This is a genomic window from Paraburkholderia nodosa (assembly GCF_001718195.1).
In the GTDB taxonomy this organism is placed as follows: domain Bacteria; phylum Pseudomonadota; class Gammaproteobacteria; order Burkholderiales; family Burkholderiaceae; genus Paraburkholderia; species Paraburkholderia nodosa_A.
The window spans coordinates 109,360-161,519 of record NZ_MCNV01000019.1 but is presented as its reverse complement, the minus strand read 5'-3'; the positions used below and the strand labels follow the sequence as shown (position 1 = coordinate 161,519).

The window sequence follows — 52,160 nt, the reverse complement described above, 5'->3', positions numbered from 1 at the left end:
CAGGCCATGGCGGTGCAGGATGCCGGTCACCGTGCTCGGTGCGGGCACCGCGGTGTGGCCGAGATCCTCGAGGCGCCGCTTGATCTTGCGCCCGCCCCAGGCGGGATGTGCCTGGCGCAGTTCAACCACCTGCTGCTCGACTGTGGGTATGGTGCGCGCCGGACTCTGCAGGGGCCGGCGCGAGCGGTCCGCCAACGCCGTGGCGCCGTCATCCTGTGCATGCCGGGCAAGCCACTTGTAGCCGGTCTTCGGGCTGATGCCGAAACGCCGGCATAGTTCACGCCGGTTGGCGCCTTCCTGCAGGGCCAGATTCACGAATTCCAGACGCAGGTTCATGGTGTTTCTCGGGTTCCAGGGCATGAACGGCTCCAGGCGAATCACTCGCCCGAAGTGTTACCCATGTCCCCGCACACCTGTTACCCATGTTTCCGGTCCATACACGGCGGCAAAGAAAGTAGGCAAAGAAAGCCGCTCAAACCGCCTGCGCCTGCCACGGTTCACATCTCGACGTACACGGTGAATGGCTCCGGAGCGTCCGCCATCTCGCACCTTCAAAGTTAGTGACAAGGCGCTCTTCCTTCCGGCGGCGCTACGCGCGCCGAAGGGCATAACCTAAAACCATTGGTGCGCGTGCATTCTCGCGAATGCTCACGCGTGCCATCTGGTTTCCCATGCAGCCCCGACCGCAGCGCGCGTAGCGAGCAGCGGGATGAATGACTGCCTTGTCACTAAGTTGGGTGGTGCGAGGTGACAGACGCTCCGGAGCCATTCACCATGTACGTCGAGATGTGAACCGTGGCAGGCGCTAGCGGTTTGAGCGGCTTTCTTTGCCTACTTTCTTTGCCGCCGCAAAGAAAGTAGGTGCCGCCCCGCACAGGGGCAACGCCTGCATACCGCCACGAAAACAAGGAAAGGCCAAAGCCGCAAAAAAAACTCAGAACGAAGTCCCAATCTGAAACTGAAACTTCTGATACTGATCACCGGCGTGCCTGACGATCGGGAACCCCAGATCAAGCTTGAGCGGCCCGATCGGCGAGATCCATTCAAGCCCCGCGCCATAGCTGTAACGCAAGCCGTTCGCCCCGGTGCTGCTGCCTTCGGTACCCCACACATTACCGCCATCCACGAAAGTGAATACACGCAGCGTGCGGTCATACCCCGTGCCCGGCAGCGGAAACGTCAACTCGATATTCCCCACCACCATCTTCGAGCCGCCAATCGGATCGTTCGTCGTAGTGTCGCGCGGCCCGAGCGAACCCGACTCATAGCCGCGCACCGAACCGATACCGCCCGCGTAGTAGTTCTTGAAGATCGGATACGGCTTGCCACCCAAACCATTGCCGTAGCCACCCTGGAAGTTCAACCCCAGCACGAAGCCGCGCGCAAATGAGTAGTAATACTGCATTTGCGCATCGCCCTTGTAGTACTGCGTGCCCGCCGGCGTGCCGTATTCGGCATTGGCCTGCGCGTAGTAGCCGCGGCTCGGCACCAGCGCGCTGTCGCGGTTGTCGCGCGACCAGCCCACGGTAAGCGGCACCGTGTTCGAGACGCGGCCAAAATCGTTCACGTAGTCCTTATAGGTCTGCGGCGTGTTGGCATCGACATCGAGGCGGTCCTGCTCGACGCCGAGGCCGAAATACACCATGTCGGTCTCGGAGAACGGAATGCCGAACTTCATGTCCGCTCCATAGGAAATGATGCGAAAGCTCGTGTCGTTCGTGCTCGAGTAGTAAAGCGGCTCGGTCGTGCGGTAGTAGACGTCAGTAATGCGTTTGATGCCGTCCACCGTGAAATACGGATCGACCTGCGTGACCGAGAGCGTACGGTATGTCGTGGCCGTATTCACGTTTAGCGAGAGGCTGTTGCCCGAGCCGAACACATTGTCCTGCGAAATGCCCGCCGAGATGATCGGCCCTTCGCCCGAACCATAGCCGAGGCCCAGCGAAAGCGTGCCGGTGGGCTTCTCGGTCACTTTCACGTTCACGTCCACCTCGTCCGGCGTGCCTTCCACCGGCACCGTGGTCACGTCCACGTCGGTGAAGTAGCCAAGGCGGTTGACGCGATCCTTCGAGAGCGCGAGGCGGTTCGAATCGAACCACGAGCTTTCGAGCTGGCGCATTTCGCGGCGCACGACTTCGTCGCGCGTGCGTGTGTTGCCGGTGACGTTCACGCGCCGCACGTACACGCGGCGGCTCGGGTCGACCTGCAGCGTGAGCGCAACCGTGTGGTCCTTCTGGTCGATTTCCGGCAGCGCGTTCACGGTCGCGAACGCGTAGCCGTATTCGCCGAGCTTGTCGACGATCGCCTTGGTCGTGTCCTTGAGCTTTTGCGCCGAAAAGCGCTGCCCCGGCTTGACGCCCACGAGCTTCTTCAACTCGGCCTCGCGGTCGAGCAGATTGCCGGCCATCTTCACACTCGAGATCGTATAGGGCTCACCCTCGTGAATCCCGATCGTCAGGTACATGTCCTTCCTGTCGGGTGACAGCGAAACCTGCGTCGAATCGATATTGAACTCCAGATAGCCACGATCGAGATAGTACGAGCGCACGTTGTCGAGGTCACCCGTGAGCTTTTCCTTCGAGTACAGGTCGTTCTTCGTGTACCACGAGAACCAGTTCGGCGTGGAAAGCTGCATTTCATCGAGCAGCGTGCCGCCGCTGAACGTGTTGTTGCCGATGAAATTGATCTGGCGAATCTTCGCGCTCGGCCCTTCGACCACGGAAAACAGCAGCCCGACGCGATTGCGGTCGATCGGCGTGACCGTCGTCGTGACTTCGGCCGCATAGTAGCCGCGCGTGAGGTACTGGCGCTTGAGCTCCTGCTCCGCCTTGTCGACGAGCGCCTTGTCGTAGCTCTGGCCCGGCGCGAGCCCGACCGACTTGAGCGCCTTCGTCAAGTTATCCTTATCGAATTCCTTGATCCCCGCGAAATCGATCGTGCCGATGGCGGCCCGCTCCTGCACCTGCACGATCACGGTGCCGCCCTGCGTGGAAATGCGCACGTCGCTGAAGAGGCTCGTCGCGTAGAGCGCGCGAATGGCGTCGGAGGCCTTGTCGTCGGTGAAGGGCTCGCCCTGCTTGATCGGCAGATAGGCGAACACGGTGCCCGGCTCGATGCGCGTCAGCCCGTCGATGCGGATGTCCTGGACCACGAAGGGCTCGGTGGCGTGCGCCGCAGCGGTCACGCCGATGCCGAAGCCGGCGAGAGTCAGTGCGCGTGCATAGCGCGCCGTGGTAGTTGATGCCGTCATGCGGGAGGTCGAATGTGAAGCCAACGAAGGAGCCGTGAGAGTGCCGAATGCGCCATGACCGGCGCGAGACGCGCGCGGCCGGCATCCACGGATGCGGGGTGTACAACGAGTGCGCCAGGCGAGGCCGGCGCGCCACGCCTATTGCATGCTCGCGCGGCCAGGCAGGCGCATCTTCGCGAGCCCTGTTGCGAGCGAGAGCACCTCGGTCATGTGCACGGCCTGCGCAGGCTGCAGACGGAACGACAGTTCGGCGCCGCCAGGCAGACGAAAACTCACAACGAGATGCTGCACGTCGCCCGACTCGCGGCCGATCTCCCACGCCTCGCAAGGCATGGTGAATTTCACGCTCGCGGTCTTGTGGCGGATGCGCTCGGAGCGGCCAATCGCGTTGGAAAGCGCGGCGAGCAGTTCATGCATCACCGAGCAATGCAGCGCGACGCTATCCGGCTGATTGCCGTTCACCATCAGGTACTGGCCGTCCGCAGTCAGCTCGAAATCGCGCAGGGAATGAATGGCAAGAGCCGGGGACGAGGACATGTGCGGCGCTCCGTTACAAAAGCATCGGCGGAGTCTAGTGCGCTGGGCGCGGTGTGCGCGTTACCCCTGCATTACAGGGATTACTTTCATCAATATTGCGCTGGGGCCCTGTACGGTCGTTTCGCACGCACCCATTTCCGCGCTACGCCAATACCCTGCGTACATGCAGCGGCTTTCGATCTCCTCTCTCTCGCACACTGTCACGGTCACCTTGAAAAATTTTTGGTAACCGTACCGGTTACGTTCACTTTCTATCGGCAAACACCTCGACGCTCGCCTGTACCGCGAGTGCCTGTAAGGGAAAGCAAGACAAGAGATCGGCGAAGGCACCTGCGTGTTCGATACGCGCGAGCAGCATCGTGGCTGCGTCGTTGCGCACGCAGCCGTTACGGTCGAGAAATTGGCCCCAAAGCGAAAGCGCACGCAGGCGGGCGACGGGCTGCGCGCTTGCGATATAGGCCGCGGGAAATATCCGCCGGTAAGCGGGCACGTTGTACAGCCAGGAAGTGCCGTGGACGAGCACGTCGCTCGACCCGCGACCGCTTTCGCGCAGTTGCCCGCACAACTGGTCGATCAAGGTCCGCAACTCGCCTTGCCGCTCGGCAAGTTGCCGGGAATCGAGCGGCGACATGCCGTTGTCGGTTCGAGTATTGAAATGCAGGCGCACCCCGCCATGCGGTTCCTGCGCGTAAGAGAAACAGCCAGCCGTCTGGTCGACCGCAGGCGCCGCCTGATGCGTTGGGCAGCGCTGCAGGTAACGCCACGTCCACTCGCACTGCTCAGCAACGCTTGCGTGCTCATCGAGACCATCGAGATAGCCGGCCCACAGCGGGTGCGTGCGATCGAAGGTGCGTCCCGCGCCGAAGCGCACATAAAGATTCGTGCAGTCGAGCAACGCCGCCGCGAGCGGGATGTCCGCGAGGCGCGCCGCCGTGCGCGCGAAACGCACCTGGAGGTCGTAAAACGCGCGTTCGGGTCTCAACGGGCCTAGTCTCCTTCGTCCACGATACAATGCGGCTGCGTTCGATCCGTCCCCCCGCTGCCCCTATCCGACATGCAGAATACTACCCGGGCCTTCCTGTTGGGCCCGTTGCTCAAAGGCGTTTCCCGTTCGTTCTACCTCACGATGCGCGTGCTGCCCGCCGGCATGCGCGACCCCGTGGGCGAAGCCTATCTGCTCGCGCGCGCCGCCGACACCATTGCCGACACCGCGCTGATCCCGCCCGAGCGGCGGCTCGCCCTGCTGCTCGCGCTGCGCGAGCGCGTGAACGGCGCGACGAACCATGACACCCTGCTCGCCGATCTCGCGGGAGAGGTCGCGGGCCAGCAAACGCAATCGGACGAGAAGCTGCTGCTCGAATCGCTGGGCAGCGCGCTCGACGTGCTCGCGCAACTCGACCAAGCCGACCGCCAGGCCGTGCGCGCGATCGTCACGACGCTCACCGAAGGCATGGAATTCGATCTACGCACGTTCCCCGACGAGCGCTCGGGCCAGGTGGCCGCGCTCAACACGTGGGACGAACTCGACCGCTACACCTATCTCGTGGCGGGTTGCGTAGGCGAGTTCTGGACGAAGATGACCTACATGCACTTGCCCGGCACGCTCGCGCCCTCGCTGGAACAAACCATGTACACGCGCGGCATCCGCTTCGGCAAGGCGTTGCAGATGGTGAACGTGCTGCGGGACTGCGGCAAGGATCTGCGCATTGGCCGCTGCTATCTGCCCGCTTCGATGCTGGCCCAGGCGGGGCTCACCGCGCAGGACCTGATGCAGCCCGGCGCCTCGGCGCGCGCACGGCCGATCATGCTCGAACTCGTGCGTATCTCGCTCGATCATTTCCGCGCGGCCATCGACTATACGTTCGCGCTGCCGCGCTTTTCGGTGCGTCTGCGGCTCGCCTGCCTGTGGCCCATTCTCATCGGCCTCGAAACGCTCGAACGCCTCGTCGACAACGACGACTGGCTCGATCCCGCGAAGACCTCGAAGGTCACGCGCAACGATGTCTATCGCATTCTTGCCTGCTCCACCGCGCTCGCGCCTTCGAACGCGCTGCTCCGTGTCTGGTTCAAGCGGCTCTTCACGCGTGTCGAGGCGCGCATCAAGGCCTGAAAAGTACGGTCAAAAAAAAGCGCGCTTCGCAGCGCGCCTTTCGCGACTCGAAACAACGCGCCTCAACTTTTCTCCGCGCGATACAGCTTGATGATCGCCGAGAAGTCGAGCTTGCCGTCGCCGTGGCTGCTCATCGCCTGATACAGTTGCTGCGCAAGCGCCCCCATGTACGCGGGCTGATGCACACCTTTGGCAGCGTCGGTGGCGAGACCCAGGTCCTTGAGCATGAGGTCCGTGCCGAAACCGCCTGTGTAGCCGCGCGAAGAAGGCGCCGTCTCGATCACGCCCGGATACGGGTTGTACGTATCCGAACTCCAGCAGCGGCCTGTGGACGTGTTCATGATGCCGCCCAGCACTTTCGGATCGATGCCGAGCGCCTCGCCCAGCGCCATCGCTTCGGCCACCCCGGCCATCGTGACGCCCAGCACGAGGTTGTTGCAGATCTTCGCCACCTGCCCCGTGCCCGTCTCGCCGCAATGGACGATGTTCTTGCCCATGCCCAGGAGCACCGGCTTCACGCTCTCGTAGTGCGCGGCGCTGCCGCCCACCATGAAGGTGAGCGTGCCCGCCGCCGCGCCGCCCGTGCCGCCCGACACCGGCGCATCGACGAACGCGTTCCCCTGCGCCTGCGCCAGCTTCGCGAACTCCTTGACGCTCGCGGGATCGATCGTGCTCGAATCGATGATCGTCACGCCCTTCCCAACGCCCGCCAGCACGCCGTCTTCCGCAGTGAGCACGCTTCGCACGTGTGCCGCAGCGGGCAGCATCGTGATGACCCACTCCGCGCCGCTTGCCGCCGCCTTCGCCGATGCGGCCTTCTGCGCACCGGCCTCGGCGAGCGCTTGCATCGCGCTCGCGCTCAAGTCGAACACCGTCACCGTATGTCCCGCCTTGAGCAGGTTGAGCGCCATCGGCGCGCCCATGTGGCCCAGCCCGACAAATCCGATTTTCATGAGCCTTTCTCCCTTATTGTTCAGTACTCCATGTTTATCGCGGGCAGCGCTTCAGCGCAGGCTGATCGTCGTGTTCACGCCGTCGCTCACGGTCGCGTCGTCGAACCAGCGCGTGGTGACCGTCTTGGTCTGCGTGTAGAACTGCACGACCTGCTTGCCGTACGGGCCCAGGTCGCCGAGCTTCGAGCCGCGCGAACCCGTGAAGCTGAAATACGGCACCGGCACCGGAATCGGAATGTTGATGCCGACCTGGCCAATGTCGATCTCGCTCTGGAACTTGCGCGCCGCCGCGCCGCTCTGCGTGAAGAGGCCCACGCCGTTGCCGAACGGATTCGCATTGACGATGGCGATCGCTTCATCGAGCGTCTTCGCCGTGAGCACCACGAGCACCGGCCCGAAGATCTCGTTCGTGTAGATGTCCATGTCGGTCTTCACGTTCGTGAACACCGTGGGGCCGACGAAGTTGCCGTTCTCGTAGCCGGGCACCTTCACGTCGCGGCCATCCAGTGCGAGCGTTGCGCCTTGTTTCACGCCCGAGTCGATCAGGCCGAGAATGCGCGTTTTTGCGGTGCGCGAAACGACCGGTCCGACGTCGGTCTTCGCCTCATGGCCCGCATTGACCTTGAGGGTCTTCGCCTTTTCCACCAGCTCGTCCACCCATTGCTGCGCGGCGCCCACGAACACGGCCACCGAAGTCGCCATGCAGCGCTGACCGGCCGCGCCGAACGCCGCGCCGACCAGCGCATTGAGCGCCTGCTCGCGATTCGCATCGGGCAGCACGACAGCGTGATTCTTCGCGCCCATCATCGACTGCACGCGCTTGCCGTGTTCGCTGCCCAGACGATAGACGTGCGTACCCACGGCCGTCGAGCCGACGAACGAAATCGCCTTCACGAGGTCGTGTGTGCAGATCGCATCGACGACTTCCTTGCCGCCGTGCACGACGTTGAGCACGCCCTTCGGAATACCCGCTTCGATGGCGAGTTCGACGAGCTGCATGGTCGAGAGCGGGTCCTGCTCCGAAGGCTTGAGCACGAACGTATTGCCGCAAACGATCGCCATCGGGAACATCCACAGCGGAATCATCGCAGGGAAGTTGAACGGCGTGATGCCGGCACACACGCCTAGCGGCTGCTGCAGCGTATAGGTGTCCACGCCGCCCGCGACGTTCTCTGCGAAGCCGCCTTGCTGCAGCGTGCCGATCGAGCAGGCGTGCTCGACCACTTCCAGGCCGCGGAAAATGTCGCCCTCGGCGTCGGGCAGCGTCTTGCCCTGCTCGGCGGTGAGCGTCTGCGCGATGCGCGGCATATGCTCGCGAATCAAGGCCTGCAGTTTGAGCATGATGCGCAGGCGCGCGCCGAGCGGCGTGTTCTTCCACGTGGCGAACGCGGCGTGCGCGGCCTTCACGGCCCGATCCACTTCCTCGACGGTCGCGAACGGCACGCGCGCGAGCACTTCCTGGGTGGCCGGATTGACGATGTCGCGCCATTCCTTCGTTTTCGATTCGACGAACTCGCCGTCGATGAGCAGCTTGACGGTGGAAACGTGCGCGTTGGATGCCTGGGTCACTGCGTTCATCGTGAACTCTCCCTGATGGATTCGAACGGGCCGGCCGTGGCCGGATATAGCGAAATATGCGGAGTCGGCGAAATCTTCAATCGCAGCACGCACGCAAGCACGCTGTGCAAATGCATGCGGACATATCGAGCGTGCCGGGAATGGAGCCGGGCGAGGTAAAGGAGAGTCCTGCTGAGCACGGACGCGCCTGTGTGCATGCCTGCGGCGCCCGCGCGGGGAACGACTGCATTTGCATCGTCTGTCTCCATCCTTGTTGTCCTGCGACCGTGTCTGTTTCAGTCGCCTTGTCCAACGAGTATAGTTATTCGAATATCCACGGCATAGAGATGAAAAAGCCCATCCGATATGCAAAAAAACACAACGAGCAGCATGGAGACACTGAACTGGGACGATCTGCGCTACTTCCTGGAAGTCGCTCGCACGCAGCGTGCGAGCGGCGCCGCGAAGCGCCTGGGCGTCGACCACACTACCGTTGCACGCCGGGTGCGCGAGCTGGAGGCAGCGCTAGGCACTGTCCTGTTCGACAAATCGCGTTCGGGCGGCTTCGTGCTGACGGCCGAAGGCCAGCGGCTGCTGGCCTACGCGGATGCGGTGGAAACCACGGTGCAATCGGCCAGCGAGCAGTTCGCGATCGGCGCGCAGTCGCTCTCGGGCCATGTGCGCGTGGGTTCGACGGAGGGTTTCGGCTGCTTCTTTCTTGCCCCGCAGTTGGCGCGCTTCACGGGCCAGCATCCCGACATGTCGATCGACCTCTTGCCGGTGCCGCATTTCGTGAGCCTTTCGAAGCGCGAGGCCGACCTCGCGATCATGCTGGAACGCCCCGAGCGCGGACAGTACGTCTACACGAAGCTATGCGACTATCGGTTGCGCCTGTACGGCACGCCGGCCTATCTCGAGCGCCACGCGCGCATACGCACACCCGCCGATCTGCGCAATCACGCCTTCATCAGCTATGTCGCCGATCTGGCGTTCAGCCACGAACTGCTCTATCTCGAACGCACAGCGCCGAACGTGAGCGCAAACCTGTGCAGCACCAGCGTGATCGCGCAATACCATGCTGCGCTGCAGGGCAGCGCGCTCGCCATCCTGCCTTGCTTCATGGCCGAACCGGACCCACGCCTCGTGTCGATCCTGCCCGACGAAGTCGTGGTGACGCGGCGCTTCTGGCTGTGCAGCCGCGAGGACTTGCGCAAGCTGCGGCGCATCACGTCGCTCTGGGACTATCTGCGCGCAGCCGCCGACGCCAATCGCCCGCTGCTGATGGGCGAATCGCCGGAAATGCATTACGTCGAGCCGTGAGCGCAAAGCGCTTTACAGTGTCGATAAGCAATTAAAAAGCCGCACATGCAGTCCACGAACGGGACTGCATGTGCGGCCTTCAGGAAGGAAGACACCCGCTCCGGCGTCGCCGCCCGCACCTCGAAGGGCGATGGGCGCGCGCCGGCTAGCCAATGCTCAGGTCCCAACCGGGCGGATGGTCAGCGCGTTGCGCACCGACGTCACGCCTTCGACGCCCTTGGCGACATCGCCAGCGCGCTGGATCTGCGACGCATCGGGCACGGTGCCTTGCAGCGTGACGGCGCCGTCTTTCGCACGCACGGTGATGTTGGAGACGCTCACGTTCTTTTCACGCGCCAGCGCCGCACGGACCTTGCGGCCGAGCGCGCGGTTCGCTGCACGTGCCTGACGCAATGCTGCCTTCGATTGATTGACGTTGTGCTGGGCTGCGGCCGTCGGACCGCTGGCAGGGGTTTCTGCGGCCGCCGGGGCCGAAGCGTCCTGCGCGTAGACCTGGAACGAGGCCGCCACGAGTGCCGTGGCTGCGGCAAGCTTGAACATCTGAATAGCCTTCATGCAGTTTCTCCTGTTGTCAGTCTTATTGCAGGCCCAGGAATGGGCCGTTAACTACACCATTGACTACAAAACATTCACGCGCCAAACGGCGATGGGGAGTAACAATACCGCAACTATTTCATTCTTGACACGAAGCGTGCCCAACCTGTGATTCCACGCCACACTTCCTGGCGCTTTCCGCAGACGAATACAGTTGATAGTCCAAATAGTGAAGCCATTGCGCTAGACGGCAATTGAATCGCTTCAAAGCCCGCTTTACAGTCCATTCACCGGCGTTTCATTGCCGTTTTTAAACGTCCGGCGCAATGCTTTCAGCCATGATCCGCTTTGGTGCATGCGATATGAATACAATGACTAATCGCGTAATCCAGAGCGGGATTGAGCCGCTTTATTCAAACAGCAACGCGCATCACTCAAGTAGCGTTGACAATACGATCAGCGGTTAACCCGAATACCCATTGCGCAATACGAGAGGCCGGTATCAATTGGCCAATTGCGCCTTTATCCATCGATAGAACTGCTGGATCGCCGCTTCGCGCGGATGCCCTTCTCGCCACGTGAAGTAATAGTCGAGCGAGGCCGGAATGCGGACCTGCCCCAACTGCACCAGCTCACCGCGCTCGATGAAACCGCGTGCGAGCTGCAGGCGCGCCGTAGCCACCCCTTGCCCGGCCACCGTTGCCTGCAGCAGCAGGCCCGCGTCGTCGAACACCGGTCCGCGCTCTGGTTCGTCGCCGGCCACGCCCGCGGCTTCGAAGAAGTCGCGCCACGAGCGGCGCGAAAAACGCAGGAGCGGCATGCTCGCGAGACCTTCCATGCGAAAGTCGGGATGACGTGCGAGCAAGGCCGGACTGCATACCGCAACGACCTGGTCGTCCAGCAGCTTGCGGATCTGGAAGCCGGGCTCGTCGACCCGCCGATGCCAGATGCCGATGTCGAAAGGATAGGGGTCGGGCGGCGTCACGTCGGCGTGCATGCGCAGCGAGAGGTCGACCATGGGGTGGCGATCGTAGAAGTCGCCCAGGCGCGGAATCAGCCAGACAGATGCGAAATCGGACATTACGCTCAGTTCCAGCCGCGTGACGCCGCTCACGCCGGGGCGCGTGGCGTCGAGCGCATCGCGCAGGTCGTCCAGACTGCGGCGCACGCGCTCGGCCAGCTGCGCGCCCGCCGCCGTGGGGATCATGCGGCTGCCCGCGCGGCGGAACAGCTCGACGCCCAGTTCCGTTTCGAGCGCGCGCAGGTGATGGCTCACGGCGCTGTGCGTCAAATGTAATTCTTCCGCGGCACGGCTGAAACTGCGGCGCCGCGCAGCGGCTTCAAGGGCGCGCAGCGCCTGCAAAGGAGGGAGAGGTCGGGCCATGACGTCAAATTCTACTCACAATGCCGTCTGAAATCTCTCGCTGGCCTCCCAAACGGCAATCGCCAATAATCGACAGCCAGGCATTCAATCCGCTTTCGCCCCCAACATGACCTCACTCAGACTGCGCGTATTCGCCGTATTCGCGCTCGGCTACTTCATTTCGTATCTGTTTCGCGGCGTCAATCTCGGCTTCGCGCCGTTTCTCTCGCGTGAAATGGGCTTCACGGCGACCGATCTCGGCACGCTCACGAGCCTTTATTTCCTCGGCTTCGCGGGCGCGCAAATTCCGGGCGGCGTGCTGCTCGACCATTACGGCCCGCGCCGCGTCACCGCGTGCGTCATGCTCGTGGCGGCGGCGGGTGCGTTGATCTTCGGCGTCTCGCACAACATGGCCGCAATGATGGTGGGCCGGCTGCTGATCGGCGTGGGCGTGTCGGTGTGCCTCGGCGGCGCGTTCAAAGCCACCGCGCAGCACTTTCCCGTGGCGCAGCTCACGCTCGTGAACGGCCTCGTGATGGCCGTGGGCGGCCTGGGCGGCGTGGCCGTGGGCGCCCCGCTCTCGTGGCTGCTCTCGATCGCGCCCTGGCGCGCGGTGAGCATCGGGCTCGCGGTGCTGACGGTGCTCGTGGCCGCCATCATCTGGATTGGCGGGCCGCGTACGCGCGACACCCACCACCAGGCGAGCGTGATCGAGCAGTTCAAGGGCACCGCGCATATCCTGTGCAGCCATGCATTCTGGAAGACCGCAACGTTCTCGGGCCTCACCCAGGCCGTGTTTTACGCCATGCAGTCGTTGTGGGTCGGCGCGTTTCTGCGCGACGTCGTGCCGGCCGGCACCGCCGATGTCGGCGCGCGCGCGGCCTCGCTCGTTTCCGTGCTGGGCGGCGCTTTCATTGTCGGCAACATCGGCTTTGGCGCGCTCGCGCGCAGCTTCGAGCGGCGCGGCGTGAGCGTCCAGCTCTTTTCCGGCGTCACGATGCTTGTGTTCGTGCTCGTGCAAGCCTTGCTCGCGGCGCGCGTGCCGCTTCCCGCGTCGCTGCTTTGGGCGGCTTACGGCGCGTTCGGGGGCACCGGCATCCTCACGTATGCCGTGCTCGCCGAATATTTCCCGCCGCGTCTGATCGGCCGCGTGAACACCACGTTCACGCTCGTCATCTTCATCGGCATCTTCCTGCTGCAGATCGCGATCGGCGCCGCGCTCGCACACTGGCCCGCACTCGACGGCCACTACCCCGCGGTCGCGCATCAGACCGTGTGGGCCGTACTCGTCGGTCTGCAAGTACTCTGCGCCGTGTGGTACTTCATGCCGTCGCGGCGTGCCGCTGCACCGCGCCACGCGGTCGAAACACCTTAAGGCGCGCTTTCACACACCGCACCGCGCCCCGACGCGCGGTGCGGCTTTGCGCTTCTGCTCACATCGATAGCACGATTTCTTCCTACTGCACGGGCCACGTTCCACTACTATGAATGCGCCCTGCCGTTCACCTTCCCCGAAAAGCGCAGCGCCTTTGTCGAGAAATGCAAATCTCGAATCATTGGTTGTCCTCATCGGCAAACCCGGAAAAGAATGACCCAACGGCAACGACAGCGAAGCAAGCTCGCCAGTCCGCGCACCCCGTTTCGTCACCCAGATCCGACCTGCCCATGCGTTCACATCGCGTACTGCAGTACCTGCCGCAGTTTCTGATTTTTGCTGCGCTTTCGTTCGTCTCCCTGCATGCTGCGGCCGAGAAGCCCGCCGTGATCCGCATCGGCGTCGCGCAGCAAGGCGCGGGCGACCCGCCCACTTTCGGCGGTTCGACCGCTGCCACAGTGCGCGGCCAGCAGTTGCTCGAAAAGGAATTCGCCGCCGACGGCATCAAGGTCGAGTGGCTCTTCTTCAAAGGCGCGGGTCCGGCAGTGAACGAGGCCATTGCCAACAATGCACTCGACTTCGCGTATCAAGGCGACCTGCCCTCGGTGCTCGCGCGCGCCAACGGCCTCAAGACCCGCATCCTGCTGGAGTCGGGCGTGCGCTCCGGCGTGAAAGTGGGTGTGCCCGCCGATTCCGACATCAAATCGATCAAGGACCTCAAGGACCGGCGCGTCGCCATTTTTCGCGGCACGAATCTGCAACTCGTGGCCGACAACGCGCTCGCGGAGAACCAGCTCGACGAGCGCGCGCTACGGGTGATCAACCTCGACAACGCAAGTTCGCTCGCGGCGCTCGCATCGAAAGGCATCGACGCCTCGGTGAACGACTATCACCTTTACCGGCTGCGCGATCAGGGGCTCGTTCGCATCGTCTACGAATCGCAGCATGACGGCCCGCAATTGACGCGCCAGGCGCATCTGCTCGTGCTCGACGGCTTCGAGAAGGCACACCCCGACATCGTGCAACGCGTGGTCAATGTCTTCGTGCAGGCGGCGCAATGGTCGTCCGATGAAGCAAACCGCGACGCGCTCTTCAAGCTCTGGGCGAAGAGCGGCGTGAGCTATTCGTCCTGGCAAGCCGAATTCGGCGACCAGCCGCTGAAGTACCGCAATTCGCCGCTGATCGATCCGTTCATCGTGGCGCGCTACAAAGCCGTTGCGCAGGACGCGTTGCGCCTGAAGCTGATCCGCCAGCCCGTGGACGTCGATTCGTGGTTCGAGCCGCGCTATCTCGACAACGCGCTGCGTGCGCAAAAGCTCGAACACTACTGGACCCGCTACGACGCCGCCGGCAAGCCGCTGGGCTGAGCACGCGAGAGGAGCCGCATCATGACGGAAACCGCGATCACGATTGCTTCGGACGCGCCGCGTGCAGCAACACCACGTTTCGACACGACGAGCGCGCACGTGCGCTGGCGCAGCGTACTGCGCGCATGCACCTGGCATCTCGCGCCCTGGCTGCTGCCTGCAATGCTGTATCTGCTGTGGAGCGTCGGCTGCGCGCGTGGCTGGATCGCACCGCAAATCCTGCCTGCGCCGCAGCGCGTTTATGAAACCTTCGTCGACCTCGCCCAGAGTGGCGAGCTTGCGCGCAATACGCTGATCAGCCTGCAACGCGTGCTGCTGGGCTTCGCCGGCGGCACCGCGCTCGGGTTCCTGATCGGCGGTGCGCTCGGGCTCTCCCGCACACTCGAAGCGTGGGTGCTGCCCAGCTTCAACGCGATCGTGCAGATTCCCGTGCTCGGCTGGCTGCCCTTTCTGCTGTTGCTCGTCGGCGTGGGCGAGCCGCTCAAGTATTTGCTCATCGCTCACGCGGCGCTCGTGCCCGTCACGCTCAGCACCATGCAGGGCTTTCGGCAGACACCCGCTGCACTCGATGAAGTCGCGCGCGTGTTCGCCTACACCCGCTGGCAACGCATCGTGAGGCTCGTGCTGCCCGCGGCGATTCCGACGCTCGCCACCGGCGTGCGCCTGGCCTTCACGAAGGCGTGGCTCGCGCTCGTCGTCGTCGAGCTCGTGGCGTCCTCGGAAGGCCTCGGCTATCTGATCGTATATGGCCGCCAGCTCTTTCAGCTCGATCTCGTGATGGCGTCAGTGGTCGTGGTGGGCGCGGTCGGCCTCGTCATCAATCGTCTGCTCGATGTGCTCGAGCGACGTTTGCGGCGCGGCACGCCTTCGGCGTTTCGCGGCTGACGCTGACGATGAATAACTGCCGCCATTGAGGACAAGGGAGAATTCGCCATGAAGATATCGCTTGCACGAGCATCCGCGCGTCCCGATTGCGCCTGTGACGCGGCCACCGAAGCGAGGCCGCGCCGCACTGTCGATTTACGTGGCGCCGCCCTGCCCCTCGTCGCCATCGCGCTGTGGTGGGCCTTGAGCGCCTCGCATCTCGTGAAAAGCGGCCTGCTCGTGAGTCCCGGCGATGTGATTCGCACCGCTTATGAACAAATCGAAAGCGGTGCATTGTTCCGCGCGCTTTCGGCGTCGCTTGCCCGCGAAGCCTGCGGCTTTGCCATCGGCGCGTCGGCGGGGTTCCTGCTGGGCGGCGCGCTGGGTCTTTCGCGCATCGCCGCACGCGTCGTGGGGCCGAGCTTCGACACCTTCAAGCAGATCTCGCTGTTCGCATGGATTCCGCTCATTTCCGTATGGTTCGGGCTCGGCGACGCCGCCAAGGTGGTCTTCCTTTCGCTCGCGGCGCTGCTCCCGGTTGCCGCCCATACGTGTGACGGCATTCACGCCGTGCCACGCAAATACGTCGAACTCGCGCGGGCGTTGCGCTATTCGCGCCTGCAGCTTGTCCGCTACGTGCTGTTGCCCGCCGCGCTGCCCTCTATTTTTACGGGCCTTTATCTCGCGCTCATCTATTCGTGGCTCGCCACGCTCGGCGCGGAGTATCTGCTCGTGGCGGGCAGCGGCATCGGCAATCTTCTGATCGACGGCAGCGAGCAGTTCCGCATGGACCTCGTGCTGTTCGGCATCGTCGTCGTGGGCGCGATCGGCTGGGCGCTCAATGCGCTCGCTCGGCGCGTGGAGCGAACGGTGCTGGCGCGGCTGCACATCACCGCCCAATGATCCGGACTACCAATCAACAGAAACTGGAGAAAAGCCGATGAGCGCCACTGAACCCGCCGGACTCGACATTCTGCATGTGAGCAAGCGTTACGGCACGGGCGAGTCCACGCTCGTCGTGCTCGACGACGTGACGCTGCATGTGCGCCCCGGCGAATTCGTGAGCGTGCTCGGCGCGAGCGGATGCGGAAAATCCACGCTGCTGCGCCTGATCGCCGGCCTCGACGCGGGCTATAGCGGCGCCATCATGATGCGCGGCGAACGTGTTGGCGACACCTCGCTCGAGCGCGGCATCGTGTTCCAGGATCATCGTCTGTTTCCCTGGCTCACGGCAGAACAGAACATCCTGGCGGCACTGCGCAACGCCCCGCTGTCGGCACGCGAAAAACACGACGCGGTGGCCGAGCACATCGCACTCGTGGGCCTCACGGGCTTCGAGCGGGCGTATCCGCATCAGCTCTCGGGCGGCATGGCGCAGCGCGTGGCGATCGCGCGCGGCCTCGTCAATCGCCCGCGCGTGCTGCTGCTCGACGAACCCTTCGGCGCACTCGACGCCCTCACGCGCAGCCGTCTGCAAAACGAACTGCTGCGCATCTGGGAACGCGAACGCATCACGATGATCCTCGTCACGCACGATGTCGACGAGGCGATCTACCTGGGCGAGCGCGTCGTGACGATGGCGCCGCGCCCCGGCCGCATTCGTCGCATCGTCGACGTGGCATTGCCGCGCCCGCGCGATCGCGCGGATCCGCGCTTCGTGCGGCTGCGCGACGAGATTCTCTCCGACTTCTCGGACGCCACGATACCGCCCGGCGACACGCTGTTGCCCGACACCCCTGGCCAATCTTCAGGTCAATGGCGCATGGCGTGGTGAGCGCGCCGACCGACTGGTCGGTCGCGGCTCCTCCTTCCTCATGATCCCGACATCGCCGGCGACACCGCGGGTGTGCCAATTGCACCCGGCGTGAGAAAATCTCTTTTCGAACGGAAACGCACGACGCGTCAGCGCCTTCGCAGCAGCACGCTTTCCGGTAATTAGCCGTCTTTTCTGCCGGTTTATCGGCATATCCCGCGGGTTCGACGATTGAGTACCGGGGGAAACGGCTGTCCGGGGCAACGTGACGCGAAGTTTTCCGATCCGCAAGGGGTCGGCTCAGCGTAAACTCCCGCTGTTGCCATTCGATAGTGTCGATTCATGATAAAGAGAGAAACATCCATGCCAGACAACACCCACTCGCACGACGGTCACTCCGATTCGTGCGGCTGCGACCTGTTACACCTGCTCGACGGCGTGGAAGAATTCACTCATCACGTTTTCCCGGGCAACAAGGAGCTGTTCCGCAGCCTCGCCCACAGCCAGGCGCCGCACACGCTCTTCATCACCTGCGCCGACTCGCGCGTTTCGCCGGAAATGATCACGCAGGCCAAGCCCGGTGATCTGTTCGTGTGCCGCAACATCGGCAATATCGTGCCGGCGTACGGCGAAATGCTCGGCGGCGTTTCCGCCGTCGTGGAGTTCGCGGTGCTCGCGCTCAACGTGAAGCAGATCGTGCTGTGCGGCCATACCGATTGCGGCGCGATGAAGGGGCTCGCCTCGGGCGCGGAAGCCACGGCCGACATGCCCACCGTGCACGCGTGGCTGCGCAACGCGGAAGCCGCGCGCAGCGTGGTCAAGACCCGCGGTCTGGACGACGACCAGATCGTTCAGGCGCTCGTGGAAGAAAACGTCCGCCTGCAACTCACGCACCTGCGCACGCACCCCGCCGTGGCGGCGCGCGTGGCCCAGGGCCAGCTCGAACTGCAGGGCTGGGTCTATGACATCGGCCACGGCAAGGTCACTGTGCTGGACGAAGCACACGGCAAGTTCCTGTCGCTCGGCGAAGCGCGTGCGCGCCTGCGCAAGCGCGTCGAGGAATAATGGCCGGGCGCTGATGCGCCCCACGCCTTCACGCTGACTGCCAGGCTCACTTCTGGCCAGCGCCGGGGCGGCGACTCACGCCGCCCCATTCACACCCCCCTTATGCATTCCGCATGAATTGAAGTGCGTCCACAGCGCATTTCCGGGTCTTGTCGGGCGATTTTCTCAATCTGCGCAATAATTCTTTTCGAATTAGGGGTTTACCCTAGGACAAAACCCGACTACACTCTGGCCCGTACTACATGCGGCGCCCTGCCGCACAAGAAGAAGAATTCCGGAGGTTGGTCGCTATGCAGTACGTTGCCCCGCCGTCGCATCACCTGTCTCATCCCGGCTTCAATCGCACTACCGGCGCATTGCGTCGTCCCACGCTTCGCTAGTTCAGCGCGCGTGTCCTGCCGTCGCGCACGCGCCGCGGCAGGCGAACTTGAAAGGCCCACTCCGCGTCATCGCCGTTTTCATGCTGCTATTCACGTCGCGGCAAACGGCGCGCGCTTTTGCGCGTATGGACGCCCGGTAATGGGCTTCGCACCCGTCACGGGCCGAGCGCCCGGTTACCGAAGGAGAAGCATCCATGGAGTCCGCGCAGAACCGTCAGTCGAAAGTCGAAGTGAAGTTGTTCCTGCACCCGGAAGATCACTACCGCGCGATGGCCGCCGCGAAGACCCTCAATCTCGCGGAGCGCGAGTTCTTCGCGCTGGCGCTGCATCTGGGCGCGACCCAGATCCTGCGCCAGACCGAAGCGGCTTGATGAAGCCTCACCGGGCGAGGCGACTCGTCACACCGGTGACGGATTGCGCTCGGCAAAACCCTCCTGGTGCCAGTAGGGGTACACAGGCCGCACAGCACTCGCGGCGTCGAGCTTCGCCACCTGCTCGGGCGTGAGGTCCCAGCCGACCGCGCCGAGATTCTGGCGCAACTGCGCCTCGTCGCGCGCGCCGATCAGCACCGTCGCGACCGTCGGCCGCTGCAGCAGCCAGTTCAGCGCGATCTGCGGCACGGTCTTGCCGGTTTCCTGCGCGATCTCGTCGATGGCGTCGAGTACGCGAAAGAGGTATTCGTCCGGCACCGGCGGCCCCTGCTCCGCCGTCTTGTGCAGACGGCTCTTCTCCGGCAGCGGCTGGCCGCGCCGGATCTTGCCCGTCAACCGTCCCCAGCCCAGCGGACTCCACACCACCGCGCCCACACCCTGGTCGAGCCCGAGCGGCATCAGCTCCCACTCGTAGTCGCGGCCGATCAGCGAGTAGTACGTCTGGTTCGCGACGTAACGCGGATAGCCGTAGCGATCGGCCACGGCCAGAGACTTCATCAGGTGCCAGCCCGAGAAGTTCGACACGCCCGTGTAGAGAACCTTGCCTGCGCGTACCAGTTCGTCGAGCGTGGACAGCACCTCTTCGGCCGGTGTGCGCGCATCGAATCCATGCAACTGGAACAGGTCGATATGGTCGGTCTGCAGACGCTTGAGCGCCGTGTCGACCGCGCGCTTCAGGTGGAAGCGCGATGAGCCTACGTTGTTGGGTTCGTCGTCGAAGCGGAAGGTCGCCTTGGTCGAGATGATCGCCTTGTCGCGGCGCCCCTTGAGCGCCTCGCCGAGCACCGACTCCGACGCGCCGCTCGAATAGATATCGGCCGTATCGAACATCGTGACACCAGCGTCGAGGCAAATGTCGATGAGCTTGCGCGCTTCGGCGACATCGGTTGCGCCCCAGGCCTCGAAGAACTCGCCTTTGCCGCCGAACGTGCCGGTGCCTAAGCTCAGCACCGGCACCTTCATTCCGGACGCACCCAGAAAACGGTATTCCATTTCCGACTCTCCATTAATCAACGGGTTGACGATGTGATGCCGACAGCGGACGAGTCTACGCGCTTCGATTCGGGCTTGCCGCGCGGGTCACACGGCGAACGGCTCGCCGCGCCGCGGACCGCCGCGCGGCTGTACAGATGCTTTTGCCTGATGGAAACTGTCGCCTTTCGCCGCGGGCTTTGTGCTTCACTATCCGGTCCGCAACGTACCGATCGCCAATATCTCCGCTGCCTGCCCATGCTCCGTAACAAGATCGCATTGATTCTCCGCTGCTGCGTGGAGGCGCAATGACCGCTCCCGCACAACGTTCCCCCGGCGTCGGCTGGCTGCCGTACCTCGTCGCCGCCACGTTCTTCATGGAGTACCTCGACACGACCGTGATCGCCACGGCGCTGCCGCAGATGGCGCGCTCGTTCGGCATCGGCCCGAATAGCCTGAGTCTCGGCGTGACCGCCTACATGCTCGCGCTCGCCATCTTCATTCCGGCCAGCGGCTGGGTGGCGGACCGCTGCGGCGCGCGCACCGTGTTCTTCAGCGCCGTGGTCACGTTCACGGTGGCGTCCGTGCTGTGCGGGATCTCGCAGAACGTCGACGAGTTCGTGGCCGCGCGCATCCTGCAGGGCATTGGCGGCGCAATGATGGTGCCGGTCGGGCGCATGATCGTCGTGCGCAGCACCGAGAAAAGCAAGCTCATGCAGGCGATCTCGACGATCACCTGGCCCGCCATCGCCGCGCCCGTGGAGGGACCGCCCATCGGCGGCTTCATCACGACCTACGCGTCGTGGCGCTGGATCTTTTTGCTGAACGTGCCGTTCGGCATCGCCGTGCTCGCGGCGATCGCCGCCATCGTGCCGAACCTGCGCGGCGAACAGCGCCGGCCGCTCGACGTCGCGGGGCTCGTGCTGAGCGGCGCCGCGCTGACCGCCATCCTTTACGGCGCGGAACTCGCGAGCCAGGTCGGCCAGAATCCGTGGCGCGCAATGGCGCTCGTGGCGGCAGGCGTCGCGATCGGGGTCGTCGCGTTCGTGCACGCGAAACGCCATCCACACCCGCTCGTCGATGTTTCCACGCTGAAGGTTCCGACCTTTTCCGTCACGATCGTGACCGGCTCGATCACGCGTATCGGCATCGGCGCGGCGCCGTATCTGATGCCGCTGATGTTCCAGATCGGCTTCGGTCTTACGGCGTTCAAGTCCGGCCTGCTGCTGCTCGCGAGCGCGCTCGGCAATCTCGGCATGAAGGCGCTCACGACGCGCATTCTCGAACGCTGGGGCTTCCGGCTCGTTTCCGTCGTCGACGTCAGCGTTGCCGGTGTCTCGTTGATCGCGTGCGGCCTGCTCACGCCCGGCACGCCGCTCGTTATCGTGTTGATCGTCGTGTTCGTCTACGGCATGGCGCGCTCGATGCAGTTTTCCACCCTCGCCACGTTGGCCTACGCCGACGTCGCGCAGCCGCAAATGAGCGCGGCCAGCACGCTCTGGAGCGCCGCGGCGCAGATGACGATCGGCCTTGGCATTGCGTTCGGCGCGCTCGCGCTGCGCGTGGCCGCGAACCTGAACGGCGAAACCACGGGCCATGTGTTCACGCTCGACGACTTCCGGCTCGCCTTCCTCGCGGCCGGCGTGCTCACGCTGATCTCGGTGTGGGGTTATGCGCAGATGGCGCGCGATGCGGGACAGAACGTGGGCGGCGGCTCGCGCAGGCAGCGCGCGTAGGTCCCGCCGCGCGCCTGACAACGCGCGGCGGCAGGACCACCGTTATTTGGAAAGACTTGCCCGCACGGTATATTCGGCTTCCTCGCCCGCTTCGAGCTCATCGGCATGGGCATGGGCCGCGTGGAACTCGTTGGACAGCGGCTCGACCGGATAACCGTGGCGCTCCCACGCGTCGAGCCCGCCCTTGAGCGCGCGCGCGTGATAGATGTGCTTGTTGCGCAACTGATCGACGATGCGCTTGGCCGTCGCCTCGTTCGGGCACACGCAGTACACGACGATCGGACGCCCGATCAGCTCGGGCGAGAGTTCTTCGCTCGATTCGAGATTCAGCGGCCGCGCGCCGGGAATGCGGTAAGCCTCCTTCTGACGCACGGCTTGCGGACGCGCGTCGAGCACGATGGGCGGTGCACTCGACTTCATCATCTCGTCGAGCTGATCGGGCGAAATGCGGTGCGTCGCCAGCCAGTGGCGGAACTGCATGCGCCGCAGCCAGCGCCAGGCGAGGAACAGCACGCCCGCCACGGCGAGCACGTCGAAAATCGTCATGCCGTTCGCGCGCACGAACGCCGCGAATCGCACGATTTCCGCATGCAGCGCCGCGCCGCCGAGCAGCCAGGTGCCCGCCCACAACGCCGCGCCGACCGTGTCCCACAGCAGGAAGACGTGGACCGCCACCGTCGTCGTGCCGAGCAGCGGCGCGGAAATCAGGCCGAGCCCCGGAACGAACTTCGCCACCGCGAGAATGGGCGCGCCGTAGCGCTCGAATACGTTGCGCGCGATGCGGATCGTCGTGTCCAGCGACAGCGAAAAACGCACGAGCCCATTGAGCAGACGCCGCCCGCGCTTGCGGCCTGCGGCGAACCACAGCGAATCCGCGAGCAGCGTCGCGATCACGGCCGCCGCCAGCAGGCTCCCGTAGGACGTCTCGCCGCTCGCCGCCATCGTGCCCGCGAGAATCAACACCGGCGCGGCCGGGACGGGCACGCCCAGTTGCGTCACGAGTACGCTGAGAAAGACCGCTCCGGCGCCGAAATCGGGTGGAATCGCGGTGGGGAGCGTCAACATTTCGAGATAACCTGCGCGCAGGGAAATTCAGGTAAGGAAACGTGGCGCGCATACCGCGCCGGCCGAGGGTGGAGATTACCCCAACGTGCCATTCCTTGCTCTCGTTGACGCAGGCTTCGCGGCGGCATCGGGCGGGCGATCCGGCCCCGCTGCCGGCGCTTTCGCGGCGATGCGAAACGGTGCTAATCTCGTAAAAGTTGCTTTTTCCAGCCGTTTTCCGTCAAGACACATGCGTTACTGGCATCTCGATCGACCGAGGCAGGCAGGTCAGTTAGACCTCTCGCGCGTCACCAGCCTCGTTTCGGCCATCGGCCGCGACGACGCCAACGCACTCGCCGCCGAAGTGCTGAACATGCTCGGCCCGGCGACGTCGGTCACGCAGTGCACCGTGTTCGCCTACGAATTCGGCAACCGGCCGCGCACGGTTTCCGTGGCCGATCATCGCGGCGGGCGCTTTTTGCGCGACGTCGCCGACACCTACGCGCGCCTCTTCTACGCGCTCGACGGCAATCAGCAGATCGTTTGCGGCGCTTCGGCCGACAAGCCCGGCTCGTCGCTCGTGCTGCACTGGCAAAGCAGCGCGGACATCGCGCACGATGGTTATCGCACCGCGTGTTACGCCACGCCCAACGTATCCGACCGGCTCTCGCTGCTGCTGCAGCCCGCCGCCGACATCTGGCTCTCCGTGAACCTGTACCGCGAAAGCGACGCCGGCAATTTTCAGCCGGGCGAAGTGGAACTGGTCGAATCGCTCGCGCCGCTGATCGGCGAGTCGGCCCGGCATCACTACACGATTCGCGGCCAAAGCCAGCTCGGCATTCCTCAGATGATGCTCGCGCGCCTGCGCGGGCTCTGCCCCACGCTTTCCAAACGCGAACTCGACGCCCTGCGCGGCGTGCTCGAAGGACGCAGCGCGGTTGAAATCGCCGAGTGCATGGGCGTGAAGCCCAGCAGTGTGGTGACCTATCAGAAACGCGCGTATCAGCGGCTGGGCATTTCGAGCCAGCGGCAGCTTTTTGCGCTTTGTCTCGCGACGGATCACGGTTAAACACCCGCCGCAAGCGCGCGCAAAAAACCACTGCGCAAAATTCCCCCCCGTAAGCCCCCTGTACCCAAATTGAGGACAGCGGGCCGCGCCTCGCGCTCCATACTGACTTCATCGCCAGCGCCCCCGCTCGGGGCATGCCGGCAAGCACAAGACTTACGTATCGGAGACGCAATCCCCATGAGCGCCGGATTCAAACCCTATCCGTTCGAGGCCAGGCAGCACGCCGCCCGCCTGCCCGAACTCGAAGGCGGCCGTGAAGCGCAACGCCACGCCGTGACGATCGTCGGCGGCGGTCCAGTGGGCCTCGCCATCGCGCTCGGCCTCGCGAAGCACGGCGTGCGCTCGGTGCTGATCGAAGCCGACGCATCGGTCTGCTACGGCAGCCGCGCGATCTGCATCTCGCGCCGCAGCCTCGAAATCATCGAGCGCCTCGGCGCGCTCGACGGCTTTCTCGCCAAAGGTCTGCCGTGGACCGGTGGGCGCAGCTTCTATCGCAACGACGAAGTGCTGCACTTCACGATGCCGCAGGACGAAAACCAGAAGCTCCCGCCGATGGTCAACCTCGCGCAGTACCACATCGAGCAGTTCCTGCTCGACGCAGCGGAGCGGCACGCCGATCTCATCGACATTCGCTGGTGCACGAAGGTGACGGCCCTGCACGAAGACGCGCATGGCGCCATGCTCTCGCTCTCCACGCCCGCAGGCGATTACACCGCGCAGACCGACTGGCTCGTCGCCGCCGACGGCGGCCGCAGCACGGTGCGCGAGTCGCTCGGCCTGAAGCTTCAGGGCACGAGCTATGAGGGCCGTTATGTGATCGTCGACATCCTGCTCGACAGCGCGCGGCCCACGGAGCGGCTCGCGTATTTCGACCCGGCGTCGAATCCCGGCTCGACCGTGCTCGTCCACAAGCAGCCCGACAACGTCTGGCGCATCGACTATCAGCTGCGCGACGGCGAGGACGCCGACGAAGCGATCAAGCCCGAAAACGTCATGCCGCGCGTGCAGAGCCTGCTCGACATGATGGGCGAGAAAGCATCGTGGTCGCCGGTCTGGATCACGATCTACAAGGCCAATGCGCTCACGCTCGAGCGCTATCGCCACGGCCGCGTGCTGTTCGCGGGCGACGCGGCGCATCTCGTGCCGATCTTCGGCGTACGCGGCGCGAACTCCGGCATCGACGACGCCGACAACCTGGCGTGGAAACTCGCGTATGTCGTGAAGGGGCTCGGGAGCGACGCGTTACTCGACAGCTACTCCGATGAGCGCGTCTACGCCGCGCACGAAAACCTGAGCTATGGCACGAAGAGCACGGAGTTCATGGCGCCGCCGTCGTTTGCATTCGATCTGATGCGCACCGCCGTGCTGAGCCTCGCGCGCGAGCACGCCGCCGTGCGCTCGCTGATCAATCCGCGCCAGACTTCGGCCATCGCCTACGCGGCCTCGCCGCTCAACGCGGCCTCCGACGCATTCGCGAGCGGTCCGGTGCCGGGCACGGTGCTGCCCGAATGCCCGCTCACGATCGTCGATCAGGCTGGCGTGCGCGAAGGGCACATGACCGACTTGATCGCGCCATGCTTTACGGCGTTCTACTTCAGCGAGGATGGCGCGACGCCCGCCCCGATCGCCGCGCTCGAAACGACGCTGGCCGCCCGCGCGCTGCCGTTCGCGCTGGTGCCGCTCGCACAGCGCCAGCCCGACGACGCATCACGCCGCAGCGGCTGGGACCGAACGGGACGCCTGTTCCCGATGTACGGCGCCAAGCCCGGCACGCTCTACCTCGTGCGCCCGGACGGCCACGTGCTCGGCCGCTGGCACGGCGAAGCCGGCACAGTCGCCACGCAGGCGCTCGCCGCCCTTGACCATGCGCTGTGCGCATGAGCGCTGGCGGAATCAAGTACAGATGGAGAAAGCCATGACCGACAGCGAACTCGACACCGTCTACACGCAGCTGTGCAAGACCATGACCAATCTGGGCGAAGTCAACGGCCCGCTCTTTCTTGCGCGCTTCGCGCTGCTCGCGATCGAGCGGATCGGCAACGCGCAAACCTGCCTCGGGTTGATCGACGCCGCAGGCAAGAACGTTTCGGCAGCCGTGCCGGAATAAGGGGAAGCGCGGCACGCCTCAGCGCTGCGTCGACTGCACGAGTCGCGCGAGGCGCGAGCGGTTGCTGACGCCGAGTTTCTGAAACGAACGATCGAGATGGGTGCGCACGGTCGTATAGGAAATGCCTAGCCGCTCGGCGATCTCCTTGTCGAGCAGCCCTTCCACCACGAGCGCGACCACGTCGCGCTCGCGCCGCGTCAAGCGGTTGATCGCTTCGTTATCCGCAGTGGATGGGTCGGCTGGCGGCGGCTGAACGTGGCCCGTCTGCGCGCGCGAGCGCGCCAGCGCGGCGATGAAAGCCGGGCGCACCAGATCGAACAGCGCAAGCTCCCGATCGGAAAGATGCTCGCGCCGCTTGCCGCGCCCGATGCGCAGATGATCGAGATACTCTTCGCCCGACCAGACGAACAGGTCCGCGCCCGCATGCAGGCCGTCGGCGCGCAGCAGTTCGAGCAGGCGCCGCCCCACTTCGAGACGCAAGGCACCCTCGGGCAAGATAGGGTCGGCCAGCAGCTTGAAGACGTCGGCGATCAACGCGAGTTCGCGGCTCGTCAGGTCCATGCTCGGGTGCGATGAGAAGTGGGCGCGCGCCCCGCTTGCGCGGCGACGCAAACATCAGAGCTTAATGATCTCGCCTGACGGATTCAATATGCAGTGCGACTGTGAAGCGTGAAGCGGGCATGCCGAAAAGAAAATGGGGCGGCAAATGCCGCCCCAAGAAAAACACACGCCGGCAAAGGGCTGTCTTCCGCCGGAGGTTGCATAGTACGCGATGAATTACGGAGCGGCATCCCCAGATTTGAGGACAAACGCTCACGTCATGCAAACTTTTGCCGCCTCATGCCAGCTTGCCGATGCGAAATGGTTTGCATTCATGCGCAGCGCATCGTTTCGCATCGGTGTCGCGGTTTTACTGGATCAGACGCGAGACGCCACGGCCGCGCGGATCGGAAACCGCGTCGGGCGTATCGCCGTTGATACGGATCGCCTGGATGTCGCCGTTGAAGTCCTGCGCCTTCAGCACGTAGCCCTTCGCCTCGACCTGCCTGGCGAGTTCGCCGTCGATCGGCGCATACGGCTCCCAGAAAATCGTGTTGGGCGGCAGCAACTGGTGGTGGAAGCGCATCGCCGCCACCGCGTCCTTCAACGGCATGTCGAAGTCGTAGTTGTTGTTGATGACCTGGAACACCGACGTGAAGATGCGCGAGCCACCCGGCGTACCGATCACGAGCGCCACCTTGCCGTCCTTCGTGAGGATGGTCGGCGTCATCGACGAAAGCGGACGCTTCTTCGGCGCAATCGCGTTCGCGTCGCTGCCCACCACGCCGAACATGTTAGGCACGCCGGGCTTGGACGCGAAATCGTCCATCTCGTCGTTGAGCACGATGCCGGCGCCCGGCACGACCACGCCCGAACCGAAGTAGCCATTGACCGTGTACGTGTTCGAAACGGCGTTGCCCCACTTGTCGACCACCGAGAAGTGCGTCGTCTCCGCCTTCTCAGGCATCGAGGTGCCGAGGCCCGGTTGTACGCTCTTGGTGTCGGATGGCTTGTCGGGGTCGACTTCGGCAGCGCGCTTCGCGAGGTACGCGTCGTCGGTGAGCTGCGCGACCGGCACCTTGTAGAAGTCGGGGTCACCGAGATATTGCGCGCGATCCGCGAACACGCGCTTCTCGATCTCCGCGATCAGATGGATGTACTGCGGCGAATTGAGCTGCACATCCTTGAATTGCGGCGCCAGCATCGACTTCATCTTGAGCAGCTGCACGAGGCCCACGCCACCCGAGCTCGGGGGCGGCGCAGTGATGATCTCGTAGCCGTTCCACTTCGCCTCCACGGGCTGGCGCCACACTGCCTTGTACTCCTGCAGGTCGCGCTTCGTGATGAGGCCGTGACCCTTCATCGAAGCGGCGATCAGATCCGCGGTCTTGCCGTCATAGAAGTCCTTCGCGCCCTGGTTCGCAATGCGCGTGAGCACATTGGCGAGATCGGGCTGCTTGAACGTGACGCCCTCCTTCAGGTTGCCGAAGTAGTCGTCGAAATTGGTCTTGCCGGCGAAGTCCTTTTCCGCGGCCTCACGGCGCTTCGCGAGCTGCTCGTCCACGACGAAGCCGTCGCGCGCATATTTGATCGCCGGCGCGAGCACCTGCTTCCATTGCAGCCTGCCGAAGCGCTTCTGCGCCTCCCACATGCCCTCGACCGTCCCCGGCACGCCCACGGCGTCGTAGCCGTAAAGGCTCTTGCCCGGGATCACGTTGCCCTTGTCGTCGAGGTACATCGTGCGCGTGGCGGCGAGCGGCGCGCGCTCGCGATAGTCGAGAAAGTACGGCTTGCCGTTCACGTAGAGCGTCATGAACCCGCCGCCGCCGATGTTGCCGGCTTCGGGGTACGTCACGGCGAGCGAGAAGGCGATGGCGACCGCCGCGTCGACGGCGTTACCGCCCTCCTTGAGGATCTGCTCGGCGGCGTCGGCCGCGTACTTGTCGGCAACGGCCACGGCGGATGCATTGAGGACCGCAGGGCGTTGCTGCGTATCCTTCGCAAAGGCCGGCGTGGCTTCGAGGAAGCCCGTGGACAAGGCGGATAGCGAAAGCAGTGCGAGAGCGGCAGCGGAAATTTTCGTTTTTTCAACCAGCTTCATCGAGTTCACCCCATGATTCGGTTTGTTGGCCTACCAGAAACCTGCCTTGGCCTTATAGCACGCCAGGAAAACGATTGCGATCCGGCGATCCGCTGATTCCGCTGCCGTGCAAGACGGCGTCCGTTCTGGACTGGATCAGGCCTCGCCGCGCCGGCCGCGCGCAATTTCGTCGCCCGCATTCGCGGGCAATCGCATCGTCACCGGAATGGACGCTGCCGAAAAGAGCCCGACCACGAGAAACGCGGGCCAGAAATCGGACCAGACAATGGCCGAATGCCCTTGCACCCGGTGCGAGATCTGCAGCACGAGGCCCGCGATCGTCACGCCGAGGCCGAGCGACACCTGCTGGATCACGCTTGCCACGCTCGTGGCGCGGCCGATGTCGCGCGTCGGAATATCGGCGTAGGCGAGCGAATTGAGGCCGGTGAATTGCAGCGAAGGAAAGATCCCGCCCGCGAGCACGATGACCCAGATGAGCCACACGGGCATGCCCGGCGAAAACGAGCCGCATATCGCGATGGCCGTGCCCGCGAGGACCGCGTTGACCATCAGCGTGCGGCGAAAGCCAAAGCGCCCGAGCACGCGCGAGACGATCGCCTTCATGAAGATCGAGCCGAACGCCGAAGCGCAAGTGATGGCGCCTGAAGCGAACGCCGTCATGCCGAGCCCTTCCTGCAGCGTGAGCGGTAACAAAAATGGCACGGCGCCGAGCCCGATGCGAAACAGCGACCCGCCCGCCACGCTCGCATTGAAGGTGGGGATGCGCAGAAATTTCAGATCGAGCACGGGTCGCTCGACACGTTGCGCATACAACCAATAGGTCACCAGCAGCAACGCGCCGATCACGCACATCGTCACCGCGGTGCCGGTGGCCACGATCTCGCCGCCCACGAGCGAGAGGCCGAGCATGAACAGCGACGCCCCACCCGCGGAGAGCACGAAGCCGACCCAGTCGAGCCGCCCAGGATGCTCCTCGTGCATGTTCTCGATATGCCGGTTCGCGAGCCAGATGCCGAGCACGCCAATCGGAATGTTGATGAAGAAAATCAGCCGCCAGTGCAGATACGTGGTGATGAACCCGCCGAGCGGCGGCCCCACGACCGGGCCGAGCAGCGCGGGCACCGTGAGATAGTTGACCGCGCGAATGAAGTCCGATTTGGGCAGCGAGCGGAAAATGATGATCCGGCCCACCGGCACCATCATCGCGCCGCCGATACCCTGCACGAAGCGGGCGGCCACGAACATCTCGAGCGAGCGCGAAGCCGCGCACAACAGCGACCCTGCCATGAAGATGCCGATGGCAGTGCGAAACACATTGCGCGAGCCGAAGCGATCGGCCACCCAGCCGCAGATCGGGATGAACACGCCAAGGCCGATCACGTAGCTCGTGACGGCCAGCTTGAGTGTGATGGGGTCCTGGCCGAGATCGCGGGCCAGTGCGGGGAGCGCGGTGACGATGACCGTCCCGTCCACGTTCTCCATGAACATCGAGCACGCGACAATGAGCGGAACGATGAATGTGCCGAGGGCTAATGGCATGGGCAGGAACGACGATCAGCGTGGCTGATGGCGTAAAGCTGCCATTATGGCCCTTGTTGCGGAAAACGGGAACCCGGCAACAGATGAAGCGGCGCCCTTTGCGTGTGCGCCACGCAGCAAACGCGCGCGCAAATAATAAAAGCCGCGAAGCCCGCCTCCGCCTTCATGCGGAGACAGACCTCGCGGCCTGATTCGAGCAATCTGCGTGAGGCAATCCACGCAGATGCGCTTTAGATAGCGGCCTGCTTCACGCGGCTCACCACGGGACGCAGTTGCGGCAGCACCTGCTGCGCGGCGCGCGTGACGTCGTTGGGGAAGTCGATCTCGATCCACGGCGCGCCGGTGACGTCCGCGGTTTCGAACTCGCTGCCGCGTTCGAGCAGCAGGTCGCGCAGCGCTTCTTCGTGCGGCAGGTTCGCGCGGCCCGTATCGACATAGCCTTCGACGATCTGCGCAAAGCGGCGCGCCGTCGCTTCGTTCAGGCGGAAGAATCCCACCGACTCGCCGATCGTGTCGTATTTCAGACCGACCGCCAGCTGCTTGCGCAGTTCGACGGGCACACCGTCGCGCAGACACAGCTTCACGGGCTCGTCGCCGGCTTCGAAGTCGCGGTCGATCAAGAGACGGTTGGCAGGCGCCTCGCCCGCCACGAGCGGTGCGAACACGCGCTCGTCGTAGAGCACGTCGGCGTCCATGAGCAGCACATCGCCGCCGCGCGTAAGCGCCTCTGCCGTGCGATGTACCGTGAGCACGCTGCCCAGGTCGAAGCGCGGATTCATCACGACCTCGACCTTGTGCGGCCAGCCGATGCGCTTGAGTTCGGCCTCGACCAGCTCAGGCTGGAAACCGAGCGCGAGCACGACCTCCGTGACACCCGCCTCTTCCAGGAATTGCAGATGGCGTTCGAGCAGCGTCACGCCCTCGAACTGCAGCAGACATTTCGGAAACTGTTCTCCAGCGGGTTGCTGAAGGCGCAGGCCGAGGCCTGCCGCGAGAATGATGGCGCGCATGCGCAAACGTTCCTTGGAAGAAAAAGGTCAATCGGCGACTTCGACAGCGGGGACGCGCAAGGCGCGTCGGCGTTGCCAGCTACGTTCGCTGAAATGCAGATACAGAAGGCCCGGCAAGCCGAGCAGGATTTCTCGCGCGCGCTTGGCAAGCGAGAGCGCGAGCGCCGCCTCGGGCGGCAGGCCGACGAGCGGCGCGAGCAGCAGATAACCGCCCTCTTGCACGCCCAGCGAGCCAGGAATGGCGAAGGCCGCACCGCGAATCGCCTGGCCGATGCTCTCGAGCAGCAGCGCATCGATCCAGCCTGTGGGGTGGCCGAGAAAGCGCAGCGCGAGCCACACTTCCACCGTGCCCACGAGCCAGCCCGCGAGGCTCAGCGCGAAGCTGGCCGCCACGCGGCCGCGCCGGGCATAAAGCGACTTCACGGCTTCGTCGATCGCGTCGGCGCGCGTGGCAAGCGCCGACCAGTCGCGCTTGCCGAACACTTTCGATGCCAGACGCAGCAGGCGGCCGAACAGACCGCGACGCTGCGCGACATAAAACAGCGCGATCAGGCCGCCGAGCACGGCGGTCGCGATCAGCGCGGCGACGCCGAGGTCGCGCGGCGCGCCATTCGCGGCGTAGGCCGAAAAAAGCACGATGCCGAATACGGCGAAGACGATCTGCGCGACGGCTTGCAGCGTCGTGCTCACGGTGATGGCCGCAGCCGCATTGCGCATCGACATGCCGCGTTGACCGAGCTGGCGCACCATCGCCACGGGGCCGCCGATCTGGCCCGCGGGCAACAGGCTGTTAACCGATTCGCCGGTCCACCGCGCGAGCAATGCATCGCGCTGATCGACACGCTCGTCCCGGCCGAAGAGCACGGCGATCGCACCCGCGTCGAGTGCGAGCGGCACGACGTGGAACGCCGCGACGAGGACGAGGCCCCAGCCCGCGGCCGCAAGTGCGCCCGTGACCGAGCCGAGCCCCTGCCAGGCGAGCAGCGCAATGAAGAGCGCCGTGCCGATCGACAACAGCAGGATGGCAGCACGGCTCACGCCTTGCCTCCGAATGCCTTGCGGAACACCTGGCGGAAACCGAAGTACGCAATCGCGTCCTTCATGTTCGAAATGAAACGCCGCCACGGGCGCATATTCGGGTTCGTCACGTATTCGAGCGTGAGCGAAACGCGCACTTCGCCTTCGAGACTCGGCGTGACGCGATGGCGAAGCTTGTCGCCGTCGAACACGATGAGCGCGCCCGGCGGGTATTGCACCGAACCCGGCTCATCCGCCTTGTTCGGGTCTTTCGTGTGCAGTTCGTAGTCGAGCTTGCACGACGACTCGTCGATTACCCCGAGCAGCACCGTATAGCGGCGGCCGTCGTAGTAGGACGTGTCGTAATGCCAGCCGATGTGATCGCCGGCGCGCGTGTAGTAATAGAGAGCGTAAGCGTGCGGGTCGTCTTCGGGCGAAAGCTGCAGGCGGTCGCCCGTGATCTTTTCGAGCCACGCGATGAGCTGCGGCGAGCGGTAAAGCTCGGCGATGTACGGCGCGAGGCGGTCGATGGTGTGACGGCTCACGCTGCCGCCCGCCTTGTGGCCCGGCAGATAGTTGCGGTTGACTTCGGGAAGCAGCGCGTTGGCCGCGTCGATCAACTGTTGCGTGGCGTCGGCGGGCAGAAAATCGGCGAGATACAGGAACGAGCCCTGGCTCTGATAGTCGTCGCGCAGGCGCGCGGTGTTCAGCGGTTGCAGCGCGCGGCCGATCGCGCCGTCCGGCTCGCCAGCCGCCGCGCGTGAGGCGCGGGCTAGCGCGGGGGCGCGGGCTGGCGCGGGGGCGCGGGCTGGCGCGGGGGCGCGCGGCGCTACGACCTGTTCTTGTTCTGCTTGCAGGCTCATCTGCTGCTCCACACCTGGCGGGTTTCCTTGGCGGGGCGCAGGCGGCGCGTCACGCGCACATAGTCGAGCACCACCCAGATGGCGAACAACGGCGCCCCGATCGAAGCCGCGATAATGAACGGCGACACGACGCCCGTCAGCGTGGCAAGGGGTAGCAGATACAGCACGTCTTCGGTCTCGAAGCCGCCGGCGAACGCCTGTTGGGTGCCCGCCTTGCCGGCCATTTCCTCGATGCGCATGCGCAGGAAAAAGATCACGGCGACCGCGACGCCCGCGATGCCGCCCAGCACGGCCGGCGGCACATGCCATTCGGCGCCGGTGTGGGCGGCCACGACGCCGAGGCCGTAGCCCATGCCGAGGAACAGCAGGACGGTGACGAGCGCGTCCGCCGCGAGATCGTAGAAATGCCCGATGCGGCTGGTTTTACCGCTGATACGCGCCAGTTCGCCGTCGGTATGATCGACAAAATTCGACAGCACGATCAGAAACGCGCCAATATTGACGTGCAGAAAGTCTCCGCGCGCCAGAAAAAAGCCGCCGGCAACGCCAATCAGGAGTCGCAGCGTGGTCAAATGATTCGGGGTAACGCGCGTGGGTACAAGCGGAGTGACAAGCCAGCGCGCCGCGCGAGCGTCCCACGTGCGCGGCGGCGGCACCGCTTTCGGAGCCATTTTTACAGGTTTATCTTTTTCGGTCATAACCGCGCAATATATACGCCTTCCAGAAATCTTGCAGGTATTCCGACGATCGTCCCACTTTTTGCTTGTGGTTCTGTAAGGAAAAGCGCTAGATCGGCTCCCGCGGCGGCGCAAGCGAAGTTGCCCGAACACGCGTAGAGTGCAACCCTTCGCGCCAGCCCGGACGTTTTGCGTCCAACGGCTCCGGCGCACGCACTTTCGCCATTCACGTAATGAAACGCTTTACCTTTGCCGCCCTTTTTCTCGCTGTCCTGACGCTTCTCGCCGGCAACGCCCGCGCCGCCGCCATCGACGATTCGCTGACCTGCAGCGAGTCCGCACACGACTTCATCTCCGGGCTGATCACGCAAAACCTGATCGATCCGAAGCCCATGAAGGTCGAAAGCAATTCGATCAACGCATTCTGGCCCGCGCGCGGCCAGCACATGACCGCCTATGGATTCAGCGTGTTCGCCATCGTGGGTTTCCAGAAGGACGACCCGCTCTTCAAGACCGGCGACGGCACACCCATCGCCCCTTCCGCCTACGGCGCCGTCGTGGTCGGCACCCAGACGAGGGTGCAGGCGGCCCTCACGGCGGCAGGCAATAACGCCATCGTCCACCATGCCGGACCGCTGTTAACAGCGATCTTCTGCAAGCAGGAGTAAGCGGGCAGGCTTTGAGCGTTATTCGATACGCCCGAAACCGCCTTCGGCCCAGGCCTCGGCGCGGGCTTTCGTGAGCTTGAAGTTCGGCGCGACGCGCGCCTGAGCGAGTTGCTCGCCGAACGCGTCGATCGCGCTGATGAGCCCGTAGGGCTCGTACTCGTCGGGAACGATGTCGAGCGTCACGTCCACATCGCCTTCGGCGGTCTGCACGCTCACGCGCTTGTGCAGCAGTGCGCGCAATTGCTGCTCGTGCCGGCGCAGCACCTCCGAAGCGGTCTTCACGAGCGTGTTGAACGCCGACGTGTCGAGCGGCTTGGGATTCTTCTTGTCACGGCCCATGGTCCACGGGCCGACGAGTGCAGGCTCAGGCTCGCCGTCCTTGATCATTTCGACGGCCCAGCCGTCGTCGTCCTCATTCTTGATCACGCGCGCGGTCCAGCCGTCCTTGCGCCACAGGCGCGCCTCCTGGATCACCTCGGCTTCAGCGGCGAGGTCATCGGCGGGGAAATCGGAATCGGTTGCGGGTGAGGAATCGGTCATGGCGGGGTTTTCATCGGGTTCTGCGGGGGACTTGCCCGTCGCGGGGCAAGGGCAAGATTCTACCCGGATCGCGTCGCGCGTCGGGCGCCGCGTCTTTCTATCCAGCCGGTTCGGATTATCGCGCCACCAAAGCAGAATATCGACTGGTGATTTTAATCATTGCGTTTTCCGCAACGCATCATTCCGCCTTGCGCATTAATTTAAAATAATTTCCTGCGGGCAAAAAAAACGCGGCCCGAGAGCCGCGTAAAAACAGATGAAAAAAGACCACCCTTGGTCGAGGGCTGAAGCCATTGTACCGCCGCGCAATGCGTGGGTTCAGCCCATGATCTGGAACAGTACCTTTCACCAAACGACAAGAATCGCGCTTGAAAAAGCGTTGAATTCGCGTTAGGCCAGCTCCTGCGCGGGTTTGTCGCATCGTCGCGGATGCACAACGGATTATCCAGCTCGACCATTTTGTCGCACCCGATAATCCAATAGAAAAAGTCTTTATATGCAATCACTTACGGCGATTAATGCCGATCGCGAAATGAGATGAATGCATTGTTGCGTCGATTTGCGTAAATACGCCGAATACCGGGCTTACACTTCGTTGCGAATCACCCGGGCACGAAATCGATTTTCAGAATATTCGGCCTGAGATTCCCCAAGTTCTGACCGGAGAAAAACATGAAAAAAGCACTCATTGCTGCAGGCGTCCTCAGTGCATTTGCCATCAGCGCCCATGCGCAAAGCAGCGTCACCCTTTACGGCTCGCTCGACGCCGGCATCGTCTACGCGAACAACGTCGGCGGCCACAGCCTGTGGGCTCAGGGCAGCGGCGCTCTCTCGAACAACTACTTCGGCTTTCGCGGCGCCGAAGACCTGGGCGGCGGCCTGAAGGCGATCTTCACCCTCGAAAGCGGCTTCAACCTCAACAACGGCGGCTACAAGAACGGCGACAGCGGCTTTAACCGCCAGGCCTACGTCGGCTTGAAGAGCGACAAGTTCGGCACGCTCACGCTCGGGCGGCAGTACGACTCGATGGTCGACTACCTCTCGCCGCTCTCGGAAGCCGGCGCGGGCTACGGCAACAATCTCGCGGGCCACCCGTTCGACAACGACAACCTCGCCCAAAGCTATTCGATCAAGAACTCGGTCAAGTACGCCAGCGCAAACTACGCGGGCCTCCAGTTCGGCGGCCTGTACGGCTTCAGCAACGACGCGAACGGCTTCGCGAATGGCCGCGCGTGGAGCGTGGGCGCATCGTACGGCAACGGCCCGCTGAACTTCGCGGCCGCCTACTCGCAACAAAACAACTCCGGCGGCCTCGGCGCCGCGAACAGCGCGGCCTCGGCCGACCAGAACATCTCGGCGCGGCTGCAGCGCTCGTTTGGCGCGGGCGTGAACTACACCTACGGCCCGGCACAAGTTGGCTTCGTGTGGACACACTCGCAGATCGACGGCATGCAGAGTCTCTCGAGTGGCGGCAGCGCGCCGCTGCCGGGCCTCTCAGGCCTCAACCTGCACGTCGACAACTATGAAATCAACGGCGCCTACCATCTGACGCCCGCCCTCGCGTTCGTCGGCTCCTACACGTTCACCGACGGCACGGTCACCGGCAACGGCAGCAACAACAGCCCGAAGTGGCACACCGTGGTGCTCGGCACCGACTACTCGTTGAGCAAGCGCACGGACGTCTACCTCGCTGGCGTCTACCAGCACGCTTCGGGCTCGCTCGGCTATAACGCCGACGGCTCGGGCATCGCAAACGTCGCTGCGATCAATACGCTCTCGCCTTCTTCAACGAACAACCAGGTGGCCGCGACAGTCGGTCTGCGTCACCGCTTCTGATCGCTCGCGGTTGGGCAAACCCGGCGCGACCCGCCACGCTGCCTGTCCTTTGCGAAACGCACATGCGCCACAAGCGCATGTGCGTTTTTTCTTGTGAACTGTTGCATCTTTTTACGTCTGCGTAGGCCTTGATTCAGATCAGGGTGCGTATACTCATTGGCATAATCCGCTGCTTCGATATTGTCACGCCGCCTATGAAAACGCTCACGCAACGACTTCTCGCCGCGACTCCGCTCGCGCTCATCGCCGCTTGTGGATCGACACCGCCGTCCGGCACTGCTTCGAATGGCGAACCGATGATCTACGCTTCGTCGGCGCGTTCGGCGTCGTCGGTCGCGAGCTGCCTCGAAGACCGCTTGCCGCACGTGCACAGTTCGCGCGACGGCAATACGACGGAACTGAGCGTAGGCTCGCGCTCGGACGCGTCGTACTTCGTCACGCTCACGCCGAACGGCCACGGCTCGGTCATTCGCGTGACGCACGGCGCTTCCGCGTCGAACGATCCGCCTGAAGAAGAACTGCGCTTCGACGTGGCGCGCTGCACGACCTGACGCGCGAACGGCTGGCGCGGGCACCGCACGCGCCACACGACGTACCGCAAGTCGCCCGCATGTCACCCCTGTCATAACGGCGACACATCTGCGAAGATTGCGCCCCCTTCGACTTCGCAACACACCGCTTCATGGCATCAGGCACCGCACATCACGCCACGGGTTGGGCCGCCGGCGTCATCGCCGCCGCAATCGTCACGCATCAGGGCGCCGATAGCGCCTGGCATCTCTACGCCGCGCTCGCGTTCGCAGCGGGTGTCGCGGGCGGATCGGCGCCCGACTGGCTGGAGGTCGCCTGGTGGCGCAAGAAGCGGCGCCTCTGGATCACGCATCGCACGTTCACGCACTGGGGCATCGGCTGGATCGCGTTGCTCGTGTGGTCGTATCACAAACTCGGGCACGTGCCGCTCGCGGCGCCCGCGTTCGGCTTCGCTTGCGGAGGCGTGATCCACCTGTTCGCGGACTGGCCCAATCCGCTCGGTGTGCCGTGGATCTTTCAACGGCATTCGCTGAACTGGTGGCGCAGCGGACGCTGCGACCTGATCGTCGTCGCGGCGTCATGGGTGGCCGCGTGGTTTTTCGCCGTGCATGGCGTGCCGCACGATTGGTCGCTCGCGCCATTGCGTCGGCTCGTCTGATCGGTCAGGTTTCCCTGGCAACAGGTGCAGGCACCCTGGGGAGTCATGCAGCCGATGAAGCGTCGATTGACAATCGTCGGAACTGATCAGACGCCACATCGCCCATTCATCAGGCAACGTTTATTATCGTATTAACCAAAACCAAAATAAAAACGGCGCCCTTTAAAGGGCGCCGCTCCTAAATCGCGTCATGCGGTAATCAGGTGTTCTCTTCGCACTCCACGCGTCCCATGCGGTAGCCGACGATCAGCCCGGCGTCATAGGCCGACTCCAGCGCGCGGCCAATATCCTCCGCGCTCACGAGGTGCGCGTCGGCGGTCGGCTTCCCGGTCAGTTCGAAGTTCTCGATCCCGAGCGTTCTTCGCGAGATTGCCAGCAATAACTCCAGTCGTTCGTCATGCATTTTGCTCTCTCCACTTGATCCACATCATCTGATTACAATGATAAATATCAAAATCCGTGAGAGCCGCGGCGCATGGACGCATATTGAGGCGTCACTCTAATATCAAAACCAAGAAATCTTTAAAATTTGTTAAAACATCGGCGGATTAACTTTTAGATATCGTTAAGTCGAATCGTTTTAATTCGCAATTGAACAGGGCGTCAATCCACGATGGGGTTACCCCGCACTGCCGAGCCGACGGCGCGGCCCAGCCAGGCCAATCCAGGGTTTCGTGCGGGCAACCGTTTGATATGATCGGTAAGACATCGCGGGGCCCAACCAGGGCTTTTCGCAGCATTCGAACGTAGCCCATGGATTCCACGCTCACCCCATCCGCCAGCACGGCGACCACCGACCTCGGCCGCCGCGTGCGCGCCGCGCGCGTCGCCCAGGAGCTGACGCTCGATACGGCCAGCCGCCTGTGCGGCGTCTCGCGCTCGACCCTGTCGAAAGTCGAAAACGGGCTCATGTCGCCGACCTTCGACGTGCTGCAAAAGATCGTCGGCGGGCTCAGAATCGACCTGGCCGAGCTGTTCGGCACCCCGCCCAAGCTCAATGCCGGCGGCCGCCGCGCGCTCACGCGCAATGGCGCGGGTCAACGCCACGCCTATCGCGGCTATCAAATGGAGTTGCTCGCAACCGATCTCGCGCACAAGGCCATGCTGCCGTTTCGCATCCGCATCACCGCGCATTCGCTCGATGCGTTCGACGACTGGGGCCGCCACGAAGGCGAAGAGTTTCTCTACGTGGTCAGCGGCAGCGTGTGCCTGTATTCGGAGCTTTACGCGCCCACGTGTCTGGAAGCCGGCGACAGCCTCTACTTCGACAGCCGCACCGGCCACGCGGCCATTTCGACGAGCGAAGAAGACGCCGAAGTGCTGTGGATGGCAACGAGTGCGCGCCTGCCCGGCGTCGCACCGGAAGCGTCGGCAACCTCGAAGTCACGCACCAGGACGAAGCTCACGGCCAGCTAAATGTGGCGCGCGGCGTTGGGTCTGCTGGAGCCGTAAAGCCTCACCCCCCGGCGTCGGGCGAACGCTTGCCAGCGGAAGGGTTTGCGGTACGCGCACGCCGCGCCCGCGGAGCCGCTGAGCCATCCGGCCGCACATCGCGCTCGCGCGCCGCACGCCGCACCGCCTCGATCAGCGCGCGACCGGCAGGCGTGGGCTGGGTATCGGTACGCTGAATCACCCCCACCGGCTCCTCGCCGCCCGCAGAAGGCAACGGCAACCGCACCAGCGTCCCGCGCCGCAGGTCGTACTCGACGGCACCGGCGGGCACGAACCACACCGCGTCGTTCTCGAGCGCGAGCGCGCGCCCCACCGAAACCGATAGCAACTCGACGAACGCCGACAGCGGCGGCGCCCCCCAGGCGGCGAGCAGACTGTCCGCCGCCTGGCGGATCAACGTGCCGAACGGCGGCAGCACAAGCGGAAACGATGCGAGTTGCGCCGGCAGCCCCGCCCCCGGCGCGAGCGGATGTCCCGCGCGCACCACCACGGCGAGCGGCTCGTTGTACAACTGCTCGAAGCTCAGGCCCACCATGCGCTCGGGGTCGGCCAGACGGCCCACTGCAAAGCTGATTGCCCCTGTCTTCAACCGCTCGAGCAACTCCGTGTTGGCGCCCGTCACGAGCCGCACGCTCACCCGCGGCCATTCCTCGCCGAAGTGACGCAACGCGCCGGGCAGCAACGCCGTCGCCACCGTGGGCAGCACGCCGATATCAAGCGTCGCGGCCACCGCGCCTTCGTCGCGCGCGAGCAAGGCCACGCCCTGGCGCAGCGCGCTCACGCAGGCGCTCGCGTGCGGCATGAAAAGCTGCCCCTCGCGGGTGGGCACCGCACCGTGCCGACCGCGCTCGAACAGCTTCACGCCCAGCACGAGCTCCAGCTCGGCGATCGTCTTCGACACGGCGGGTTGCGTGACCGAAAGACTCTCGGCAGCCTGCTGCACGCTGCCCATCTGCGCCACGGCAAGAAAACACTGGAGATGGCGGAATTTGACGCGTCCGTCCGCGAGCCGGTTTTGCATAACGGTTCGTTATATGAAGTGCGAAAAAACATCATTTTGCATAACTTTTCGCTTTGGATAAAGTGGCTGCATCGGCTCGTAGCGACAAATCGCTGCAGGCAACGAGCCTTTCCCCAATAATCCACCCCAGGAGACACCCCATGGACGAGTCCATCCTGTCGCCGCGCGACTTCGACTCGCATCCCGCGTACGTTTATCCGCCGTACCGTTCGTCGGTCAAACGCGGCCCCACGCTCCCGCTCATCCCCCTGAAGGAAAAGCTGCGCAACCAGCACGCACCCGTGTACGGCACCGACGACCTCGGCGCGCTCGACCACGACCTCACGCGCAACGCGGCCAGGAATGGCGCGCCGCTCGGCGAGCGCATCATCGTGACGGGCCGCGTGCTCGACGAAGGCGGCAAGCCGGTGCGCAACACGCTCGTCGAAATCTGGCAGGCCAATGCCGCCGGCCGCTATGTCCACAAGCAGGACCAGCACGACGCGCCGCTCGATCCGAACTTCCTCGGCGCCGGCCGCGCGATCACCGATAACGACGGCCGCTATCGTTTCCTCACGATCAAGCCGGGCGCGTATCCCTGGGGCAATCACCCGAACGCGTGGCGTCCGAATCACATCCACTTCTCGCTGTTCGGCGACTACTTCGGCTCGCGTCTCGTCACGCAGATGTATTTCCCCGGCGACCCGCTGCTCGCGTTCGACCCGATCTATCAGGGCACGCCGGAAGACGCACGCGAGCGCATGATTTCGCGCTTCTCGCTCGACACCACCGAAGAAGGCTACGCACTCGGCTACGAATTCGACATCGTGCTGCGCGGCCCGAACCAAACCCCCACGGAGCGTTGAACCATGGCACTCAAGGAAACGCCTTCGCAAACGGTCGGCCCGTACTTTGCCTACGGCCTGTGTCCGCAGCAATACGACTTCGATTTGAAGAGCCTCTTCACGGCCAACGTGGTCGGGCCTGAAACGCCGGGCGAGCACATCACGCTGATCGGCCGCGTGATCGACGGCGACGGCAACGCCGTGTTCGACGCGATGCTCGAGTTTTCGCAGGTCGACGCAAACGGCCGCTATCCGGCTTCGCGCGAGGAAATCGCCAAAGACGGCTTCCGCGGTTTTGCACGCGTGGGCACGGGCACGGATGCGCAGCACCGTTTCATCGTGCACACCGTGAAGCCGGGCGTCGAGAACGCCGGCGAAGCGCCGCATCTGAATGTGATCGTGATGATGCGCGGGATGCTCACGCACACCTTTACGCGCATCTACTTCGAAGACGAAGCCGCCGCCAACGCCGCGGACCCGGTGCTCTCCGCCGTGCCCGCGGCGCGCCGCGACACGCTCATCGCGCGCCGTAGCGAGCAGGCCGGCAGCATCGTCTACACGTTCGACATCCGCATGCAGGGCGAACAGGAAACGGTGTTCTTCGATCTTTGATGCATCAACGGACACGCGAGACGAATCGCACGGACTTTCACGCGGCTTTCATGAACTGGCCCTATGATCGTGACACTGCGAACTGATCGCGGAACTCCGAGCTGTACCTTGTGAAGCCTGCCATGTGCAGGCTTCTTTTTTTGCAGTGCGCTCGCGGCCTGCCGCGCACTCAGCCGAGCGGCCGCACGCCGATCAGCACGCCATGCAGCCAGAAGGCGAACACGGCCCAGACCACGAGCCCGACCACGACGACGATCGCATCGCGCGACACCTCTCCCGGCGGATAGACCACCCCGGCTTCTCGGTCGCGCCGGTTCTCGCCTCGCAGCTCGAACAACGCCCAGACGAGGAAGACCCCGAAGAGGATGATGTCGTTGAGCGTGCCGTTGGCGAGCAGATGCGCGAACGCCCAAAGCGCGACGCCGCTCACGAACGGCTGGCCGAGCGCGCGCTTGAAGTGATTGCCCGGCACATAGGCCGCGACGATCAGAATGAAGGCAATGGCGGTGAGGAGTGCCGTGACATGCGCCATCCAGAACGGCGGCAGCCAGATCGGCACGGGGTAGCGGCGTGACAGACCGTAGCCATAGACGATCAGCACGAAGCCCAGAATGGAGAGCAACGCGAACGCGCCTCGCCAGGCACGCGGACCCAGGCGCTCGATCTGCGCGGCGCGCCAGGGCCCTGCCACGATGCGGATCGAATGGACACCAATGAAAATCACGAGGCCCAGCACGAGTATCGCCATGACTACCTCCCTGCCGTAGCAAGAACGCAATGGGCGAGATTGTCGCGCAGCTTGATCGCGCAGCCAACCGAAGTTTTCAAAAAAGCTGACTAATTACGCGCGCAAATGCCAGCAAAAAAGAATGCATAAATCATTGCGCGCCTAAACCGGCACGGCACATTAGGAGGCGCAATTAAATCCCGGCTCGCGCCGAAAGGCATTTTAAAACTATGCTGAATAATACTGGGCGCCGCACCGATGTGCGGCTTTGCGGCATGCGCCGCGAACGGTCTGGCGGTCGAAGGGCAACACCGGCGCGCACTCACGCACCGTCATGGCTAGCAGCGAAAATGCTCGATATCCTGTCCCGCGTGCTTATAGCGCAACAGCCAGGCCGGCATATCGCCCTCGCCATTCCACGTATTCCCGTATGCGTCGCGGTACTTGGGTAGTTTTTCGCTTTCAGCAATAGACGCTTCAAGCTCTTCGAACGTAATGCCGTACTCTTCCATGCGGCGTCGAATCCACACGATGAGCCGTTCGCGCGCCTCTCCATCGAGGTCGAACATCGATTAATTCCTCTCGCTTCGTCAAGGGCAAGGCACCGATACAACGATCGGCAAAGAATGGTCTTCCCTGAAAAGACAAAGGCTTCGCGCACGAACTGCGAAGCCTTGCTGCACTGATGAGGTAGCCTGGGTATGGAGCCCGCGACCGGTTCGGAGGGGATCTGTAGTCCGCTGCTCCGCTCTCAGGTGACGCCGCTACAGGTGAGCGAACGTTTGCTGCAAGCGGAACCGATGATACCTTGCGCGCGCGGCACAGATCAAGCGGTTTCAAGGCGGAGCGGGCCTCTGCGGCCCGCTCCATTCCTTTAGCCTGAAGCCGCCGCGCCCGTTGCGCGCCGCTCTGGTGCAGGCTTGCTTTCGGCGGCATTCACGTCAGCCTGGCCACGCGCCAGCACGGGCGCGAGTGCCGCACCGGTGTGGCTCGCCCGCACCTTCGCGAGCGCTTCGGGATCGGCCGCGGCGACGATCGTGCCACCGCCCACGCCGCCTTCGGGCCCGAGATCGATGATCCAGTCGGCTTCGGCGATCACGTCGAGGTCGTGCTCGATCACGACGACGCTATGTCCCGCGTCCGCAAGCCGGTGCAGCACGCTGATGAGGCGCGCCACGTCGGCCATGTGCAGGCCCACCGTGGGCTCGTCGAGCACGTAGAGCGTGTGCGGCGCCTTCTGGCCGCGGCGCGTGATGTCGTCGCGCACCTTCGAGAGTTCGGTCACGAGCTTGATGCGCTGCGCCTCGCCGCCCGAGAGCGTGGGCGAAGGCTGGCCGAGTGTGAGGTAGCCGAGACCCACGTCCTTCATGAGCTGCAGCGGGTGGGAAATACTCGTGATCGACCCGAAGAACTCCACCGCCTCGTCGATTTCCATCGTCAGCACTTCGCCGATGTTCCGGCCGCGCCACGTCACGGCCAGCGTTTCCGGATTGAAGCGCTGGCCGTGGCACACGTCGCACGGCACCTTCACGTCGGGCAGGAAGCTCATGCCGATGGTGCGCACGCCCTGGCCTTCGCACGCGGGACAGCGTCCGTCGCCGGTATTGAACGAGAAACGGGACGCGCTATAGCCGCGGGCGCGCGCCTCGAGCGTATCGGCGAAAAGGCGGCGGATCGCGTCCCACACGCCGATATAGGTCGCGGGGCACGAGCGCGGCGTTTTGCCGATCGGCGTCTGGTCGACTTCGAGCACGCGGTCGATGCTTTCCCATCCGCTGATTGAATCGCAGCCCTGCCACGTATGCGAAACCTCGAGCTTCGGCTTCGCGCTCGTGCGCGCGAGCACGCTCGACCGGCGCTCCGCCGCGCTCGGCGCTTTCTCCTTCACCGCCTTGCGCGCGCGGCGCTCGGCAGGCGAAGACAGCACCGAACGCCCCACGGCGTCGAGCAGATTGGAAAGCAGCACGTCGCGCGCGAGCGTGGACTTGCCGGAGCCGCTCACGCCGGTGATCGCCACGAGACGTCCGAGCGGAATCTGCGCGGTGACGTTGCGCAGATTATGCAGCTTGCCGCCATGCACGGTGAGCCATTGTCCCGGCACCGCCTCGCGTCCCGCGCGCGCCGGACGCACTTCGCGGCGCGGCTGCAGCGGGTGCTGGATCGGCTGTGCGAGATAGCGGCCCGTGAGCGAATCGGCCTGCGCCGCGAGATCGGCCACGCTGCCCTGCGCGACCACACGGCCGCCGCGCTTGCCCGCGCTCGGGCCAATGTCGATGATGTGATCGGCGCGCCGGATCGTGTCCTCGTCGTGTTCGACCACCACGAGCGTGTTGCCCTTCTCGCCGAGGCTGCGCAGCGCGTCGAGCAGGATCTGGTTGTCGCGCGGATGCAGGCCGATGGTCGGTTCGTCGAGCACGTAGCACACACCCTGCAAGTTACTGCCGAGTTGCGCAGCGAGACGAATGCGCTGTGCCTCGCCACCCGAAAGGCTCGGCGCGGCGCGATCGAGGCTCAGATAGCCGAGCCCCACTTCTTCCAGGAACTGCAGTCGGCTGCGGATTTCGCTCACCACGTCGCGCGCGATCTGCGCGTCGCGGCCATTGAGCTTCAGCGTATCGATCCAGCGGCGCGTATCCGCCACGGTCCACTGCGCGACATCGACGATGGGATGCGCGTCGAACGTCACAGCGCGCGCCACCGGATTCAGGCGCGTGCCGCCGCAATCGTGGCACGGCTCGTCGACCATGCCGTCGGGTTCCTGCTCTTCCGAAGGCAGGGTCTGCTCGCGGCCACGGCCGTCTTCGGCGACGATCGTGTCGTCGTAGGCGGCGCGCTGCTCGCGCGTGAGCGCGAGGCCCGTGCCCACGCAGGTCGTGCACCAGCCATGCTTGCTGTTGTACGAGAACATGCGCGGATCGAGTTCCGGATAGCTCGTGCCGCACACCGGGCAGGCGCGCCGCGTCGACAGCACCTTCACCTCGCCGATGCTCGCCGTCGAACCGCCATTGCCCAGCACGTGATGGAGGCCGTCGAGCGGCGCGAGCAGGTGCACGATGCCCTTGCCTGCTTCGAGCGTCGCGCCGAGCATCGCCCGCAACTGCGCCTCGTTTTCAGGCTCGATCACGAGGTCGCCCACGGGCAACTCGATCGTATGCTCGCGGAAGCGGTCGAGCTTGGGCCACGGCGCGACGGGCACGAACTCGCCATCCACGCGCAGATGCGTATTGCCGCGCGCCTTCGCCCACTTCGCGAGATCGGTGTAGACGCCCTTGCGATTGACGACGAGCGGTGCGAGCAAACCGACATGCTGGCCGCGATGCTCGCGCAGCAGTTGCGCGACGATCGCATCGACGCTCTGCGACGTGACGGGCGTGCCGTCATGCACGCAGTGCTGCACGCCGAGCTTCACGTAAAGCAGACGCAGGAAGTGCCACACCTCGGAGGTCGTGGCGACCGTGCTCTTGCGGCCGCCGCGCGAAAGGCGCTGCTCGATCGCGACGGTCGGCGGAATGCCGTACACGGCATCGACTTCGGGGCGGCCCGCCGGCTGCACGATCGAACGCGCATACGCGTTGAGCGATTCGAGGTAGCGCCGCTGGCCTTCGTGAAAGAGGATGTCGAACGCGAGCGTGGACTTGCCCGAGCCCGACACGCCCGTGATGACGTTGAAGCGGCCGTGCGGGATATCGACGTCGAGCGCCTTGAGGTTGTGCTCGCGCGCATTCACGATGCGCACCACGTCCTCGCCCTGCACCTCGCGGCGCGCCTGCGCGGCACGCAACGCGGTTTGCAGCGCCACGCCCTCTTCTTCCGCCAGCAGTTCGACACCGCTGCCAAGCGCGGCTTCGTAGCGCTCGAGCGCCGCGCCCGTATGCGAACGCGGACACGCGATCACATCCTCGGGCGTGCCGACGCACACCACTTCGCCGCCCGCGTCGCCGCCTTCGGGGCCGAGATCGATCAGCCAATCTGCGGCGCGGATCACGTCGAGGTTATGTTCGATCACGAGCAGCGAATGACCGCCCGCGAGCAGCTTGCCGAAGGCGCGCATCAGCTTGGCGATGTCGTCGAAATGCAGGCCCGTAGTCGGTTCGTCGAACATGAAGAGGCGCCCGCCCGCCTCCTTGCCGCGCGACTGCGCGGTTTCCGCGAGATACCCCGCGAGCTTCAGGCGCTGCGCCTCGCCGCCCGAGAGCGTCGGCACCGGCTGGCCGAGCTTCACGTATTCGAGACCGACGTCCACGATAGGCTGCAGCACGCGCAATACTTCGGCATCCTCAGCGAAGCATTGCACTGCTTCGCTGACCGTGAGGTCGAGCACGTCCGCCACCGAAAGCGTGCGGCCCGCGCGCTCGATCTTCACTTCGAGCACTTCCGCGCGATAGCGGCTGCCGTCGCAATCGGGGCAACGCAGATACACATCGCTCAGGAACTGCATTTCGATGTGCTCGAAACCCGAACCGCCGCAGGTCGGGCAGCGACCTTCGCCCGAGTTGAAGCTGAACATGCCCGCCGTGTACCCACGTTGCTTCGCGAGCGTCGCCTTGGCGAACAGCTTGCGGATCTCGTCGAAGGCGCCGACATAGCTGGCCGGATTCGAGCGCGCCGTCTTGCCGATCGGCGACTGATCGACGAACACGGCGTCGCTGATCTGCTCCGCGCCGCTCAGCTTGCGGAACGTGCCCGGCGCGTCCGTCGCCTTGCCCAGATGCCGCGCGAGCGCGGGATAGAGCACGTCCTGCACCAGCGTGGATTTGCCCGAGCCCGAGACGCCCGTCACGCACACGAGCCGCTGCAGCGGAATCTGCACGGTCACGTCGCGCAGGTTGTGTTCGCTCGCGCCTTCGAGCAGGAGGTTCGGCGTGGACGCATCAACCGGGCGTCGCTCCCAGTGCGAAGCGTCGGCAACGGCGCGGTGGCCGCCCAGGTACTCGCCCGTCAGGGTGCCCGAGGAGCGGATATCGTTCGGCGTGCCGTCGTAGACGATCGAGCCGCCGCGCTCGCCCGGGCCGGGGCCCATGTCGATGAGGCGGTCGGCCGCGAGCATCACGGACGGATCGTGCTCGACCACGACGAGCGTGTTGCCCGCGTCGCGCAGACGTTGCATCGCTTCGACGATGCGGTTGAGGTCGCGCGGATGCAGGCCAATACTCGGCTCATCGAGCACGAACAGCGTTTTCGTGAGCGACGTGCCGAGCGCCGTGGTCAGGTTGATACGCTGCACTTCTCCGCCCGAAAGCGTGCGGCTCTGGCGGTCGAGCGTCAGATAGCCGAGACCCACGTCGCAGAGATACTTCAGGCGCGTGCGCACTTCCTCGAGCAGCAGCTTCAGCGCGTCGTCGAGCAATGCTGAGGAAAGCGAAAGATTGTCGAAGAAGCGGCGGATGCGCTCGATCGGCAGCAGCATCACGTCGTGCACGGTGAGGCCCGGCAACGCTTCGAGCTGCGCGCGTGTCCAGTCCACGCCGTGCGGCAGGAAACGTCCCGACGGCGCGAGCACGTCGTCCGCGTTCTGCTGCGTGCCGAGGCGCCATTGCAGGGCCTCGGTTTTCAGGCGTGCGCCGCCGCAGGTTTCGCACGGCGTATAGCTGCGGTACTTCGACAGCAGCACGCGGATGTGCATCTTGTAGGCCTTCGACTCCAGATACTGGAAGAAGCGCTTCACGCCGTACCACTGCGTTTGCCAGCTGCCCTTCCAGTCCGGCGCGCCGTTGATCACCCAGTCGCGCTGCGCCTGCGTCAGCTCGGACCATGCCGTATCGCGCGGAATGCCGGCTTTCGCGGCATAGCGCATCAGGTCGTCCTGGCATTCCTTCCACGCCGGCGTTTGCAGCGGCTTGATCGCGCCGCCGCGCAGCGTCTTGCGCTCGTCGGGGATCACGAGGCCCCAATCCACGCCGATCACGCGGCCAAAACCGCGGCACGCGTCGCAGGCGCCGTAGGCCGAGTTGAACGAGAACAACGCGGGCTGCGGATCTGCGTAGCGTAAATCGCTGTCCGGGCAATGCAGCCCCGTCGAGAAGCGCCAGATCTGCGGCTCGGCCTGCGCATCGTCATCGCTGCTGGCCAGCACGTAGACGTTCACGCGCCCGCTGCCGCGCTTGAGCGAGGCTTCGATCGCCTCGATCGCGCGGCTCTTCTCCACGTTCTGCATGCGGAAACGGTCGGCGACCACGTCGAGCAGCTTGCGCGTGCCTTCGGCCGTCTTCACCTCGCGCTGCGCCTGCACGCGCGTATAGCCACTCGCGGAGAGCCACTGCGCGACTTCTTCCTCGGTGGTCGTATCGGGCAACTCGACCGGAAACGTGACCACAAGACGCGGGTCGCCCGCGGCCGTACGCGCCATCAGTTCGGCGTAAATCGTCTCAGGCGTGTCGTGCCGTACGGGCTGCGCCGTGACGCGGTCGAACAGATTCGCGGCGCGCGCGTACAGCAGCTTCAGGTGGTCATTGAGCTCCGTCATCGTGCCGACCGTCGAGCGCGAACTGCGCACGGGGTTGGTCTGGTCGATGGCGATGGCGGGCGGCACACCGTCCACGCGATCGACCTGCGGCCGGTCCATGCGGTCGAGGAACTGACGCGCGTAGGCGCTGAAGGTTTCGACGTAACGGCGCTGGCCTTCCGCGTAAAGCGTATCGAAGACGAGGCTCGACTTGCCCGAGCCCGAAGGCCCGGTGACGACCGTCATTTCGCCGGTGTGCAGGTCGAGGTCGAGGTTCTTGAGGTTGTGCTGGCGGGCACCACGGATTCGGATTAGCTTGTTGGAAGGCAATTTATTGAATTAAATCAATGTGTTAGAGCCGTTTTCCGGCATCATCGCCCGGACCTGAAATGCACATTCCTGAACTAAAGAAATCAAACACTTACAAGGTCGTTTTGGATCGGTGCGCCCTGGCTCGACAGGTTAGGGGCGATAGTAGCACACTGTATATCCGTACAGTTTTTGGAAATATCGTGCCGCACCGCCCTCCACTCACCGCCGCGCGCTTGGCGCAGATCTGGGACGAAAATCCGGATCCTGTCGTACTCGAGCTGCTGTGGGAGATCCACCGTCTGCGCGCGACGATCTCGCGCGCCAATCAGATTCGCAACTTCATTGGGGACCGCGGGCACGGCGCCGTGCCCTCATCGGTATGGGAATGCTTCGTTCGGGAACTTGATACAGAACCCTGCCTGACCGACAAACCGACGCCGCGGCAGGAAGCGGTCGTCGAAAGGATATTGACGCGGCCGTCGAAGATCGACGGCCGCTGACGTGGGAACGTCTATTGGAGGGTAGTGGGCGCCGGCGCCGCGATGAGCGCGAGCGCGGCCTTCGCTGCGTCATAGCCGTCATTGAATAGCCGCTGCCGGAGCTCAAGCGGCATCGTGCGATCGAGCGTCGACGCATAGCCAGTCTCAACGAATGCCATGTGCGCGCCGGCGGCCTGGGCGGCCGACACGTGCGTCGACTCGCAGGCCGAGAGCATCAGGTCGATCAGCCGCTCGGAGAACCCGAACGGCGAAAGCGACGTGTCCGGCTGCATCGGCAGGTCCTGACTCACGAGCTGCACGCCGAGCCGCGGCACGCCGTCAACCTTGAGGCGATCGACGGGGATGTTGTTCACCATCCCGCCGTCGGCGAGCAGCGCCGCCCCCAGTCGCACCGGCTCGAATGCGAAGGGAATCGACGTCGATGCGCGCACCGCCTGCGCTACCGCGACGCCCGGGGTCGTCGCGCGCGAGAACTCGAACGGCGCCTCGCTCGCCACGTCCGATGCCACGACCGTGAGATCCGTCGACAGCTGGCCGAACGTCAGGCCGTTGGTCTGCTCGGTCAGCCAGTCGAGCAGCCGCCGGCCATCACAGAAGCCGCGCAGGCGCACCGCCGACATCAGGCTGAAGGAGAGCATGTTCGACCAGTCGAACGTCAGGGCGAGCATCTTCATGTCCGACAGCTTCATGCGGCACGCAGCCATCGCTGCGACGATGCTGCCCCCCGACGTGCCCGCCAGCTCGACCGGCTCGAAGCCGGCGTCAGCGACGGCCTGCAGGGCGCCGACATGCGCCGGCACCTTGAAGCCCGAGCCGCTCAGCGCGAGGCGCAGAGGCCTCATTGCAAGGTCGCCGATGCCGCGGCCGGCGCAGACGCCGCGGTGGGTGCAGACGCAGCCGCGGAGGTCGCCGTCGTCGTGGCAGCCAGATTCGCTGCGGCCACGGCTGACTTGTACTGATTCAAGGCATTCTTGAGCGCGCCCTGGAACGCGCCGAGCGCAGCCTTGACGACGGCCTGATCGGTCGCATTGAGCGACGCGATGTTGCTCACGGCCGTCTGCGCCGCAGTCGTCGACGAGTCGATGATGCTGTCGATCGACGTCAGATTGATCGTGGAGTTGATCGCGCAGGCGAGCGTCAGGTCACCATTGAACGTCGCGAAGCCGGGCGACGCGTTGAGGAGGATCGCGAACGGCTGAATCGTCGGCTGGATCACGTTGCAAGCCGCCGTGACTGCAGACTGGAACTTCTCGGCCGCTTGTTGAGCGACCACGGCAGGATTCGTTGCGGTGGCGGACGTCGAACCGGTCACGGCGCAACCGGACATGACGAGCGCAGCGAGGCCTGCCGCGAATGCAGCAATCAGTTTCTTCATGGTGAGAACCTTCGGGAGTTGAGTGCGGCGATCGCCGCGAGAGTCCTGCTAGGGGGAAAGACTGGTCACTGCACCGCTGCCGGGGCGGCGGCGGTCGGCACGGGTGCGGGTTGCGCTACAGCGACAGGCGCCGGCGCAGCAGCCGCGGCGATCGGCAGTGCAGGCTCTGCAGGCGCAGCAGGCTCGGGGAGTTGTGCGACGCTGGCGCCCGGCTCGCTCGCGGCTGGGGCGCCGCTCGTCGCAGCGTGGAAAACGCCGAGACCTGTGAGCGCGGCAACGATCCCCATGACGAGCTCTTTCGGGTCAGCCTGATGTGTGAATACCAGCGCGCCCCAAAGGGCAAACAGCAGTGTGGCTGCGAACAGCTTGATCCATGCATTCATGGTTTCCTCTGGGCGAAAAAAAAGCCGCGTTAGCGGCAGTTGGAAAGGCTAAGTGTCGAGCTGGGTGAGCCCGTGTGCATTGATGATTGAGATGATCTTCGCGGCGTAGTGCGGATCCGTCGCATAGCCGGCCGCGGCGACGGCGCGCGCGAAGAGCGCCCCGGTCGAATACGCGAACGCCGGCGCGTAGCGAGGGTTGTCGATCAGGAACTGCGCGCGGTCCTGCAGGCTCGCGAGCCAGCTGTCGTACACGCGCCATTTGGCCTGCACGGTGACCGGCTTGTCGTCTACATATTCCGTGGTCGGCAGCGTCACGATCTGGCCAGTCCAGCTAGGATCTGCCTTCACACCGAAGAGGTTGAAGTACTTCGTCGCGAGCTGCGACGTCGCCCAGCCGGATTCGAGCGCCGCCTGCGCGACGGTGAAACTGGCCGGGATGTTGCTCGAGGCGGCGAGCTGCTGCGCCGGCGGCGCGATCGCCGCGATAAAGTCGTCGGGTGTCATATTGCCTCTGCGAAGGATTGACGCGCAGGCGCACGCCGCGCCAGAGCGCTGGCGCGCGCGAGGTGTCAGGGGGAAATGGGAACGGCGCTCGAGGAGCGCCAACAGCTCAGTGGTTGTTGCCTATCCAGGGCTTCGCGGGCAGTGGCGGCCGCACGGCCGTGTCCAGCTTTCGGCTGACAGCCTGGGCGGTACTGGCGGCCTCGTCGACCTTCGTCGCCGTCGCGCTGACCTTCTTTTCGAC

The 52,160-nt window shown here is 64.5% G+C and carries 49 protein-coding genes (1 of these 49 running past the window's edge); 21 read left to right on the top strand and 28 right to left on the bottom strand.

The features are described 5' to 3' along the window. The 4 genes from BFD71_RS27495 to BFD71_RS27480 all read right to left on the bottom strand — a co-directional run. Positions 1-360, bottom strand: a 360-nt coding sequence (locus tag BFD71_RS27495; RefSeq protein WP_141710817.1) for a helix-turn-helix domain-containing protein, incomplete at its 3' end; no start/stop codon positions are given. Between the two features lie 574 nt (positions 361-934). Beyond that, positions 935-3,250: an outer membrane protein assembly factor BamA gene (gene bamA, locus BFD71_RS27490; RefSeq protein ID WP_083245500.1), complete on the bottom strand. Its 2,316-nt coding sequence runs from the start codon at positions 3,248-3,250 to the stop codon at positions 935-937. Positions 3,251-3,388: 138 nt separating this feature from the next. Further along, positions 3,389-3,787, bottom strand: coding sequence for a hypothetical protein (locus BFD71_RS27485; RefSeq protein ID WP_069267477.1), 399 nt, complete (start codon positions 3,785-3,787; stop codon positions 3,389-3,391). 244 nt (positions 3,788-4,031) lie between these two features. Continuing rightward, positions 4,032-4,769, bottom strand: a complete 738-nt coding sequence (locus BFD71_RS27480; RefSeq protein WP_069267476.1) for a hypothetical protein — start codon at positions 4,767-4,769, stop codon at positions 4,032-4,034. A gap of 72 nt (positions 4,770-4,841) precedes the next feature. On the opposite strand from BFD71_RS27480, the gene BFD71_RS27475 reads away from it, so the two are divergent. Next, positions 4,842-5,897: a phytoene/squalene synthase family protein gene (locus BFD71_RS27475; protein ID WP_069267475.1), complete on the top strand. Its 1,056-nt coding sequence runs from the start codon at positions 4,842-4,844 to the stop codon at positions 5,895-5,897. A gap of 62 nt (positions 5,898-5,959) precedes the next feature. Here BFD71_RS27475 and mmsB read toward each other — a convergent pair whose 3' ends face one another. Next, positions 5,960-6,850, bottom strand: coding sequence for a 3-hydroxyisobutyrate dehydrogenase (gene mmsB / locus BFD71_RS27470; protein ID WP_069267474.1), 891 nt, complete (start codon positions 6,848-6,850; stop codon positions 5,960-5,962). Between the two features lie 51 nt (positions 6,851-6,901). Next, on the bottom strand, positions 6,902-8,428 hold the full coding sequence (locus BFD71_RS27465) for a CoA-acylating methylmalonate-semialdehyde dehydrogenase (RefSeq protein WP_069267473.1): 1,527 nt from the start codon (positions 8,426-8,428) through the stop codon (positions 6,902-6,904). 345 nt (positions 8,429-8,773) lie between these two features. On the opposite strand from BFD71_RS27465, the gene BFD71_RS27460 reads away from it, so the two are divergent. Continuing rightward, the gene (locus BFD71_RS27460; RefSeq protein WP_069267472.1) at positions 8,774-9,727 is read left to right on the top strand and encodes a LysR family transcriptional regulator; all 954 of its coding nucleotides are present in this window, start codon (positions 8,774-8,776) and stop codon (positions 9,725-9,727) included. 156 nt (positions 9,728-9,883) lie between these two features. On the opposite strand, the gene BFD71_RS27455 is transcribed toward BFD71_RS27460, so the two are convergent. Beyond that, the gene (locus BFD71_RS27455; protein WP_069267471.1) at positions 9,884-10,282 is read right to left on the bottom strand and encodes a BON domain-containing protein; all 399 of its coding nucleotides are present in this window, start codon (positions 10,280-10,282) and stop codon (positions 9,884-9,886) included. Positions 10,283-10,763: 481 nt separating this feature from the next. Then, entirely contained in the window at positions 10,764-11,645 is an 882-nt protein-coding gene (locus BFD71_RS27450) for a LysR substrate-binding domain-containing protein (protein ID WP_069267470.1), read from the bottom strand. A gap of 106 nt (positions 11,646-11,751) precedes the next feature. Here BFD71_RS27450 and BFD71_RS27445 point away from each other — a divergent pair, with 106 nt between their 5' ends. The 7 genes from BFD71_RS27445 to BFD71_RS41615 all read left to right on the top strand — a co-directional run bounded on the left by BFD71_RS27445 (position 11,752) and on the right by BFD71_RS41615 (position 18,799). Continuing rightward, positions 11,752-12,999 carry an MFS transporter gene (locus BFD71_RS27445; protein WP_069267469.1) on the top strand — a complete coding sequence of 416 codons (1,248 nt, stop codon included), beginning with the start codon at positions 11,752-11,754 and terminating at the stop codon, positions 12,997-12,999. A 290-nt stretch (positions 13,000-13,289) separates the two neighbouring features. Beyond that, on the top strand, positions 13,290-14,366 hold the full coding sequence (locus tag BFD71_RS27440; RefSeq protein ID WP_069267468.1) for an ABC transporter substrate-binding protein: 1,077 nt from the start codon (positions 13,290-13,292) through the stop codon (positions 14,364-14,366). A 21-nt stretch (positions 14,367-14,387) separates the two neighbouring features. Then, entirely contained in the window at positions 14,388-15,251 is an 864-nt protein-coding gene (locus BFD71_RS27435) for an ABC transporter permease (RefSeq protein ID WP_069267467.1), read from the top strand. Positions 15,252-15,299: 48 nt separating this feature from the next. After that, positions 15,300-16,133: an ABC transporter permease gene (locus tag BFD71_RS27430; RefSeq protein WP_069267466.1), complete on the top strand. Its 834-nt coding sequence runs from the start codon at positions 15,300-15,302 to the stop codon at positions 16,131-16,133. Between the two features lie 37 nt (positions 16,134-16,170). Then, positions 16,171-17,004 (top strand): ABC transporter ATP-binding protein, encoded by an 834-nt coding sequence (locus BFD71_RS27425; protein ID WP_069267465.1) that lies wholly within the window; start codon positions 16,171-16,173, stop codon positions 17,002-17,004. Positions 17,005-17,346: 342 nt separating this feature from the next. Then, the gene (locus tag BFD71_RS27420; protein WP_069267464.1) at positions 17,347-18,048 is read left to right on the top strand and encodes a carbonic anhydrase; all 702 of its coding nucleotides are present in this window, start codon (positions 17,347-17,349) and stop codon (positions 18,046-18,048) included. 574 nt (positions 18,049-18,622) lie between these two features. Next, positions 18,623-18,799 carry a hypothetical protein gene (locus BFD71_RS41615; protein WP_154677984.1) on the top strand — a complete coding sequence of 59 codons (177 nt, stop codon included), beginning with the start codon at positions 18,623-18,625 and terminating at the stop codon, positions 18,797-18,799. Between the two features lie 27 nt (positions 18,800-18,826). Here the strand turns inward: BFD71_RS41615 and BFD71_RS27415 are convergent, their stop codons facing one another. Further along, on the bottom strand, positions 18,827-19,852 hold the full coding sequence (locus tag BFD71_RS27415) for an aldo/keto reductase (protein WP_069267463.1): 1,026 nt from the start codon (positions 19,850-19,852) through the stop codon (positions 18,827-18,829). Between the two features lie 287 nt (positions 19,853-20,139). Here BFD71_RS27415 and BFD71_RS27410 point away from each other — a divergent pair, with 287 nt between their 5' ends. Further along, a complete protein-coding gene (locus tag BFD71_RS27410) occupies positions 20,140-21,567 on the top strand; it encodes an MFS transporter (RefSeq protein ID WP_069267462.1) in 1,428 nt (475 codons plus the stop codon). Between the two features lie 42 nt (positions 21,568-21,609). Here BFD71_RS27410 and BFD71_RS27405 read toward each other — a convergent pair whose 3' ends face one another. Beyond that, positions 21,610-22,632 carry a VTT domain-containing protein gene (locus BFD71_RS27405; protein ID WP_069267461.1) on the bottom strand — a complete coding sequence of 341 codons (1,023 nt, stop codon included), beginning with the start codon at positions 22,630-22,632 and terminating at the stop codon, positions 21,610-21,612. Positions 22,633-22,861: 229 nt separating this feature from the next. Between BFD71_RS27405 and BFD71_RS27400 the strand changes: the two genes are divergently transcribed. From BFD71_RS27400 to BFD71_RS27390, 3 genes are all read left to right on the top strand, one after another. Further along, positions 22,862-23,680 (top strand): helix-turn-helix transcriptional regulator, encoded by an 819-nt coding sequence (locus BFD71_RS27400; RefSeq protein ID WP_069267460.1) that lies wholly within the window; start codon positions 22,862-22,864, stop codon positions 23,678-23,680. Between the two features lie 177 nt (positions 23,681-23,857). Then, positions 23,858-25,561: an FAD-dependent oxidoreductase gene (locus tag BFD71_RS27395; RefSeq protein WP_069267459.1), complete on the top strand. Its 1,704-nt coding sequence runs from the start codon at positions 23,858-23,860 to the stop codon at positions 25,559-25,561. Positions 25,562-25,595: 34 nt separating this feature from the next. After that, positions 25,596-25,787 (top strand): hypothetical protein, encoded by a 192-nt coding sequence (locus tag BFD71_RS27390; protein ID WP_069267458.1) that lies wholly within the window; start codon positions 25,596-25,598, stop codon positions 25,785-25,787. 18 nt (positions 25,788-25,805) lie between these two features. Here BFD71_RS27390 and BFD71_RS27385 read toward each other — a convergent pair whose 3' ends face one another. The 7 genes from BFD71_RS27385 to BFD71_RS27355 all read right to left on the bottom strand — a co-directional run bounded on the left by BFD71_RS27385 (position 25,806) and on the right by BFD71_RS27355 (position 33,555). Next, on the bottom strand, positions 25,806-26,348 hold the full coding sequence (locus BFD71_RS27385; protein ID WP_069267457.1) for a helix-turn-helix transcriptional regulator: 543 nt from the start codon (positions 26,346-26,348) through the stop codon (positions 25,806-25,808). Between the two features lie 349 nt (positions 26,349-26,697). After that, a complete protein-coding gene (gene ggt, locus BFD71_RS27380) occupies positions 26,698-28,428 on the bottom strand; it encodes a gamma-glutamyltransferase (RefSeq protein WP_069267488.1) in 1,731 nt (576 codons plus the stop codon). Positions 28,429-28,563: 135 nt separating this feature from the next. Next, entirely contained in the window at positions 28,564-29,967 is a 1,404-nt protein-coding gene (locus tag BFD71_RS27375; RefSeq protein WP_069267456.1) for an MFS transporter, read from the bottom strand. Positions 29,968-30,197: 230 nt separating this feature from the next. Beyond that, positions 30,198-30,977: a phosphocholine cytidylyltransferase family protein gene (locus BFD71_RS27370; protein ID WP_069267455.1), complete on the bottom strand. Its 780-nt coding sequence runs from the start codon at positions 30,975-30,977 to the stop codon at positions 30,198-30,200. 27 nt (positions 30,978-31,004) lie between these two features. Further along, entirely contained in the window at positions 31,005-32,015 is a 1,011-nt protein-coding gene (locus BFD71_RS27365) for a flippase-like domain-containing protein (protein WP_069267454.1), read from the bottom strand. Continuing rightward, positions 32,012-32,857 carry a 2OG-Fe(II) oxygenase gene (locus BFD71_RS27360; RefSeq protein ID WP_069267487.1) on the bottom strand — a complete coding sequence of 282 codons (846 nt, stop codon included), beginning with the start codon at positions 32,855-32,857 and terminating at the stop codon, positions 32,012-32,014. Before BFD71_RS27360 ends, BFD71_RS27365 begins: the two co-directional genes overlap by 4 nt. After that, positions 32,854-33,555 (bottom strand): CDP-alcohol phosphatidyltransferase family protein, encoded by a 702-nt coding sequence (locus BFD71_RS27355; protein ID WP_069267453.1) that lies wholly within the window; start codon positions 33,553-33,555, stop codon positions 32,854-32,856. The genes BFD71_RS27360 and BFD71_RS27355 overlap by 4 nt, the downstream gene beginning before the upstream one ends. 212 nt (positions 33,556-33,767) lie before the next feature. On the opposite strand from BFD71_RS27355, the gene BFD71_RS27350 reads away from it, so the two are divergent. Next, the gene (locus BFD71_RS27350) at positions 33,768-34,202 is read left to right on the top strand and encodes a hypothetical protein (protein WP_069267452.1); all 435 of its coding nucleotides are present in this window, start codon (positions 33,768-33,770) and stop codon (positions 34,200-34,202) included. Positions 34,203-34,220: 18 nt separating this feature from the next. Here the strand turns inward: BFD71_RS27350 and BFD71_RS27345 are convergent, their stop codons facing one another. Continuing rightward, positions 34,221-34,742, bottom strand: coding sequence for a hypothetical protein (locus BFD71_RS27345; protein WP_069267451.1), 522 nt, complete (start codon positions 34,740-34,742; stop codon positions 34,221-34,223). Between the two features lie 672 nt (positions 34,743-35,414). Here BFD71_RS27345 and BFD71_RS27340 point away from each other — a divergent pair. The 3 genes from BFD71_RS27340 (at position 35,415) to BFD71_RS27330 (ending at position 37,767) form a co-directional block, all read left to right on the top strand. Next, positions 35,415-36,578 (top strand): porin, encoded by a 1,164-nt coding sequence (locus tag BFD71_RS27340; protein ID WP_069267450.1) that lies wholly within the window; start codon positions 35,415-35,417, stop codon positions 36,576-36,578. Positions 36,579-36,874: 296 nt separating this feature from the next. Continuing rightward, positions 36,875-37,129, top strand: coding sequence for a sugar ABC transporter ATPase (locus BFD71_RS27335; RefSeq protein WP_256094947.1), 255 nt, complete (start codon positions 36,875-36,877; stop codon positions 37,127-37,129). 131 nt (positions 37,130-37,260) lie between these two features. Beyond that, positions 37,261-37,767: a metal-dependent hydrolase gene (locus BFD71_RS27330; RefSeq protein ID WP_069267448.1), complete on the top strand. Its 507-nt coding sequence runs from the start codon at positions 37,261-37,263 to the stop codon at positions 37,765-37,767. Positions 37,768-37,966: 199 nt separating this feature from the next. On the opposite strand, the gene BFD71_RS27325 is transcribed toward BFD71_RS27330, so the two are convergent. Next, the gene (locus BFD71_RS27325) at positions 37,967-38,170 is read right to left on the bottom strand and encodes a DUF6900 domain-containing protein (protein ID WP_069267447.1); all 204 of its coding nucleotides are present in this window, start codon (positions 38,168-38,170) and stop codon (positions 37,967-37,969) included. Between the two features lie 350 nt (positions 38,171-38,520). On the opposite strand from BFD71_RS27325, the gene BFD71_RS27320 reads away from it, so the two are divergent. Then, entirely contained in the window at positions 38,521-39,183 is a 663-nt protein-coding gene (locus BFD71_RS27320) for a helix-turn-helix domain-containing protein (protein ID WP_069267446.1), read from the top strand. Positions 39,184-39,223: 40 nt separating this feature from the next. Here the strand turns inward: BFD71_RS27320 and pcaQ are convergent, their stop codons facing one another. Next, positions 39,224-40,240: a pca operon transcription factor PcaQ gene (gene pcaQ / locus BFD71_RS27315; RefSeq protein ID WP_069267445.1), complete on the bottom strand. Its 1,017-nt coding sequence runs from the start codon at positions 40,238-40,240 to the stop codon at positions 39,224-39,226. A 140-nt stretch (positions 40,241-40,380) separates the two neighbouring features. On the opposite strand from pcaQ, the gene pcaH reads away from it, so the two are divergent. After that, positions 40,381-41,085: a protocatechuate 3,4-dioxygenase subunit beta gene (pcaH, locus tag BFD71_RS27310; RefSeq protein ID WP_069267444.1), complete on the top strand. Its 705-nt coding sequence runs from the start codon at positions 40,381-40,383 to the stop codon at positions 41,083-41,085. Positions 41,086-41,088: 3 nt separating this feature from the next. Beyond that, positions 41,089-41,676 (top strand): protocatechuate 3,4-dioxygenase subunit alpha, encoded by a 588-nt coding sequence (pcaG, locus tag BFD71_RS27305; RefSeq protein ID WP_069267443.1) that lies wholly within the window; start codon positions 41,089-41,091, stop codon positions 41,674-41,676. Positions 41,677-41,845: 169 nt separating this feature from the next. On the opposite strand, the gene BFD71_RS27300 is transcribed toward pcaG, so the two are convergent. The 3 genes from BFD71_RS27300 to uvrA form a co-directional block, all read right to left on the bottom strand. Beyond that, the gene (locus BFD71_RS27300; RefSeq protein ID WP_069267442.1) at positions 41,846-42,424 is read right to left on the bottom strand and encodes an NnrU family protein; all 579 of its coding nucleotides are present in this window, start codon (positions 42,422-42,424) and stop codon (positions 41,846-41,848) included. A 317-nt stretch (positions 42,425-42,741) separates the two neighbouring features. Continuing rightward, positions 42,742-42,972 (bottom strand): H-NS histone family protein, encoded by a 231-nt coding sequence (locus tag BFD71_RS27295; protein ID WP_069267441.1) that lies wholly within the window; start codon positions 42,970-42,972, stop codon positions 42,742-42,744. Positions 42,973-43,277: 305 nt separating this feature from the next. Then, positions 43,278-49,175 carry an excinuclease ABC subunit UvrA gene (uvrA, locus tag BFD71_RS27290; protein WP_069267440.1) on the bottom strand — a complete coding sequence of 1,966 codons (5,898 nt, stop codon included), beginning with the start codon at positions 49,173-49,175 and terminating at the stop codon, positions 43,278-43,280. 182 nt (positions 49,176-49,357) lie between these two features. Between uvrA and BFD71_RS27285 the strand changes: the two genes are divergently transcribed. Next, positions 49,358-49,657: a hypothetical protein gene (locus BFD71_RS27285; protein ID WP_069267439.1), complete on the top strand. Its 300-nt coding sequence runs from the start codon at positions 49,358-49,360 to the stop codon at positions 49,655-49,657. A gap of 11 nt (positions 49,658-49,668) precedes the next feature. Here the strand turns inward: BFD71_RS27285 and BFD71_RS27280 are convergent, their stop codons facing one another. From BFD71_RS27280 to BFD71_RS27260, 5 genes are all read right to left on the bottom strand, one after another. After that, positions 49,669-50,499 (bottom strand): patatin-like phospholipase family protein, encoded by an 831-nt coding sequence (locus BFD71_RS27280; protein WP_069267438.1) that lies wholly within the window; start codon positions 50,497-50,499, stop codon positions 49,669-49,671. Beyond that, positions 50,496-51,032, bottom strand: coding sequence for a hypothetical protein (locus tag BFD71_RS27275; RefSeq protein WP_069267437.1), 537 nt, complete (start codon positions 51,030-51,032; stop codon positions 50,496-50,498). The genes BFD71_RS27280 and BFD71_RS27275 overlap by 4 nt, the downstream gene beginning before the upstream one ends. Positions 51,033-51,097: 65 nt before the next feature. Beyond that, positions 51,098-51,415: a hypothetical protein gene (locus tag BFD71_RS41610; RefSeq protein ID WP_069267436.1), complete on the bottom strand. Its 318-nt coding sequence runs from the start codon at positions 51,413-51,415 to the stop codon at positions 51,098-51,100. A gap of 48 nt (positions 51,416-51,463) precedes the next feature. After that, positions 51,464-51,919 carry a glycoside hydrolase family 73 protein gene (locus BFD71_RS27265; RefSeq protein WP_069267435.1) on the bottom strand — a complete coding sequence of 152 codons (456 nt, stop codon included), beginning with the start codon at positions 51,917-51,919 and terminating at the stop codon, positions 51,464-51,466. A gap of 106 nt (positions 51,920-52,025) precedes the next feature. After that, positions 52,026-52,160, bottom strand: partial view of a hypothetical protein gene (locus BFD71_RS27260; RefSeq protein ID WP_141710815.1) — the 3' portion only. It continues 363 nt past the right edge of the window; 135 of the gene's 498 nt are visible here — the last part of the coding sequence; its start codon lies off the right edge, out of view — the gene reads right to left on this strand; it ends in the stop codon at positions 52,026-52,028.

Excerpts from the sequence above, each read along its gene's own strand:
- bamA (WP_083245500.1), bottom strand. The coding sequence starts at position 3,250 with ATGACGGCATCAACTACCACGGCGCGCTATGCACGCGCACTGACTCTC.
- BFD71_RS27485 (WP_069267477.1), bottom strand. The coding sequence starts at position 3,787 with ATGTCCTCGTCCCCGGCTCTTGCCATTCATTCCCTGCGCGATTTCGAG.
- BFD71_RS27475 (WP_069267475.1), top strand. The coding sequence starts at position 4,842 with ATGCAGAATACTACCCGGGCCTTCCTGTTGGGCCCGTTGCTCAAAGGC.
- mmsB (WP_069267474.1), bottom strand. The coding sequence starts at position 6,850 with ATGAAAATCGGATTTGTCGGGCTGGGCCACATGGGCGCGCCGATGGCG.
- BFD71_RS27465 (WP_069267473.1), bottom strand. The coding sequence starts at position 8,428 with ATGAACGCAGTGACCCAGGCATCCAACGCGCACGTTTCCACCGTCAAG.
- BFD71_RS27460 (WP_069267472.1), top strand. The coding sequence starts at position 8,774 with ATGCAAAAAAACACAACGAGCAGCATGGAGACACTGAACTGGGACGAT.
- BFD71_RS27455 (WP_069267471.1), bottom strand. The coding sequence starts at position 10,282 with ATGAAGGCTATTCAGATGTTCAAGCTTGCCGCAGCCACGGCACTCGTG.
- BFD71_RS27450 (WP_069267470.1), bottom strand. The coding sequence starts at position 11,645 with ATGGCCCGACCTCTCCCTCCTTTGCAGGCGCTGCGCGCCCTTGAAGCC.
- BFD71_RS27445 (WP_069267469.1), top strand. The coding sequence starts at position 11,752 with ATGACCTCACTCAGACTGCGCGTATTCGCCGTATTCGCGCTCGGCTAC.
- BFD71_RS27440 (WP_069267468.1), top strand. The coding sequence starts at position 13,290 with ATGCGTTCACATCGCGTACTGCAGTACCTGCCGCAGTTTCTGATTTTT.
- BFD71_RS27435 (WP_069267467.1), top strand. The coding sequence starts at position 14,388 with ATGACGGAAACCGCGATCACGATTGCTTCGGACGCGCCGCGTGCAGCA.
- BFD71_RS27430 (WP_069267466.1), top strand. The coding sequence starts at position 15,300 with ATGAAGATATCGCTTGCACGAGCATCCGCGCGTCCCGATTGCGCCTGT.
- BFD71_RS27425 (WP_069267465.1), top strand. The coding sequence starts at position 16,171 with ATGAGCGCCACTGAACCCGCCGGACTCGACATTCTGCATGTGAGCAAG.
- BFD71_RS27420 (WP_069267464.1), top strand. The coding sequence starts at position 17,347 with ATGCCAGACAACACCCACTCGCACGACGGTCACTCCGATTCGTGCGGC.
- BFD71_RS41615 (WP_154677984.1), top strand. The coding sequence starts at position 18,623 with ATGGAGTCCGCGCAGAACCGTCAGTCGAAAGTCGAAGTGAAGTTGTTC.
- BFD71_RS27415 (WP_069267463.1), bottom strand. The coding sequence starts at position 19,852 with ATGGAATACCGTTTTCTGGGTGCGTCCGGAATGAAGGTGCCGGTGCTG.
- BFD71_RS27410 (WP_069267462.1), top strand. The coding sequence starts at position 20,140 with ATGACCGCTCCCGCACAACGTTCCCCCGGCGTCGGCTGGCTGCCGTAC.
- BFD71_RS27405 (WP_069267461.1), bottom strand. The coding sequence starts at position 22,632 with ATGTTGACGCTCCCCACCGCGATTCCACCCGATTTCGGCGCCGGAGCG.
- BFD71_RS27400 (WP_069267460.1), top strand. The coding sequence starts at position 22,862 with ATGCGTTACTGGCATCTCGATCGACCGAGGCAGGCAGGTCAGTTAGAC.
- BFD71_RS27395 (WP_069267459.1), top strand. The coding sequence starts at position 23,858 with ATGAGCGCCGGATTCAAACCCTATCCGTTCGAGGCCAGGCAGCACGCC.
- BFD71_RS27390 (WP_069267458.1), top strand. The coding sequence starts at position 25,596 with ATGACCGACAGCGAACTCGACACCGTCTACACGCAGCTGTGCAAGACC.
- BFD71_RS27385 (WP_069267457.1), bottom strand. The coding sequence starts at position 26,348 with ATGGACCTGACGAGCCGCGAACTCGCGTTGATCGCCGACGTCTTCAAG.
- ggt (WP_069267488.1), bottom strand. The coding sequence starts at position 28,428 with ATGAAGCTGGTTGAAAAAACGAAAATTTCCGCTGCCGCTCTCGCACTG.
- BFD71_RS27375 (WP_069267456.1), bottom strand. The coding sequence starts at position 29,967 with ATGCCATTAGCCCTCGGCACATTCATCGTTCCGCTCATTGTCGCGTGC.
- BFD71_RS27370 (WP_069267455.1), bottom strand. The coding sequence starts at position 30,977 with ATGCGCGCCATCATTCTCGCGGCAGGCCTCGGCCTGCGCCTTCAGCAA.
- BFD71_RS27360 (WP_069267487.1), bottom strand. The coding sequence starts at position 32,857 with ATGAGCCTGCAAGCAGAACAAGAACAGGTCGTAGCGCCGCGCGCCCCC.
- BFD71_RS27355 (WP_069267453.1), bottom strand. The coding sequence starts at position 33,555 with ATGACCGAAAAAGATAAACCTGTAAAAATGGCTCCGAAAGCGGTGCCG.
- BFD71_RS27350 (WP_069267452.1), top strand. The coding sequence starts at position 33,768 with ATGAAACGCTTTACCTTTGCCGCCCTTTTTCTCGCTGTCCTGACGCTT.
- BFD71_RS27345 (WP_069267451.1), bottom strand. The coding sequence starts at position 34,742 with ATGACCGATTCCTCACCCGCAACCGATTCCGATTTCCCCGCCGATGAC.
- BFD71_RS27340 (WP_069267450.1), top strand. The coding sequence starts at position 35,415 with ATGAAAAAAGCACTCATTGCTGCAGGCGTCCTCAGTGCATTTGCCATC.
- BFD71_RS27335 (WP_256094947.1), top strand. The coding sequence starts at position 36,875 with ATGATCTACGCTTCGTCGGCGCGTTCGGCGTCGTCGGTCGCGAGCTGC.
- BFD71_RS27330 (WP_069267448.1), top strand. The coding sequence starts at position 37,261 with ATGGCATCAGGCACCGCACATCACGCCACGGGTTGGGCCGCCGGCGTC.
- BFD71_RS27325 (WP_069267447.1), bottom strand. The coding sequence starts at position 38,170 with ATGCATGACGAACGACTGGAGTTATTGCTGGCAATCTCGCGAAGAACG.
- BFD71_RS27320 (WP_069267446.1), top strand. The coding sequence starts at position 38,521 with ATGGATTCCACGCTCACCCCATCCGCCAGCACGGCGACCACCGACCTC.
- pcaQ (WP_069267445.1), bottom strand. The coding sequence starts at position 40,240 with ATGCAAAACCGGCTCGCGGACGGACGCGTCAAATTCCGCCATCTCCAG.
- pcaH (WP_069267444.1), top strand. The coding sequence starts at position 40,381 with ATGGACGAGTCCATCCTGTCGCCGCGCGACTTCGACTCGCATCCCGCG.
- pcaG (WP_069267443.1), top strand. The coding sequence starts at position 41,089 with ATGGCACTCAAGGAAACGCCTTCGCAAACGGTCGGCCCGTACTTTGCC.
- BFD71_RS27300 (WP_069267442.1), bottom strand. The coding sequence starts at position 42,424 with ATGGCGATACTCGTGCTGGGCCTCGTGATTTTCATTGGTGTCCATTCG.
- BFD71_RS27295 (WP_069267441.1), bottom strand. The coding sequence starts at position 42,972 with ATGTTCGACCTCGATGGAGAGGCGCGCGAACGGCTCATCGTGTGGATT.
- BFD71_RS27280 (WP_069267438.1), bottom strand. The coding sequence starts at position 50,499 with ATGAGGCCTCTGCGCCTCGCGCTGAGCGGCTCGGGCTTCAAGGTGCCG.
- BFD71_RS27275 (WP_069267437.1), bottom strand. The coding sequence starts at position 51,032 with ATGAAGAAACTGATTGCTGCATTCGCGGCAGGCCTCGCTGCGCTCGTC.
- BFD71_RS41610 (WP_069267436.1), bottom strand. The coding sequence starts at position 51,415 with ATGAATGCATGGATCAAGCTGTTCGCAGCCACACTGCTGTTTGCCCTT.
- BFD71_RS27265 (WP_069267435.1), bottom strand. The coding sequence starts at position 51,919 with ATGACACCCGACGACTTTATCGCGGCGATCGCGCCGCCGGCGCAGCAG.